At 63.0% G+C, this 55,349-nt stretch carries 55 protein-coding genes and 2 pseudogenes (1 of these 57 running past the window's edge); 25 read left to right on the top strand and 32 right to left on the bottom strand.

What is annotated here, in order from left to right; translation table 11 throughout:
* The 4 genes from CRO48_RS24875 to CRO48_RS24860 all read left to right on the top strand — a co-directional run.
* On the top strand, positions 1-482 hold the 3' portion of the coding sequence (locus tag CRO48_RS24875) for a sugar ABC transporter ATP-binding protein (RefSeq protein WP_097142461.1). 1,111 nt of this gene lie to the left of the window's left edge; 482 of the gene's 1,593 nt are visible here — the last part of the coding sequence; its start codon lies off the left edge, out of view; it ends in the stop codon at positions 480-482.
* Positions 448-1,443 carry an ABC transporter permease gene (locus CRO48_RS24870; protein ID WP_097142460.1) on the top strand — a complete coding sequence of 332 codons (996 nt, stop codon included), beginning with the start codon at positions 448-450 and terminating at the stop codon, positions 1,441-1,443. The genes CRO48_RS24875 and CRO48_RS24870 overlap by 35 nt, the downstream gene beginning before the upstream one ends.
* A 29-nt stretch (positions 1,444-1,472) precedes the next feature.
* Positions 1,473-2,438 carry a substrate-binding domain-containing protein gene (locus CRO48_RS24865; protein ID WP_097142459.1) on the top strand — a complete coding sequence of 322 codons (966 nt, stop codon included), beginning with the start codon at positions 1,473-1,475 and terminating at the stop codon, positions 2,436-2,438.
* 64 nt (positions 2,439-2,502) lie between these two features.
* Complete coding sequence (locus CRO48_RS24860; protein WP_097142458.1) at positions 2,503-3,090, top strand: DJ-1/PfpI family protein; 588 nt, start codon at positions 2,503-2,505, stop codon at positions 3,088-3,090.
* A gap of 144 nt (positions 3,091-3,234) precedes the next feature.
* Here CRO48_RS24860 and CRO48_RS24855 read toward each other — a convergent pair whose 3' ends face one another.
* The 3 genes from CRO48_RS24855 to CRO48_RS24845 are packed head-to-tail and all read right to left on the bottom strand — an operon-like array spanning position 3,235 to position 4,914.
* Positions 3,235-3,648, bottom strand: a complete 414-nt coding sequence (locus tag CRO48_RS24855; RefSeq protein WP_097142457.1) for a DUF2177 family protein — start codon at positions 3,646-3,648, stop codon at positions 3,235-3,237.
* A gap of 25 nt (positions 3,649-3,673) precedes the next feature.
* Positions 3,674-4,348 (bottom strand): ChrR family anti-sigma-E factor, encoded by a 675-nt coding sequence (locus tag CRO48_RS24850; protein WP_097142456.1) that lies wholly within the window; start codon positions 4,346-4,348, stop codon positions 3,674-3,676.
* The gene (locus CRO48_RS24845; protein WP_097142506.1) at positions 4,345-4,914 is read right to left on the bottom strand and encodes a sigma-70 family RNA polymerase sigma factor; all 570 of its coding nucleotides are present in this window, start codon (positions 4,912-4,914) and stop codon (positions 4,345-4,347) included. The genes CRO48_RS24850 and CRO48_RS24845 overlap by 4 nt, the downstream gene beginning before the upstream one ends.
* A gap of 233 nt (positions 4,915-5,147) precedes the next feature.
* Here CRO48_RS24845 and CRO48_RS24840 point away from each other — a divergent pair, with 233 nt between their 5' ends.
* The 3 genes from CRO48_RS24840 to CRO48_RS24830 are packed head-to-tail and all read left to right on the top strand — an operon-like array spanning position 5,148 to position 8,516.
* Positions 5,148-6,506, top strand: a complete 1,359-nt coding sequence (locus CRO48_RS24840; RefSeq protein ID WP_097142455.1) for an NAD(P)/FAD-dependent oxidoreductase — start codon at positions 5,148-5,150, stop codon at positions 6,504-6,506.
* A complete protein-coding gene (locus CRO48_RS24835) occupies positions 6,503-7,312 on the top strand; it encodes a DUF1365 domain-containing protein (RefSeq protein ID WP_097142454.1) in 810 nt (269 codons plus the stop codon). The genes CRO48_RS24840 and CRO48_RS24835 overlap by 4 nt, the downstream gene beginning before the upstream one ends.
* Entirely contained in the window at positions 7,299-8,516 is a 1,218-nt protein-coding gene (locus CRO48_RS24830; RefSeq protein WP_097142453.1) for an SAM-dependent methyltransferase, read from the top strand. Before CRO48_RS24835 ends, CRO48_RS24830 begins: the two co-directional genes overlap by 14 nt.
* A gap of 2 nt (positions 8,517-8,518) precedes the next feature.
* Here CRO48_RS24830 and CRO48_RS24825 read toward each other — a convergent pair whose 3' ends face one another.
* From CRO48_RS24825 to CRO48_RS24810, 4 genes are all read right to left on the bottom strand, one after another.
* Positions 8,519-9,325 (bottom strand): SDR family NAD(P)-dependent oxidoreductase, encoded by an 807-nt coding sequence (locus CRO48_RS24825; protein ID WP_097142452.1) that lies wholly within the window; start codon positions 9,323-9,325, stop codon positions 8,519-8,521.
* Between the two features lie 61 nt (positions 9,326-9,386).
* Positions 9,387-10,748: an MFS transporter gene (locus tag CRO48_RS24820; protein ID WP_097142451.1), complete on the bottom strand. Its 1,362-nt coding sequence runs from the start codon at positions 10,746-10,748 to the stop codon at positions 9,387-9,389.
* Positions 10,749-10,751: 3 nt separating this feature from the next.
* Entirely contained in the window at positions 10,752-11,258 is a 507-nt protein-coding gene (locus tag CRO48_RS24815) for a DUF3833 family protein (RefSeq protein ID WP_097142450.1), read from the bottom strand.
* Positions 11,259-11,352: 94 nt separating this feature from the next.
* Positions 11,353-11,742: a hypothetical protein gene (locus CRO48_RS24810; RefSeq protein ID WP_097142449.1), complete on the bottom strand. Its 390-nt coding sequence runs from the start codon at positions 11,740-11,742 to the stop codon at positions 11,353-11,355.
* 214 nt (positions 11,743-11,956) lie between these two features.
* Here CRO48_RS24810 and CRO48_RS32395 point away from each other — a divergent pair.
* Positions 11,957-12,061 (top strand): annotated as a pseudogene (locus tag CRO48_RS32395) (transposase); the annotation flags it as partial.
* Between the two features lie 84 nt (positions 12,062-12,145).
* Here CRO48_RS32395 and CRO48_RS24805 read toward each other — a convergent pair.
* Positions 12,146-13,303, bottom strand: a complete 1,158-nt coding sequence (locus CRO48_RS24805) for an iron-containing alcohol dehydrogenase (protein ID WP_097142448.1) — start codon at positions 13,301-13,303, stop codon at positions 12,146-12,148.
* Between the two features lie 96 nt (positions 13,304-13,399).
* Positions 13,400-15,001: an AMP-binding protein gene (locus tag CRO48_RS24800; protein ID WP_097142447.1), complete on the bottom strand. Its 1,602-nt coding sequence runs from the start codon at positions 14,999-15,001 to the stop codon at positions 13,400-13,402.
* Positions 15,002-15,121: 120 nt separating this feature from the next.
* Here CRO48_RS24800 and CRO48_RS24795 point away from each other — a divergent pair, with 120 nt between their 5' ends.
* Genes CRO48_RS24795 through CRO48_RS24765 form a run of 7 tightly spaced genes read left to right on the top strand, consistent with a single transcriptional unit; the run spans position 15,122 to position 20,943 of the window.
* Positions 15,122-15,853: an enoyl-CoA hydratase/isomerase family protein gene (locus tag CRO48_RS24795; RefSeq protein ID WP_097142446.1), complete on the top strand. Its 732-nt coding sequence runs from the start codon at positions 15,122-15,124 to the stop codon at positions 15,851-15,853.
* Between the two features lie 39 nt (positions 15,854-15,892).
* Positions 15,893-17,095, top strand: coding sequence for an ABC transporter substrate-binding protein (locus CRO48_RS24790; RefSeq protein WP_097142445.1), 1,203 nt, complete (start codon positions 15,893-15,895; stop codon positions 17,093-17,095).
* Positions 17,092-17,886: an ABC transporter ATP-binding protein gene (locus tag CRO48_RS24785; protein ID WP_097142444.1), complete on the top strand. Its 795-nt coding sequence runs from the start codon at positions 17,092-17,094 to the stop codon at positions 17,884-17,886. The genes CRO48_RS24790 and CRO48_RS24785 overlap by 4 nt, the downstream gene beginning before the upstream one ends.
* Positions 17,879-18,589 carry an ABC transporter ATP-binding protein gene (locus CRO48_RS24780; protein ID WP_097142443.1) on the top strand — a complete coding sequence of 237 codons (711 nt, stop codon included), beginning with the start codon at positions 17,879-17,881 and terminating at the stop codon, positions 18,587-18,589. Before CRO48_RS24785 ends, CRO48_RS24780 begins: the two co-directional genes overlap by 8 nt.
* A gap of 2 nt (positions 18,590-18,591) precedes the next feature.
* On the top strand, positions 18,592-19,479 hold the full coding sequence (locus tag CRO48_RS24775) for a branched-chain amino acid ABC transporter permease (protein ID WP_097142442.1): 888 nt from the start codon (positions 18,592-18,594) through the stop codon (positions 19,477-19,479).
* Position 19,480: 1 nt separating this feature from the next.
* Entirely contained in the window at positions 19,481-20,458 is a 978-nt protein-coding gene (locus CRO48_RS24770) for a branched-chain amino acid ABC transporter permease (RefSeq protein WP_097142441.1), read from the top strand.
* On the top strand, positions 20,455-20,943 hold the full coding sequence (locus CRO48_RS24765) for a thioesterase family protein (RefSeq protein ID WP_176526884.1): 489 nt from the start codon (positions 20,455-20,457) through the stop codon (positions 20,941-20,943). Before CRO48_RS24770 ends, CRO48_RS24765 begins: the two co-directional genes overlap by 4 nt.
* 90 nt (positions 20,944-21,033) lie before the next feature.
* Here the strand turns inward: CRO48_RS24765 and CRO48_RS24760 are convergent, their stop codons facing one another.
* From CRO48_RS24760 to CRO48_RS24745, 4 genes are read right to left on the bottom strand one after another with little or no spacing between them, the layout of a single operon-like run.
* Positions 21,034-22,236, bottom strand: coding sequence for an acetyl-CoA C-acyltransferase (locus CRO48_RS24760; RefSeq protein ID WP_097142439.1), 1,203 nt, complete (start codon positions 22,234-22,236; stop codon positions 21,034-21,036).
* 15 nt (positions 22,237-22,251) lie between these two features.
* Positions 22,252-22,707, bottom strand: a complete 456-nt coding sequence (locus CRO48_RS24755; protein WP_141402119.1) for an acyl-CoA thioesterase — start codon at positions 22,705-22,707, stop codon at positions 22,252-22,254.
* Positions 22,704-23,633, bottom strand: a complete 930-nt coding sequence (locus CRO48_RS24750) for an SDR family NAD(P)-dependent oxidoreductase (protein ID WP_097142438.1) — start codon at positions 23,631-23,633, stop codon at positions 22,704-22,706. The genes CRO48_RS24755 and CRO48_RS24750 overlap by 4 nt, the downstream gene beginning before the upstream one ends.
* 11 nt (positions 23,634-23,644) lie before the next feature.
* Positions 23,645-24,034: a MaoC family dehydratase gene (locus CRO48_RS24745; protein ID WP_245423658.1), complete on the bottom strand. Its 390-nt coding sequence runs from the start codon at positions 24,032-24,034 to the stop codon at positions 23,645-23,647.
* A 253-nt stretch (positions 24,035-24,287) separates the two neighbouring features.
* On the opposite strand from CRO48_RS24745, the gene CRO48_RS24740 reads away from it, so the two are divergent.
* The gene (locus tag CRO48_RS24740) at positions 24,288-24,917 is read left to right on the top strand and encodes a TetR/AcrR family transcriptional regulator (protein WP_097142436.1); all 630 of its coding nucleotides are present in this window, start codon (positions 24,288-24,290) and stop codon (positions 24,915-24,917) included.
* 136 nt (positions 24,918-25,053) lie between these two features.
* Here the strand turns inward: CRO48_RS24740 and CRO48_RS24735 are convergent, their stop codons facing one another.
* The 8 genes from CRO48_RS24735 to CRO48_RS24705 all read right to left on the bottom strand — a co-directional run bounded on the left by CRO48_RS24735 (position 25,054) and on the right by CRO48_RS24705 (position 35,928).
* Positions 25,054-28,197 carry an efflux RND transporter permease subunit gene (locus tag CRO48_RS24735; protein WP_097142435.1) on the bottom strand — a complete coding sequence of 1,048 codons (3,144 nt, stop codon included), beginning with the start codon at positions 28,195-28,197 and terminating at the stop codon, positions 25,054-25,056.
* Between the two features lie 6 nt (positions 28,198-28,203).
* Positions 28,204-29,466 (bottom strand): efflux RND transporter periplasmic adaptor subunit, encoded by a 1,263-nt coding sequence (locus CRO48_RS24730; protein WP_176526883.1) that lies wholly within the window; start codon positions 29,464-29,466, stop codon positions 28,204-28,206.
* Positions 29,463-30,269 carry a CYTH domain-containing protein gene (locus CRO48_RS32390; protein WP_176526882.1) on the bottom strand — a complete coding sequence of 269 codons (807 nt, stop codon included), beginning with the start codon at positions 30,267-30,269 and terminating at the stop codon, positions 29,463-29,465. The genes CRO48_RS24730 and CRO48_RS32390 overlap by 4 nt, the downstream gene beginning before the upstream one ends.
* 37 nt (positions 30,270-30,306) lie before the next feature.
* Positions 30,307-31,800, bottom strand: a complete 1,494-nt coding sequence (locus CRO48_RS24725; RefSeq protein ID WP_097142433.1) for a Ppx/GppA phosphatase family protein — start codon at positions 31,798-31,800, stop codon at positions 30,307-30,309.
* A gap of 83 nt (positions 31,801-31,883) precedes the next feature.
* Entirely contained in the window at positions 31,884-33,617 is a 1,734-nt protein-coding gene (locus tag CRO48_RS24720; protein WP_280952696.1) for a SulP family inorganic anion transporter, read from the bottom strand.
* A gap of 141 nt (positions 33,618-33,758) precedes the next feature.
* Entirely contained in the window at positions 33,759-34,460 is a 702-nt protein-coding gene (locus CRO48_RS24715; RefSeq protein ID WP_245423655.1) for a VIT1/CCC1 transporter family protein, read from the bottom strand.
* A 2-nt stretch (positions 34,461-34,462) separates the two neighbouring features.
* Entirely contained in the window at positions 34,463-35,548 is a 1,086-nt protein-coding gene (cax, locus tag CRO48_RS24710) for a calcium/proton exchanger (RefSeq protein WP_097142432.1), read from the bottom strand.
* A gap of 227 nt (positions 35,549-35,775) precedes the next feature.
* The gene (locus CRO48_RS24705) at positions 35,776-35,928 is read right to left on the bottom strand and encodes an ion channel (RefSeq protein WP_176526881.1); all 153 of its coding nucleotides are present in this window, start codon (positions 35,926-35,928) and stop codon (positions 35,776-35,778) included.
* 2 nt (positions 35,929-35,930) lie between these two features.
* On the opposite strand from CRO48_RS24705, the gene CRO48_RS24700 reads away from it, so the two are divergent.
* Complete coding sequence (locus CRO48_RS24700) at positions 35,931-36,923, top strand: alpha/beta hydrolase (RefSeq protein ID WP_245423654.1); 993 nt, start codon at positions 35,931-35,933, stop codon at positions 36,921-36,923.
* A 242-nt stretch (positions 36,924-37,165) separates the two neighbouring features.
* Here the strand turns inward: CRO48_RS24700 and CRO48_RS24695 are convergent, their stop codons facing one another.
* On the bottom strand, positions 37,166-38,143 hold the full coding sequence (locus CRO48_RS24695; RefSeq protein ID WP_097142502.1) for an SMP-30/gluconolactonase/LRE family protein: 978 nt from the start codon (positions 38,141-38,143) through the stop codon (positions 37,166-37,168).
* A gap of 435 nt (positions 38,144-38,578) precedes the next feature.
* On the opposite strand from CRO48_RS24695, the gene CRO48_RS24690 reads away from it, so the two are divergent.
* Together CRO48_RS24690 and CRO48_RS24685 are read left to right on the top strand one after the other, a co-directional pair.
* Positions 38,579-39,379, top strand: coding sequence for a DUF2092 domain-containing protein (locus CRO48_RS24690; protein WP_097142430.1), 801 nt, complete (start codon positions 38,579-38,581; stop codon positions 39,377-39,379).
* The gene (locus tag CRO48_RS24685; RefSeq protein ID WP_097142429.1) at positions 39,376-39,588 is read left to right on the top strand and encodes a hypothetical protein; all 213 of its coding nucleotides are present in this window, start codon (positions 39,376-39,378) and stop codon (positions 39,586-39,588) included. Before CRO48_RS24690 ends, CRO48_RS24685 begins: the two co-directional genes overlap by 4 nt.
* Before the next feature lie 223 nt (positions 39,589-39,811).
* Here CRO48_RS24685 and CRO48_RS32385 read toward each other — a convergent pair whose 3' ends face one another.
* The gene (locus CRO48_RS32385) at positions 39,812-39,949 is read right to left on the bottom strand and encodes a hypothetical protein (protein WP_176526880.1); all 138 of its coding nucleotides are present in this window, start codon (positions 39,947-39,949) and stop codon (positions 39,812-39,814) included.
* Between the two features lie 175 nt (positions 39,950-40,124).
* Here CRO48_RS32385 and CRO48_RS24675 point away from each other — a divergent pair, with 175 nt between their 5' ends.
* The 4 genes from CRO48_RS24675 to CRO48_RS24660 all read left to right on the top strand — a co-directional run bounded on the left by CRO48_RS24675 (position 40,125) and on the right by CRO48_RS24660 (position 45,308).
* Positions 40,125-40,739, top strand: a complete 615-nt coding sequence (locus CRO48_RS24675) for a glutathione S-transferase family protein (RefSeq protein ID WP_097142428.1) — start codon at positions 40,125-40,127, stop codon at positions 40,737-40,739.
* A 59-nt stretch (positions 40,740-40,798) separates the two neighbouring features.
* The gene (locus CRO48_RS24670) at positions 40,799-42,868 is read left to right on the top strand and encodes an FAD-binding oxidoreductase (RefSeq protein ID WP_097142427.1); all 2,070 of its coding nucleotides are present in this window, start codon (positions 40,799-40,801) and stop codon (positions 42,866-42,868) included.
* A 145-nt stretch (positions 42,869-43,013) separates the two neighbouring features.
* Entirely contained in the window at positions 43,014-43,904 is an 891-nt protein-coding gene (locus CRO48_RS24665) for a LysR family transcriptional regulator (protein WP_097142426.1), read from the top strand.
* A 507-nt stretch (positions 43,905-44,411) separates the two neighbouring features.
* Positions 44,412-45,308: a LysR substrate-binding domain-containing protein gene (locus CRO48_RS24660; RefSeq protein WP_097142425.1), complete on the top strand. Its 897-nt coding sequence runs from the start codon at positions 44,412-44,414 to the stop codon at positions 45,306-45,308.
* Here CRO48_RS24660 and CRO48_RS24655 read toward each other — a convergent pair.
* The 7 genes from CRO48_RS24655 to CRO48_RS24625 are packed head-to-tail and all read right to left on the bottom strand — an operon-like array spanning position 45,294 to position 51,330.
* Positions 45,294-45,800, bottom strand: a complete 507-nt coding sequence (locus CRO48_RS24655; protein WP_176526879.1) for a gluconokinase — start codon at positions 45,798-45,800, stop codon at positions 45,294-45,296. The genes CRO48_RS24660 and CRO48_RS24655 overlap by 15 nt on opposite strands.
* Before the next feature lie 19 nt (positions 45,801-45,819).
* Positions 45,820-47,100 carry a TRAP transporter large permease gene (locus CRO48_RS24650; RefSeq protein WP_097142423.1) on the bottom strand — a complete coding sequence of 427 codons (1,281 nt, stop codon included), beginning with the start codon at positions 47,098-47,100 and terminating at the stop codon, positions 45,820-45,822.
* The gene (locus CRO48_RS24645; RefSeq protein ID WP_407071954.1) at positions 47,097-47,657 is read right to left on the bottom strand and encodes a TRAP transporter small permease; all 561 of its coding nucleotides are present in this window, start codon (positions 47,655-47,657) and stop codon (positions 47,097-47,099) included. Before CRO48_RS24645 ends, CRO48_RS24650 begins: the two co-directional genes overlap by 4 nt.
* A gap of 50 nt (positions 47,658-47,707) precedes the next feature.
* Entirely contained in the window at positions 47,708-48,703 is a 996-nt protein-coding gene (locus CRO48_RS24640) for a DctP family TRAP transporter solute-binding subunit (protein ID WP_097142422.1), read from the bottom strand.
* Positions 48,704-48,736: 33 nt separating this feature from the next.
* The gene (locus CRO48_RS24635; RefSeq protein ID WP_097142421.1) at positions 48,737-49,636 is read right to left on the bottom strand and encodes an NAD(P)-dependent oxidoreductase; all 900 of its coding nucleotides are present in this window, start codon (positions 49,634-49,636) and stop codon (positions 48,737-48,739) included.
* A 16-nt stretch (positions 49,637-49,652) separates the two neighbouring features.
* A complete protein-coding gene (locus tag CRO48_RS24630; protein ID WP_097142420.1) occupies positions 49,653-49,958 on the bottom strand; it encodes a putative quinol monooxygenase in 306 nt (101 codons plus the stop codon).
* 13 nt (positions 49,959-49,971) lie between these two features.
* Positions 49,972-51,330, bottom strand: a complete 1,359-nt coding sequence (locus CRO48_RS24625; protein WP_097142419.1) for an NAD(P)H-dependent oxidoreductase — start codon at positions 51,328-51,330, stop codon at positions 49,972-49,974.
* Positions 51,331-52,013: 683 nt separating this feature from the next.
* Here CRO48_RS24625 and CRO48_RS24620 point away from each other — a divergent pair.
* Positions 52,014-53,540: an amidase gene (locus tag CRO48_RS24620; RefSeq protein WP_176526878.1), complete on the top strand. Its 1,527-nt coding sequence runs from the start codon at positions 52,014-52,016 to the stop codon at positions 53,538-53,540.
* Here the strand turns inward: CRO48_RS24620 and CRO48_RS24615 are convergent.
* Together CRO48_RS24615 and CRO48_RS31885 are read right to left on the bottom strand one after the other, a co-directional pair.
* Positions 53,530-54,453, bottom strand: coding sequence for a LysR family transcriptional regulator (locus CRO48_RS24615; protein ID WP_097142417.1), 924 nt, complete (start codon positions 54,451-54,453; stop codon positions 53,530-53,532). The two genes, CRO48_RS24620 and CRO48_RS24615, sit on opposite strands and share 11 nt — an antisense overlap.
* 113 nt (positions 54,454-54,566) lie before the next feature.
* The gene (locus CRO48_RS31885) at positions 54,567-54,713 is read right to left on the bottom strand and encodes a helix-turn-helix domain-containing protein (protein WP_141402118.1); all 147 of its coding nucleotides are present in this window, start codon (positions 54,711-54,713) and stop codon (positions 54,567-54,569) included.
* A 371-nt stretch (positions 54,714-55,084) separates the two neighbouring features.
* Here CRO48_RS31885 and CRO48_RS33540 point away from each other — a divergent pair.
* Positions 55,085-55,265 (top strand): annotated as a pseudogene (locus CRO48_RS33540) (IS6 family transposase); the annotation flags it as partial.
* Positions 55,266-55,349: the final 84 nt, after the last annotated feature.

The raw sequence follows: 55,349 nt of genomic DNA, 5'->3' as shown, positions 1-55,349 counted from the left end.
AGGCGCTCGACACGGTCAATCCCGGTGCCGTTCTCGACAGGGGGAAAGAGAATTCCCGCCTCGAGAGGGTCGTGGCGGACTACGATATACGCGTGCGTTCTCTGCGGCTGGAGGCGGGGAAGCTCTCGGGTGGCAACCAGCAGAAGCTGCTGCTCGCCAAGGTGATGCTGGCCGACCCGGCGGTCGTCATCATCGATGAGCCGACGCGCGGCATCGACATCGGCAACAAGAGCCAGATCTACGACTTCATCGACGCGATGGTGCGGGAGGGCAAGGCTTGCATCGTCATCTCGTCGGAAATGTCGGAGCTCGTAGGCCTTGCGGATCGCGTCCTCGTGATGCGGGCCGGCAAGATCGTAGCCGAGCTTCGGGGCAATGAAATCAACGAGGAGAATGTCGTCTTCGCTGCCACGACCGGTGGGCGCGAAGGCGTCGGGGAGGATGGATATGACGACAGCGGCAGTAACAATCTCACCGGCTGATGATGGATTTCACATCCGTTGGGCCGATCTGGCGCCTTTCATAGCGCTTGCAGTGATCGTGCTGTTTGGCGCGTTGGTGAATGCCAATTTCTTGTCGTCGGCGAACCTGATCAACGTGATCACGCGCAGCGCCTTTGTGGCGATCATCGCGGTCGGGGCGACGTTCGTGATCTCGTCCGGCGGGCTGGACCTGTCGGTGGGCTCGATGATGGCCTTCGTTACCGGCATCATGATCATGGTGATGAACCACCTCGCTCCCTCCTACGGAGCATGGGCCATTCCCATGGGAGCAGGCGTTGCCCTGGTCGTCGGCTCGCTTTGCGGCCTCTTCAACGGACTGATCGTGACCGTCGGACGAATAGAGCCGTTCATCGTCACCCTCGGCACGATGGGCATTTTCCGCGCCTTCATCACCTTCATGACGGATGGCGGCTCGCTGCCGATCGACCGCAGCCTGCGCGAAGCCTACCGGCCTGTCTACTTCGGCAGCTTTTTCGGTATTCCCTATCCGGTTCTCATCACGTTTGTCGTCGTCCTGCTCGGCGCGTTCCTGCTCTACAAGACCAAATACGGGCGCCGCCTGACGTCTGCCGGATCAAATGTGGAGGTGGCTCGCTTTTCCGGCGTCAATGTCGCTGCCGTGCGCACCATTGCCTACGTGATCCAGGGCTTCTGCGTCGCGGTCGCTGCGATCTGCTACGTACCCCGTCTCGGCGCTGCGACGCCGACGACCGGGCAGCTCTGGGAGTTGCAGGTCATCACAGCCGTCGTGATCGGCGGCACACTTCTTCGCGGCGGACGAGGGCGGATCGGCGGCACCGTGGCCGGCGCCCTCATCCTCGAGGTGATCGCCAACGTCATGGTTCTTTCGGACATGGTCTCGGAATACCTCGTCGCCGCCGTTCAGGGCGCGATCATTATCATCGCCATGCTGGCACACCGCTTTACTGCAAACCGCTGAAAACAGCACTGACTTCAAAGGAGGAGAAAATGAAGTCTATTATCCGGAAAGCTGGATTTTTGTTATCGACTGCGGCATTGGCTCTTTCGCTGCCGCTCGGCAGTGCCCAGGCCGAGGACAAGGTGACGATTGCCGTCTCGATCCCGGCAGCGACGCATGGATGGACGGGAGGGGTCGTCTATCACGCCGAGCAGGCCGAAAAGGAGATCGAGGCCGCGTTTCCGAACATCGATGTGGTGCTTTCGACGGCATCCTCTGCGACTGCGCAGGTTTCCGCACTGGAAGACCTTTCGGCGAGCCGCAAGCTCGACGCACTTGTCATCCTGCCCTTCACCTCGGAAGAACTCACCGGGCCGGTCGAACAGATCAAGCAGAACGGCACCTTCATTTCCGTGGTCGATCGCGGCCTTACCGATCCCAGTGTCCAGGATCTCTACGTCGCCGGCGACAACATCGCGGTGGGTGCCAACACGGCGCACTGGCTTGCGGACAAGCTTGGCGGCGAAGGCCAGATCGTCGTGCTGCGCGGAATTCCCACGGTCATCGACGATGAGCGCATCAAGGGATTCTCCGACGTCATCAACAAGACCAACATCAAGATTCTCGATATCCAGTATGCCAACTGGAATCAGGACGAAGCCTTCAAGCTTATGCAGGACTATCTTGCAAAGTACCCGAAGATCGACGCCGTCTGGGCCAACGACGACGACATGTTGCTCGGCGTGCTCGAGGCGGTCGACAATGCAGGGCGCAAGGACATCAAATACGCGCTCGGTGGCAACGGCATGAAGCAGGTCATCGAGATGGTGAAGGAGAAGAACGAGCGCACGCCGATCTCGACGCCCTATCCGCCCTCGATGATCAAGTCGGCGATTTACATGACTGCGGCGCAGTTCAGCGGTCAGGCCCCGGTGCGCGGCTCCTTCCTGCTTGGCGCGCCCCTGATCACGCCTGACAACGCCGACCAGTTCTACTTCCCCGACTCCCCATTCTGATCAGACGGCAGTGTCCGGCCAAATGCCGGGCACTGCAAAAATTTCACGACACAGGAGACATGATATGAGCGGTAAGAAAATCCTCATGCTGACCGGCGAGTTCACCGAGGAATATGAGATCTACGTGTTCCAGCAGGGGATGGAGGCTGTCGGCCACACGGTCCACGTCGTATGCCCGGACAAGTCGGCCGGCGATCGTATCAAGACCTCGCTTCACGACTTCGAGGGCGATCAGACCTACACCGAAAAGCTGGGCCACTATGCCGATATCAACAAGACATTCTCCGAAGTACGCGTAGAGGAATACGACGCCGTCTATGCAGCGGGTGGCCGTGGCCCGGAATACATCCGCACCGACAAGCGCGTCCAGGACATGGTCCGCCATTTCCACGAAACCGGAAAACCGATCTTCACGATCTGCCATGGCGTGCAGATCCTGATGGCGGTACCGGGCGTGCTGAAGGGACGAAAGGTCGCCGGACTGGGCGCATGCGAACCGGAGGTGACCGCTGTCGGCGGAACGTACATCGACGTCAAGCCGACCGAAGCCTATGTTGACGGCAACATGGTCTCGGCCAAAGGCTGGACGGGCCTCGCAGCCTTCATGCGGGAGTGCCTGAATGTGCTCGGTACGAAAATCACCCACGCCTGAGAGCGGTGTGCCCTAACACCGCCTGCCCCCGCATCTGTGCGGGGGCATTCGCAGCGATAGCAACGATCGCGGACCGCACACTGGCCTCGGCTGGCAAACATCGGCCGCGGTTGCTCGCAGGTCGCTACCCCGGTGGAACCGGCCTCACGACTTTGTGGGTAGGAACCAATGCATGGTCACCAGGTAGCTGGCGGTAGCGGAAGTGGCCGTGATCACCATCCCCCACAGCATGTCGACGAGGCTGACCTGCAGCGACCACCCCTTGAGCGTCGCTAGATTCGTCATGTCGTAGGTGCCGAAGGCGACGAGGCCGAGGATGGCGCCGGACAGGAGTGCGGTGGTCCAGCTCCCGGCGTTCATCGCCGGAACGACGGCGAAATAGACGATGCCCGCGACGTACAGCAGGTAGAAGGCCGCGGCGGCGGCGAAATTCGGCTGTGCCAGCAGAAGCTCGCCGATGCGGCTGCGATAGAACGCGGGCGAGATGCGCGTCAACCAGATGAAGTCGAGGCCGAGAAAGACAAGCGCTGTTGCCAGATACGAAATCAGGTAGGTCATACCGGTACACGCTCCCGAACGTCGATCATATGCCGAGCACCGGCTGGACCAGACGCACCAGCCAGCTTCTGAACTTCAGAGGCGCGTCGGTAACGGCGAGGCAGATGCAGTCCTCACCGGGCGTTGCGACCGGCTGGTGCTGGACGCTGGCGTCGGCCTCCTCCAGATCGCCACGCGCGAAGAGCGTCTCACCGTCATGAAAGCTTCCGCTGAGGACGAGCGTGAGTTCGCGGCCGCCGTGGCCGTGTTCGGGCACCGGTTTGCCTGCCGGTATCCGCAGGAGCCGCACCATCGTCGTTCCGTCGTCGGTCCTGATCGGAATGTGGTAGGCGCCGCGCCCGAGCGACTTCCACTTCAGCGTTTCGACATCACCCCCGACATAGGAGCGAAGCGGCTCCGGCAGGACCGGCGCCGCGGCGCGAGCCGGCGCGGCCGGGCGTGCGGCTGCAGACGCAGGACGGACCGGCGCGCTTTTTTCCAGGACGCGCTGTCGCAAACGTTCAAACGACGTTGCCATCGCCGGTTCGGGCACAATCTCCTCGAGCAACTGGCCCCCTGCGTCCTCCATCAGCGAAAGCCGCTTGCGGCAATCGGGGCAGAGCGCCAGATGCGTTGCGACGGCAAGCCGCCAGCCCTCCTCGAGCGTGCCGGCAGCGTAGGCAAGCAGCAGTTCGTCGCTGACATGGTGACGGATCGTCATTGTCCGTCCTCCAGCGCGGTGCGCAGCTTGGCGAAGGCGAGCCGGATGCGGGACTTCACCGTGCCGAGCGGCAGGTTGAGCCGCTCGGCGATCGAGCTGTGCGAACAATCGTTGAAAAAGGAGAGGCGAAGCAGCTCCAGTTGCTCCTCGGGCAGCACCGCCATGGCGTTGCGCAGCCGTTCGGCCTCCTGCCGTTCCTCGACGGCGGCGTCCGCCGGCGGGCTGTCGTCCGGGACGAAAGCGGGGTCGTTCGGATCGAAATCCGGCCGGCGGGTCTTACGGTAGGCATCGATCCGAAGGTTGCGGGCGATGGTGAAGATCCAGGTCGAGACGTTCCCGCGGCCCGGCTCGAACTGGGCGGCCTTGTTCCAGACCGCAATCATGGTTTCCTGCATCAGTTCCTCGGCAACGCTGCCGTCGCGGGCCAGACGGGCCATATAGGCCTTGATACGTGGTCCGTAGTGGCGAAAGAGCGCCTCGAAGGCCGCCATGTCCCGATCGCGGCCGACCGCTTCGAGCAGCGCGCGGGCTTCGTCTTTTGTCAGTTCCCTGGCAGTCTCGCTCATCCGTGCACGCTTAATCTTGACCTGAAGCCCTGCCGCGCAATCGCGCCGGGGCTTCGGGATCGGGATGTCGGGGCACGCGGGCGCCAAGATGGGGACTGCGATTGTCATGCAGGCCGATACGGAGGCGACTGCGTGCCGGATCACCATTGTTCAAAAATCTGCGCAGGTATCAATCCGGTTATGCGTTTCCTTCGTATCTACACCCAAAGCTATTGCTGATGGAAAGGGTTATCATGCGCGTCGACCGCGATCTTGCCGACGTTCCGCGCCGCCGGCGGGTGGCCGTGATCGGCGCGGGCATATCCGGAATGTCCGCTGCCTGGCTCATCGGCCGCAGCATGGACGTCGTTCTCTACGAGGCGGCCGACAGGCCGGGCGGCCATGCCAACACGGTATCGGCGCCCTCACGTTCCGGCCCGATCCCGGTCGACACCGGGTTCATCGTCTACAACGACCGCAACTACCCGAACCTCGTCGCCCTGTTCGAGCATCTGCGGGTGCCCACCCAGGCCTCGGACATGTCGTTTGCGGCATCGCTCGATGGCGGCGCGTTCGAATATTCCGGCTCCGGCATCGGCGGCTTGCTTGGCCAGCCAGGGAACGTATTGCGACCGCGCTTCTGGCGCATGCTGTCCGATACGCTGCGATTCTACAAAGAGGCGCCAACTGCGCTTGCTCGCGAGGAGCTGGCGTCGATGACGCTCGGCCAGTACCTTGCCGAAAACCACTACAGTCACGCCTTCGTCACCGATCACCTCCTGCCGATGGGAGCGGCGATCTGGTCGACGACGGCGAGGCGGATGCGCGACTATCCTCTCCATGCGTTCATCCGCTTCTTCGAGAGCCACGGTCTGCTTGCCCTTTCCGACCGGCCGCGCTGGCGCACGGTGACCGGCGGCAGCCGCGAGTACGTCAATCGGCTGATTGCGGACTTTTCCGGGGAAATCCGCCTGCGCAGCGCCGTCCGGGAGGTCCGCCGCGAGATGGGCTCTGTGTCGGTGATCGACTGGCGCGGCAACCGCGATGTTTTCACCGACGTCGTGATCGCGACCCATGCCGATCGCGCGCTTGCCATGCTCGCCGATCCCCTCGGGCAGGAGCGGGAGCTGTTAGGGGCGATCGGCTACACGGCCAATACCGCCGTGCTGCACACCGACGAGCGGCTGATGCCGAGACGCAAAAAGGTCTGGTCGAGCTGGAACTACATCGGCGAGCCGGAACGGGACGGCGAACGGCCGCTCTGCGTCACCTACTGGATGAACCGGCTTCAGGGCATCGATCCGGCCACGCCGCTATTCGTTACGCTCAATCCTCACCGCGATATCCCCGATGAACGGATCATCGCCGAGGTCGGCTACGACCATCCCCTGTTCGACACGGCAGCGCTTGCGGCGCGGAAGGAACTCTGGCGCCTGCAGGGCCGCGGCGGCCTCTGGTTCTGCGGGGCCCATTTCGGCAGCGGCTTCCATGAGGACGGCCTGCAATCAGGGCTTTCGGTCGCCGAGGCGATCTGCGGCCAGCGCCGACCCTGGTCTGTCGAAAATGAGTCTGGCCGCATCCCTTCCACCGCTAGTCTTGCGATGGCGCAATGACAGGCGCCTCGACCCTCTATGTCGGTGCCGTGATGCACGCGCGGAATCGGCCGCGCCGGCATCGACTGCGCTATCGCGTGTTCTCCGTGCTGCTGGATCTCGACGAGCTGCCGGCGCTGGACCGCAGGCTGCGGCTGTTCGGTCACAATCGCCGGGCGCTGTATTCCTTCCAGGATACCGACCACGGCGACGGGATGCTCGGCGGGCTGCGTGCCTGGGTCGAGCGCCAGCTCATCGCCGCCGGGGTCGATGTCGACGGTATCCGCATCCGTCTGCTCTGCTATCCGCGCATCTTCGGCTTCGTGTTCAATCCGCTGACGGTCTACTTCTGCAGCGGCCCGGACGGGGCTATGCGGGCCGTCCTCTACGAGGTCTGCAACACGTTCCGCGAGCGGCATACTTATGTGATCCCTGTCCCGGACGCGGGAGATGGCACCATCCGGCAGTCCTGCGCCAAGGAGCTCTATGTCTCGCCCTTCGTGCCGATGGATTGCCGCTACGATTTTTGCATAGAGCCGCCAGGCGAGCGCGTGATGATCGCGATCAATGAACGTGACGGTCAGGGGCCGCTGCTGGTCGCCACCTTCTCCGGTAAGCGGGTCGAGATATCCGATCGCCGGCTGCTTTCCATGCTCTTCAAATATCCGCTGATGACGTTGAAGGTCATGGGCGGCATCCACTGGGAGGCTCTGCGGCTCTGGATGAAGGGCGTTCCTGTCCATCGCCATCGACCCGCCGACATCCTGGTCGCCACCACCATCGTTTCCCGCAATCCATCGGAAGAACCACAGCATGAGCCAGGCTGAACAACAGGTCCCGACTTTCCTTGCGCCGCGCCGGTCGTTCTGGCAGCAGCTTGTTTGCCGCTGGGCCGACCGCATCGATCGCGGGCGTATCCGGATTCAGTTTCCCTGCGGCGGGGAGCACGCGGCAGTCGGCGAGGAAGCCGGCCCGTCCGCCGCCATCCGGTTCAACAATGCGCGACCTTTCTGGCGTCTTCTGACAGGCGGCAGCCTTGGCTTTTCGCGCGCCTATCTCGACGGCGACTGGGATTCGCCGGATCTGGGGGCGGTCATGGAGCTGGCGATCGCCAACGAGCCGGCGTTGCGTCCGGTGCTAGCGTCGTCGCCGCTGATCGGCAAGCTTGCCTATCTGCGGCATCGGCTGCGGCGCAACTCGCGTGCAGGCAGCCGTCGCAACATCGCCTTCCACTACGATCTCGGCAACGCCTTCTACGGCGCCTGGCTCGACGAGACGATGACCTATTCCGCCGCCGTCTTCGAGCATGAGGCGCAGCCGCTGCCCGAGGCCCAGCAGGCGAAGTACGACCGGATCGTGGAGGCGCTTCGGATCGGTCCGGAGGACCACGTGCTCGAGATCGGCTGCGGCTGGGGCGGGTTCATGGAACACGCAGTATCGCGCACCGGTTGCCGGGTCACGGGACTGACGCTGTCAACAGAGCAGGCGCAGTATGCACGGGCGCGACTGGCGGCCGCGGGTCTGTCCGACCGGGCGGAGGTTCGACTCCAGGACTATCGCGACTGCGAGGGATGCTTCACCAAGGTCGTCTCGATCGAGATGTTCGAGGCGGTCGGCGAGGAGAACTGGCGGCTCTACTTCGATCGCCTGCGGCAATTGCTGGCGCCGGGCGGTCAGGCGATGATCCAGGTCATCACCATCGACGAGACGCGCTTCGAGCACTACCGGCGCAATGCCGACTTCATCCAGACCTACATCTTCCCGGGCGGCATGCTCCCGTCGCCGACGATCTTCAGCGAAAGGGCGGTTGCGTCCGGCCTGGCCGTTAGCGATTCCTTCTCCTTCGGTCGCGACTACGAGAAGACGCTCGTGCACTGGGAACGCGCGTTCGTCGAGAATTGGGCGGCGATACGGCCGCTCGGCTTCGACGAACGCTTCTTTCGGATGTGGCGGTACTACCTGCACTACTGCGCCGCAGGGTTTCGTACCGGCAGGATCGGCGTGTACCAGTTCCGCCTGGAAAGGCCGTGACGTCACGCGTCGTTGCGAAGCATTCGCCGGGTGAGCGCGAAGCGCAGGCGCGGAGGCAGCGCCTGCAAGAGCTTCATGACCATCTTCATCTTCCACGGAAAGGCGATTTCGAAGCTTCCACTGTCGAGACCCCTCAGGATGTGGCCCGCCGCTTCCTCCGACGAGATCAGGAAGGGCATGGGAAAGTCGTTCCTTTGCGTCAGCGGCGTGTCGACGAAGCCGGGGTTGATGACGGTCATCCGAACGCCGTGACGCTCGAGTTCGGGATAGAGGGCTTCGCACATGTTGATCAGCGCCGCCTTCGTCGCGCCGTAGCCGGCAGCACCGGGCAGGCCGGTATAGCCTGCGACCGACGCCATCACGGCGATCTGGCCGGACCGACGCGCAACCATCGGCGGCATTGCCGCCTCCAGGCAGTTGACGGTACCCATGATGTTGAGTGCAACCATTTCGCCGATCGCTCCCGCGTCGAAGCTTGCGAGCGTCTCGCGCCGGTAAGTTCCCGCACCGAAGACGGCAAGGGAGACGGGTGCCAGATTTGCCTCGATCGCGGCGAGAGCCTCCGCCGTCGCCTTGCGGTCGGTGACGTCGAGCGGATAGGGGTGGATGATCCCGGGCAGCACCGCGGCGAGCTTTTCGAGTGCGGCCGCGTTGCGTGCGCTGGCAGCGACCGTCCACCCGCTCTGCGCCAGCCTTATGGCAAGTGAGCGGCCGATGCCCGAGCTTGCTCCGGTAATCCAGGCCACCTTGCCCGTGATGTCCTTGCGGTTCGGTTGGTTGTTGCTGACCAATTTGAGCCTCACGTTCATGTCGATCCTCCTCGACTACGGGGCGGGAGTGCTTTCGGATCAGCCGGGATCGGCTTCGTGTTCATCCGTCCTTCCCGATCCGGCTCAACAGTTCCGCTTGCGCCACCTTGTCGAGCGGAAAGCGCCACATCAGCCAGATTGCGCCGAGCTTCGGGACGATCGGCAGCCATGCATAGAGCGCCGCAACCGCGTCCGACGAACTCCGTGAGCCGCCGCCTGCCTGCGGGTCGAAGCCGGACAGAGCGAGCAGGGGAAAGACCAGTCCGACCGCGGCTGCGAGCGACAGCTTCGTTGCAAGGCTCCATGCCGCAAAATAGAGGCCGGAGCGCTGCGCGCCGGAGCGAGCGGTGTCGTGATCGATCACGTCGGCCTGGATGGATGGCGGTAGGGCAAGGTCGAAGCCGAGGAAAAGTCCTGTTAGCACGCAGATGACGGCGAACGCGATCACGTCGCCGGGGCCGAGGAACCCCGAGAGGGCGAAGATCGGGCAGGTCGCCAGCATCGCGCCGCACCATGCGCGGTGCTTGCCGAAGCGGTTCGCGGCCCGCACCGCCAGCGGGACGCCGAGCACGGCACAGGCGAAATAGACAAGAAGCAGCGGTCCGCGCCAGTCCGGCGCACCCAGCCGGTCGGAGACGAAATAGAGGAAAAGGGTGGCCGGGATGGCATTGGCAAACCCGTTGAGCAGGAAGGCGGCGATCAGCCGGAGGAACGGCCGGTTTGCGGCCATGAAGGCCGCTCCCTCGAGGAGGCCGAGCTCTCTCGACGAACGGTTCTTTGGTTCCGGTACAAGCAGTACGGCCGCGAGACCCGAAATCGGCAGCAGGATCGCAACAAGGATCGCCATGACCTGAAGCCCGTGCGTCCCTCCTGCTCCTGTCAGGCCGATCGAGAAGGGCAGGCTCGTGGCAAGCAGAATCCCGATCAGCGTGGCACCCTCGCGGAAGGCGGAGATGCGCGTGCGTTCCGAGTAGTCGCCGGACAATTCGGCGCCCCAGGCGGTGTAGGGTAGGGAGGTCCACGTGAAGCCGATCGAGACAAGCGCGGCCCAAAAGGCGAGATAGGCAAGGCCCGCCTCTCCGGGTGGCCAGAAGAGCATGAAGGCGGAACCTGCGGTAAGGGGCAGCGAGGCGAGGAAGAAGCCGCGGCGACGGCCACCAGGCCCGCGCCACCGGTCGGCAAGCCAGCCGAACACGGGATCGGTGGCCGCGTCGAGAAGACGGATCGCAAGGAGAACCGTTCCGACGGCCGCGACCGGCAGGCCGATCGCTTCCGAATAGAACGTCGGCACGATAACGTAGAGTGGCAGGGCCAGTGCGGCCAGTGGCAGGGCGGGAAGGGCATAGGCTATATGGACGAGGGCGGTCCGTGCACTAGGCGCCGTTCTGTGCCTGTCATCACTGATCCCCCGCGCTCCCCACATCGCTCAGCGCCTCCTGAATTCCACGCGCGTCCATGCGACCGGCAACCCGAATTTCGTGACGTATGCGGAATTGAGCACCGTTCCGTCGTTTCTCAGCGTCATCGTGTCGTGGAAGCGGACCTTGTTCGTCCGGTTGGCCGCATCGAGATAGACGAGGTAGGTGAATCGCGCCACGTTGCCGTCGATCTTGACCAGCGTCTCGCCGACCACGTCCTCGCGCGTGCCGCGGTAACTGTCGGGTCCGGTCTTCACGAAGCGCCAGGTCTTGCGGTCCCGGGTGCCGTCGTCGAAGGCGAAGTCTTCCCTGAGCGTCAGCGTGCGCCCGTCCCATTTGCCGTAGAGGGCGACGGTGAACGTCCGTCGCAGGCCGGTGATGGCGCGAAAGCTGCCATTGGCTTCGGTCCTGCCGGCAAAGAAATCCTCAAGCGAGAAGCCGCGGGCCTGTGCCGGTGCGATCGCAAAGGTCAGGGTCATGGCAGCGGCAACGAAGAATGCTGCGAACAGGCGCATTTTTCAATCTCCTGGCGATATGGTTGTCCCGCTGTGCGACGGGCCGCCCCTCGGGTCCGTTCCGCGGCCACAGTCATTCCCGATCCGGAAGCGCTCACAGCTGCGGCCCGATGCGTGCCGTGCCGGACTTGCCATCGTTTCGGATCCATTTCAGCCGCTTGTCATCGATGCGGTAGAGATCGAAACACATGGGCCTGCCGTCATACCAGCTGCGAAATTTCTGGCAGAGGCGGTCGGCTTCGATCCACCACTTGCCCGTGTCATTCGGCTTGGCAAAGCGGCCAAGGCCCAGCGCCTCGCCGTTGCCGTCGACGCTGCCGCCCTGCCTGTAATTCAGCGGAAACTCACCGCCAAAGGGCACGGCAAGAAAGATCCTGCGGCCGACGATGCCGTCCCGTATGTCCTGGGCTGAATAGCGCTCGGCCATGGCCTGCGACGACGAAGCCGCGAGCACAGCAGCGATCATGGTGATCTTCATACGCATCTGATGTCCTGCTCCAGTTGAAACAGTTTTCTGCGTACTTTGTACGGTCGGCGGTTTCCTTTGGATCAGCCGAATGGTCTTTTCCGGTTCGGCGCGATGCTCATAGAGTGGGCCGTTGATTGCCAGGGAGAGTGGAGGGAGCGCAGCGCGACAATTTCACCGTGCCGTATGGCCGAACAAGGAAAGCACCGAGGACAGAGCGCTCTCCGATTGGCGCACCGAGGTCGTTAAGATCTTTCCCGACTACGAAGCCATCAGCCGTCTCGTCGGCGCATTGCTGCGAAAGCAAAACCATGAGTGGGCGGTGCGGCGTGCAAGAGGCATGGCATGGGCGATTTGCCCGGGCTGTGGCGCAGACCTCGCCGCCGCAAAGTTGAGCAGGCGGCGTCGCAGCCCATCCTGTTCAGAACGCCGCCTCATAGATCGCCAAAGCATCCTCCTCGGCCAGCGGACGGGGGTTGTTGACGAGAAGACGGGTCTGTTTCATCGCGTCGCGTGCCATCATCGGCAGTGCGTCACGGGGGATGCCAACCTCTCGCAGAGACTGAGGAATTCTCAGATCGCGTCCAAGATTCGCCAGTGCCTCGATGAAGGCCTGGGCCCGCTCGGCCGCAGCGACATCGGCAAGCTCGGGAAAAGCATCCGCCGCGATCTCGGCATAGACGTCCCGGGTGGCCGGCAGGTTGAAACGCAGCACATGCGCCAAGACCAGCGCATTCGAAAGTCCATGCGGCACATGGAAATGCCCGCCGATCGGATAGGCAAGCGCATGCACGGCGGCGACCGGAGAGTTCGCAAAAGCCTGACCCGCCAGCAGCGATCCGAGTAGCATGGCGGAACGCGCAGCGCGATCGCGGCCATTGAAAACGGCCTCGCGGATATTGGCGCCGAGCAGTTGCAGTGCCTGACGGGCGAGGCCACGGGAGATCGGATTGTTGTTGGCCGATATCGAGGCGTAGGATTCGATAGCATGGACCATCGCATCGATGCCGGTTGCCGCAGTGACAGCGGGTGGCAGACCAAGGGTCAGATCGGCGTCGAGGATTGCCATGTCCGGCAGCAGCAGCGGCGAGACGACACCCTTCTTTTCTGCGTCGCCCGTCGTGATGATTGCAATCGGCGTGACTTCGGAGCCTGTCCCGGCCGTCGTCGGCACAAGCACCAGCGGCAGGCGCGGCCCACGTGCGACGTTGACGCCATAGACGTCGGCGAGCCTTTCGCCGCCGCCCACCAGAAGAGCCGCCACCTTTGCAACGTCCATCGGGGAACCGCCGCCGATCGCCAGAATTCCGGTTGTCTGATGCGCCCTGACGGCCTCGACCAGCGCGTGAATGTTGCTTTCCGGAGGGTCGGCGGCAACGTCGTCGAAGATGGCGACGGCGATACCGGCCGCTTCGAGCGAGGCTATGGCAGCGTCGGCGAGGCCAAGGGCGCGCACGCCCTTGTCGGTGACAACAACGACGCGATCGCCGAGCAAGCCGCCGGCGATGTCTGCCATTCGCACACTGGCACCCGCTTCCGCGACGACCGATTTCGTTGTGTTGAAGATAAAGTTGCTCATGGCATCAGTTCCGTTCCGGCAGCGCTCTGCGTACGCCTTTTCCGTGTTTGAGGCTCCCGGCACGGGGCCGGGAGAAGAAGATTTGATGCTGCCGCCTCAGGCGCGGCGAAGTTTTAGCCCCTCTGCTTCGCGGTCATAGGCGTCGGCGGTAACGCCCTCCGTCCGCAGCAGGTGCTTCTGGATCTTGCCGCTTGCGGTCTTTGGAAGCGCATCGACGATCCGCAGGTAGCGCGGCACCATGTAGCGGGGAAGCCGATCGGCGAGGAACATCATGAGTGCGACCGGATCGATGTTGTGGCCCTCGACCGGCGTCACCGCAATCAGCACCTCGTCTTCGGAATGCTCGCTTGGGACGGCAACGGCCGCGCATTCCTTGACGTCGTCATGGGTGGTGACTTCGCTTTCCAGCGCGAAAGAGGAGATGTTTTCGCCGCGTCGGCGGATGACGTCCTTCAGCCGGTCGACAAAGAAGTAGCGGCCCTCGGCATCGCGACGGAAGCCATCGCCGGTATGGAACCAGCCGTTTCGCATGGCTTCCACGGTCGCTGTGGGGTTGTTGTAATATCCCTTCATCAGAGCCCAGGGACGATGCGAGCGGATGACCAATTCGCCGGTTGCGCCGTCTGGCACCTCCATGTCGTTTTCATCGACGATGCGCAGTTCGCACCAGGGACGTGGCTTTCCGGTGATGCCCTTTTCGGTGAGGCCCGGGCCGGCATGCAGCGGGCTTGCGATCTCGGTCATGTTGTAGATCGTCCAGGCATCCACGCCGAAACGCTCGGCAAAGAGCGGTCCATCCTCGCCGAAGGGCGTGATGAAGACCCGACGCAGCGGGTGGTTCCGGTCATCCGCCGATGGCGGCTGCTTGAGGAGGAAGCTCGCCATGACCCCAAGCAGAAGCGCGAAGGTCGAGCCCGTATCGCGCACCGCCGGCCAGAAATCCTGCGTCTTGAATTCGCGCATCATGCCGATCGAACCGCCGCGGGCGAGCATGGCATAGACATAAAGGGTCGATCCGCAATGGAAGATCGGCCCGCAGATCATGCAGCGGTCGTCAGGCTCGACGCAGTCGAAGGCATCGGGTCCCATCGTGTAGAGCTGGACGTAGGAGGTGACGACCCCCTTGGCATTTCCGGTCGTGCCGGAGGTGTACATGATCGCCAGCGTGTCCCATGGCTCGATCGGGCGGTCGAGTGTCAAGGCCGTGTCATCGATCTCGGAGACGTCTGCAAGCGGGACGATCTCCACACCTTGCCGCACCGTGGCAGTGCCTGCACCAGCCACAGTCAGCACCTTTTTCAATTTGCCCGGGGAAATACCGTCCAGCCTGTCGAGCAGGGCTTCTTCAGCGACCATCAGCGGCGCATCCGCGTCCGAGAAGATGTGTTCGAGCGGTCGGCCTCGTGCGCCGGTGTTGATCGGCACATAGACCGCACCGAGGTAATTGATTGCAAACCAGGTGGCGAGCAGATCCGGCCCATTTCCCATGAAGCAGAGGACGTGATCGCCCCGGCGGACGCCATGGGCGTGAAGCGTTGCCGCGCGACGGCGGACCTGTTCGCGCGCGGTGCGATAATCCCATTTCACCGTGGGCCAGAAATGCACGAACGGCGCGTCCGGCGTTTCCTGTGCATAGCGATCCAGCAGATAGCGCAGCACCGATCGGTCGCGGTTCAGCGCGCTTTCCAAGTCCGTCATTCTCAGAATCCTCCTCCAGGGCATCCTCGACAAAGCACGAAAAGAGCCCGTTGCAAAGTCGGAATGAATATGCAACATACTCGGTAGTATGTCAAAGAAGTTTTGCCGGGGGAGGGGTTCTTGACCGTCGTCAGCATTGAACGCGAAGGTCCGTTGGCGCTGGTGCGCTACGACCGTGGAAGCAAGGCAAACGCCCTGAATATGGAGGCGATAGAGGCCCTGACGGCAGCCGCGGATGAACTTGCCGCCGATACAGGCGTGCAGATCGTGGTCCTGACCGGAACGGAGGCGCGGTTCTCGGCCGGCGTCGATCTCGATGACGACCGGCTGTGGCGGAAGGATGCCGATCCGGTGGTGCGTAGCCGCGCCATGTCGGCCGGCGGGCGCATGTGCGAGCGCTGGCTGCGTCTGCCCCAGGTCACCATCGCCGCCCTTGAAGGCGCGGTCATTGGCGGTGGTGCAATCCTGGCGCTGACTGCGGATTTTCGTATCGCTGGCGAAGGTGCCTATTTCCGTTTTCCCGAGGTGAAGCTCGGCATGACGCTCGGCTGGGGCGGCCTGCCGCTGCTTTCCAATTTGATCGGTGCGACCCGGGCCAAGAGGGCTTTGTTTACCGATCAGCGTATCGAGGCTGAAGAGGCTCTTTCCATCGGCCTTTGCGACGAGTTTGCGGTGAAGGGCGGGGCGGTCGATGCGGCTCGCGCGCTGGGCGATACAATCGCCCTTTGCCCGCCCGCAGCCCTGCGCATGACCAAGCGCTCGATCGACGCCAACCTCAGGGCAAACTGGGCGGCCGGTTTCGAGCAGGACCAGTTTTTTCTGTCACGCACCTTGACGGAGCAAGGTGGCTGACGGCGCTGCAATACAGATCAATTCAGGAGGAGGAACCGCATGCCATTCAAATCTACGATCCTTGCCGCAGCGACGTCAGCCCTGCTGGCGGCGACACCGGCGCTCGCCGAACCCTATCGGCTCGGCGTCCTGACAGACATGTCGGGCATGAACTTCGATCTGGCCGGCCAGGGTTCGGTCGTGGCCGCACAGATGGCTGTCGAGGATTTCGGCGGCAAGCTTCTGGGCGAACCTGTCGAGGTCATCGTCGGCGACCATCAGAACAAGCCTGATGTCGGCTCGACGCTCGCTCGGCGCTGGATCGACGAACAGAACGTCAAGGCCATTGTCGACGTGCCGACGTCGTCTGTCGCCATGGCCGTCCAGGAAATCACCCGTAACGCGGATGTCGCCTTCCTGGTGTCGACTGCCGGCTCCTCTGACCTGACGGGCAAGGCCTGCTCGCCGACGACCGCCCAGTGGACCTGGGACACCTACGCACTGGCGAATGGTACGGGCCGCGCGATCACCGAGGAGGGCGGCAAGAAGTGGTATTTCGTCACCGTCGACTACACCTTCGGCCACGCGCTTGAGCGCGACACGTCGGAAGCCGTGCTTGCGGCCGGTGGCGAAGTGGTCGGCACGGTGCGCCATCCGCGCGAAACGACGGACTTCTCCTCTTATCTGTTGCAGGCCCAGTCTTCGGGCGCTGACGTCGTTGCCCTGGCGAACTCGTCCGGCGACACCATGACGGCCCTCAAGCAGGCCGCCGAATATGGCATCACTGCCTCTGGCCAGCGTATCGCCGGCATGCTGCTGTTCCTTTCGGACGTCCATGCAGTCGGGCTTGAAACCGCGCAGGGCCTGACCCTGACGACGGGCTTCTACTGGGACCTCGACGACGAGACCCGCGCCTGGTCAAAGCGCTTCGGCGAACGCATGAACGGCAAGATGCCGACCATGGTTCATGCCGGCGTGTACTCCTCGGTCATGAACTACCTGAAGGCTGCGGAAGCGGCTGGCAGCGTCAGCGGCAAGGCTGCCATCGACAAGATGCGCACCATGGACATCAACGACTTCTTTGCCCGCAATGCCCGTCTGCGCGAAGACGGCCGCATGGTTCACGACATGTACCTGGTACAGGTCAAGAAGCCTGAGGAGTCAAAGGGGCCGTGGGATTACTACAAGGTCATTCGCACCATCCCCGGCGACCAGGCCTTCCGCCCGCTCGACAAGAGCGAATGCCCGCTGGTCAAGAAATGACGGTTGCGGTGCTCCCCTTCGGAGACGCCCATGTCGAAAAGCCTCGTGCCGTTCTGTCGGCACGGGGCCTGTCCAAGACATTCGGCGGTTTCCATGCGGTCAGGAATGTCGATCTCGACGTCCATCACGCCCGCGTTCACGCCTTGATCGGACCGAATGGTGCCGGGAAGACCACTGTCTTCAATCTGCTGACAAAGTTCCTTCCGTCGACGGCAGGCACGATCCGACTGGAGGGAACCGACATCACCCGGTCCGCGCCGGCAAAAGTCGCGCGCATGGGTCTGGTGCGTTCCTTCCAGATTTCGGCGACCTTTCCGCAGATGACGCTGCTTGAGAATGTCCGGGTGGCCCTGCAGCGCCCGAACGGTCAGGCCGTCCAGTTCTGGCGGTCGCTCGGGTCGCTTCGCAACCTCGACCGGCAGGCGCTCGAGCTTCTGGAGCGCGTCGGCTTGCAGGACATGCGCCACCGCCTCGCCTCGGACCTTTCCTATGGGCGGAAGCGAGCACTGGAGATCGCAACGACGCTGGCGCTTGACCCCAGAGTGCTTCTGCTTGACGAGCCGCTGGCCGGCATGGGTCAGGAAGACGTTTCCGTGATGGCCGGCCTGATCAGCGAAGTCGCGAAGGATCGCGCCGTGCTGATGGTCGAGCACAATCTGAAGGTCGTCTCCGAGATCTGTCACGACGTGACCGTGCTCCAGCGCGGCGAGATCCTGACGACCGGCGACTATGAGACCGTCAGCAACGATCCGCGTGTTCGCGCCGCCTATATGGGAAATGAAGATGCATAGTTCGCAACCGCTTCTTTCCGTGCGGGGGCTCAATGCCTGGTACGGCGAAAGCCACGCGCTGCATGGCGTCGATCTGGATATCTGGCCGGGTGAAACCGTGACCCTTCTCGGCCGCAACGGCGTGGGAAAGACCACGACTTTGCGGGCCATTATGGGCATCCTGCGCAAGCGCACCGGTTCGGTGACTTTCGATGGGCAGGATGTGCTCAAGCTGCCGCTGCACCGCACTGCCCATGCCGGCATCGGCTTCGTGCCGGAAGAGCGCGGTATCTTCGCGACACTGACGGTCGAGGAGAACCTACTGCTGCCGCCGGTCGTCGACAGAGGTGGAATGTCGGTCGAGGAAATCTACACGCTGTTCCCCAACCTGCTGGAGCGGCGCTCGAGTCCGGGAACGAAGCTGTCCGGCGGCGAACAGCAGATGCTGGCGATCGCCCGCATCCTGCGCACCGGCGTCAAGCTGATCCTCCTCGACGAGCCGACCGAAGGGCTTGCGCCTGTCATCGTCCAGCGCATCGGCGAAATGCTGCTTGCCCTCAAGCAGCGGGGGCTGACCGTGCTTCTGGTCGAGCAGAACTTCCGCTTCGCGTCCAAGATCGCCGACCGCTTCTATGTGATGGATCACGGCCAGGTCACCGATAGCTTCACTACCGCGCAGCTGCCGGATCGTATCCAGTCACTCAACCGGGCGCTCGGAGTCTGAGCATGACGATGATTTTCGGAATTCCCCTCCAGGCGCTCCTGGGCCAGCTTCTGGTAGGCTTGATCAACGGCTCGTTCTATGCCGTGCTCAGCCTTGGCCTCGCCGTCATCTTCGGACTGCTGCGCATCATCAATTTCGCCCATGGGGCGCTCTACATGCTGGGCGCCTTCGTCGGCTACCTTTTGCTCGCCTTCGCGGGCATCGGCTACTGGCCGGCGCTGATCTTGGCGCCGCTGGTCGTTGGCCTCCTCGGCGCGGTTCTCGAGCGAACCATGCTGTCGCGCCTCTACAAGCTCGATCATCTCTACAGCCTGCTCTTCACCTTCGGGCTGGCGCTCTTCATCGAAGGCACGTTCCGCTATTTCTACGGCTCCTCCGGCCAACCCTACGCGGTACCGCCCAGCCTTGCCGGCGGCACCAATCTCGGCTTCATGTTCCTGCCCAACTACCGCGCCTGGGTCGTCGTCGCGTCCTTTGCGGTCTGCATCGGCACCTGGTTCCTGATCGAGCGGACGAAGCTCGGCTCCTACCTGCGGGCGGCGACGGAAAACCCGACGCTCGTGCAGGCGTTCGGCGTCAACGTACCGCTCCTGCTGACGTTCACCTATGCCTTCGGCTGCGCACTGGCGGGCTTCACCGGCATTCTCGCCGCGCCGATCTACCAGGTGAGCCCGGTCATGGGCTCCAACATCATCATCATCGTCTTTGCCGTGGTCGTCGTCGGCGGCATGGGGTCGATCTTCGGCGCGATCGCAACCGGTTATCTGCTCGGTCTCGCCGAGGGACTGACGAAGGTCATCTATCCCGAAGCGTCCAACATCGTCGTCTTCGTCATCATGGCTGTGGTGCTGCTGCTTCGCCCGGCCGGACTTTTCGGAAAGGAAGCGTGACATGACCGAGACGTCCCTGTCCCACCCCATCGTCGAGCCGGCCACTGGCCGCGCCCCCCTGCAGCTCCTCGCCGTCTGCATCGGCATTGCCGCGCTCGTCGCCGCGCCGATGTTCTTCTACCCGATCTTCGTCATGAAGATCCTCTGCTTTGCACTGTTTGCCTCGGCCTTCAACCTGCTGCTCGGCTATACGGGGCTTCTGTCCTTCGGCCATGCGGCCTTTTTCGGAGGTGCGGCCTATGTGACGGCCCATGCGGCGAAAGTCTGGGGTTTTCCACCTGAACTTGCCGTCGTTGCCGGGGTATCAAGCGCCATCGTGATCGGAGCGGTCATCGGTTTCCTTGCCATCAGGCGCCAGGGCATCTATTTCGCGATGATCACGCTTGCGTTGTCGCAGATGTTCTACTTCTTCTGCCTGCAAGCGCCGTTTACCGGCGGGGAAGACGGCATTCAGGGCGTGCCGCGCGGCAAGCTCTTCGGTCTGATCGACCTCGGCCAGACGATGAACATGTATTATTTCGTCCTCGGCGTGTTCCTGCTCGGCATCTTCGCCATCTGGCGGATCGTCAATTCGCCCTTCGGCGCGATCCTGAAATCAATACGCGAAAACGAGACCCGGGCCATTTCGCTTGGCCTGTCCGTCAATGCCTACAAGCTCTCGGCTTTCGTCATGTCGGCCGCCATTGCCGGGCTTGCGGGATCAACCAAGGCGTTGATCTTCCAGTTCGCGACACTGACCGACGTGACGTGGCAGATGTCGGGCGAGGTAATCCTGATGACGCTGATGGGCGGCATCGGCACGTTGCTTGGGCCGGTGGTCGGGGCAGGTCTCGTGGTGACCTTGCAAAACGTGCTCGCCACCTCCGAATTCCCGGTCACCGTGATCACCGGTGCCACCTTCATGCTCTGCGTCCTTGCCTTCCGCCGCGGCATCGTCGGCGAGTTCGAAGCAGCAATCGACAGATGGAAACGCCGATGAGCGAGTACAGAAGCCTGCTACGCATTCTCTCCGCCACGGTCTGCGACACCTGGGTCGACTACAACGGCCATATGGGCGACTACGCCTATGGCATCGTGTTTTCCGATGCCGCGACTGCCTACATGGACAGGATCGGCATCGACGAGGCCTACCGGGCTGAAACCGCAGCCACGCTGTACACGCTCGACAGCCGCATCGGCTTCCTCAAGGAGTGTCACGTCGGTGAAGTCCTACATGTCGACACACTCGTGCTTGCGGCAGACGCAAAACGCCTGCACCTGTTCATGCGCCTGATCAATGCGGCGGGTGACGAACTGGCCCTATGCGAACAGGTGCTGATGCACGTTTCCCGAGCGGATGGAAAGCCGCGCTCGGCGTCGCTGCCCGGTCCGTCACTGGAGCGGCTGATGGCCGACCTCAAAGCCCATAGTACGATGGAACGCCCCGCCTGGCTCAGCCAGCGGATCGGACTGTCCCGCGGCTGATATCTCTTTCGGGACAAACAGACAATGCCCCGGACACATCCAGGTGTCCGGGGCATTGTCGTTCGTGGTGGACCGAGTTGGCCCCTGTTGTCAGGCGATCTCGAAAAGACCAGCCGCGCCCATGCCTCCGCCGATGCACATCGTAACAACGACATAGCGAAGGCCGAGACGGCGGCCTTCGATCAGCGCGTGGCCGACCATGCGTGCGCCGGACATGCCGTAGGGGTGGCCGATGGAGATTGCACCGCCGTTGATGTTGAGCTTTTCATTGTCGATGCCGAGGCGATCGCGGCAATAGACGACTTGCGAGGCAAAGGCCTCATTCAGTTCCCACAAACCGATGTCGTCGATCTTCAAGCCATGCTGCGCGAGAAGCTTCGGAACGGCAAAGACCGGCCCGATGCCCATCTCCTCCGGCGCGCAGCCGGCGACAGCGATGCCGCGATAGATGCCGAGCGGCGACATGCCGCGCCGTTCCGCCTCTCGGGCTTCCATCAGCACGGATGCCGAGGCGCCATCGGAGAGTTGCGAGGCGTTGCCCGCGGTGACAAAACGGCCTTCTGCCACAATCTCGCCGCCGGCAAACACCGGCTTCAGCGAAGACAGTCCCTCAAGGGTCGTCTCCGGGCGATTGCCTTCGTCCCGGGCGAGCGTCACCGCCCTCGAGGAGGTTTCGTTGGACGCCCTGTCGGTGACCAGCATTGTCGTTTCGAAGGGGACGATCTCCGCATCAAGGCGACCGTTTGCCTGCGCTTGCGCCGTGCGCTTTTGCGATTGAAGCGCGTAGGCATCCTGTGCTTCGCGGGAAATGCCGTAGCGGGCGGCAACGACCTCCGCCGTTTCGATCATGCTGACGTAGGTGGAGGGCAGGTTCTCCACAAGCCACGGGTCGCGCCAACGATCCGTGTTCATGCGCTCGTTCTGCACCAGCGATATCTGCTCGACGCCGCCACCGACGGTGACGGTCATGCCGTCTGCGATGATCTGCTTGGCCGCGATCGCGATACCCATCAGCCCGGAGGCGCATTGACGGTCAACGCTCTGGCCGGCAACGGTGACGGGCAGGCCCGCCCTGAGAGCCGCCGTCCGGCCAATGTTCATGTGGGTCGTGCCCTGCTGGAGGGCCGCACCCAGGACGACATCATCGACCTCGCCGGGATCAACCCCGGCGCGCGATACCGCATGGGCAATGGCGTGCCCTGCAAGCGTGGGGGCGGTCGTGTCGTTGAAGGCGCCGCGATAGGCCTTGCCGATCGGCGTGCGGGCAGTGGATACGATGACGGCTTCTCTCATGGTGATTTCTCCTTCTCAATCCTCGGAAACCAGCAGTCGCTCCGCCAAGGCGCGATGCTCCGGACCAAGAGCAACCGGCCGGCGTGTCGCCCGATCGACATAGACGTGCACGTAGCCGCCCTGTGCGGCCGCATGGTCCTGATCCTCGCGGAAGAGCGCGAAGCCCCACGACAGGCTGGTGTTGCCGATCCGGTCGATCCGCACCCCGACCGTCACGCGGTCAGGGTAGGAGACCTCGGAGAAGTAGTTGGTATGGCTGTGGGCCACCACGCCGATCGGGCTTCCGCCATGAAGCGCGAGCGCGCCTGCTTCGATCAGCACCCGGTTGAGCGCGGAATCGAAATACTCCAGGTAGACGACATTGTTCATGTGGCCATAGAGGTCCATGTCGTTCCAGCGGGTCTCCATGTCGAAGAAGCGGCGATACTTCTGTCTGTGATGGGCCGTCGCCCGCACTGGTGCTGCCGTCATGCCCTGATCTCGGCGGCGAGGGCCTCGGCAGTTCGGGCATTGGCTATGATGCGGTCGACATGCGCAAGCCCGGCCTCGGTCTCGATCGAACCGTCGAGGCTGGATATCGTCCCGAAGGCTTCGGCAACGGCTTCCGGCGTGCGCTTGCCTGCCGGCAAGTAGACGCCTTCGCTTTCCACAATTGCCATGCGCGCCACTGTGCCGGCTCCGGCCAGAAGCGCAACCCGGCTCGGAGCGTCCTCACCGACGAGGAAGAGTGCGGCCGGAACGACGTTTTCCGGCGCGAGATGACGCAGCATCTCCTCGTCCATCATGTCGCCGGTCATCCGGGTCGCGGCCGTCGGCAGCACGGCGTTCACCTTGATGCCGTAGCGGGCGCCTTCGAAATGCAGCACATTCATGAGGCCGATGAGCCCGGCCTTGGCGGCGCCGTAGTTCGACTGGCCGAAATTGCCGTAGACACCGGAGGTCGAGGAGGTCATCAGAATGCGGCCATAGCCCTGCGCCCGCATGGCTTCCCACACAGCCTTGGTCGCATTGGCCGATCCGATGAGATGTACATCGACAACGGCACGGAAATCTTCCGTCGACATCTTGGCGAAGGTCTTGTCGCGCAGGATGCCGGCATTGTTGATCAAGACGTCGATGCGGCCGAACTCGGCAAGCGTGCGGGCGACCAGCGCCTGCATATCATCGAAGCTTGTCACGTTGCCGCCGTCCGCAATCGCCTGACCGCCCTTCGCGCGGATTTCCGTCACGACCTTTTCAGCCGCCTCGCTGGATCCGCCGCTTCCATCGCGCGAGCCGCCGAAGTCGTTGATGACGACCTTGGCGCCGCGAGCGGCGAGTTCGAGCGCATAGGCGCGGCCCAGGCCGCCACCGGCACCCGTCACGATGGAAACGCGGTTTTCGAAGGAAATGCTCATAGTTCTGGTCCTCAGTTCGTTGTCAGTACCAGCCAGTCGGCGGCGAGCGCCGGCTTCGGCTGACCTTCGATCTCCATGGTGGCGGCGTAGGTGGCGAGGGTGCCGCCACCTTTTTTCTGGCTGGCGACGAGATTGAAGCAGGCGCGAATGCGGGCACCTGATCGAACCGGCGCGAGGAAGCGAACCTTGTCGAAGCCGTAGTTGATCTCGGCCGCTCCAGCCGCGGGTTCGACAAAGACCTGCCGGCTCAGCTTCGTTAGCAGCGAAAGCACGAGAAAACCGTGGGCGATGGTACCGCCGAAGGCGCTTTCCCGGGCGGCGCGTACGGGATCGACATGAATGAACTGATGGTCGTCGACGACATCAGCAAAACGATCGATCAGGTCCTGATCGATCCGCATCCAGTCGGTGACGAGGGGAATGGCGGCATCGGTGGTCGCGCCGTTTTCCGCCGCGGGAAGAGTGTCCAATATCCTGTTCCTCCTGAAAGGCATGTGGAGTGCGAGGCGGCGCGAAACATCGCGTCCGTCAACAACATACTCAGTAGTATGCACTTGCAACCGGTGTTGTCCAGTGGCATTTTCGGCCGGCAAACGCAGGCAGTTGCTTTCCGGGGCGGGCCATAACTATAGTCAAATCAAAGGAGAGCTGCCCATGATCGAGAATCGCCGCCAGGTCAGGACGGACGGGACGGGCAATGCGGATATTCTGGAGACAGCGGCCCAATGCTTCATGGAACAGGGCTTCTCGGCGACGAGCATCGATGACGTCGCGCGCCGTCTCGGCGCCACCAAGGGCCGCATCTATCACTATTACTCTTCCAAGACCGATCTGTTCTTCGACGTGCATCGCGAGGGCCTGGAGCGCCTGTTCCAGGCGGTTGAGCCGGTCATGGGAATTGAAGGCTCAGGCGTCGTTCGCCTGAGGGCCATGCTGACCGCGCATGCCATGGCGATGATGACCAACGCCGCCTTTGAAGCCGTCGTCGTCCAGGGCGTACATATGCACCGCATGGCCGCCACGACCCCGGACCAGCGGCGCACGCTGGACGATCTCATCGCCATCCGCCGGCGCTTCGAAGGTCTGTTCAAGCAGGTGCTGCAGGAGGGCGTCGACGACGGCTCGATCCGCAACATCGATATTTCCATCAGCGCGAAGGCAATGCTCGGGGCGATCAACTGGCTCTCCGTCTGGTATCGCCCGGCATCGGACGAGACAGAAATGGATCGTCAGATGCTGGCAGAACGGATCGTCACGACCCAGATCGACGGCGTCCGCAGCTAAGGCTTGTCGGGCGGCGGGTTGCAGATTTTTTGAGCGGGCGAGCTCAACCGCGGTGGCTTGAAATCGTCGGTGGAACTGGCCTTGCCCATGAAGGCCTCCTTGCCTCAGATTCCGCCTGAGCCGGCCGACTTTAGCGCTAGCTCTCCTTCGTCACCCGAGGTTTCGGCATTCGTTTGATGCCCTTCAGCTTTTCACGGAGCCACTGGAAGATCACATAGAGCACCGGGATCAGGAAGATGCCGAGCACCGCCGCCGCCAGCATGCCGCCGAACACTGCCGTGCCGACGCCGCGGCGGCTGAGCATGCCGGCACCTTCGGCCGTGACCAGCGGAAGGAGGCCGGCAATGAAAGCAAAGCTAGTCATCATCACGGCGCGGAACCGTTCCTTCGCCCCCTCGACCGCCGCTTCCGCGATCTCCAATCCGTGCCTGCGGCGCTCCATGGCGAACTCGACGATGAGAATGCCGTTCTTCGCGGCAAGGGCGATCAGCACCACAAGGCCGATCTGGGCGTAGAGGTTGTTGTCGAGACCGGCGATCTTGAGAGCCAGCATCGACCCGGCGATGCCGGCGGTCACCGAAAGCAGAACGGCGACCGGGATGGTCCAGCTCTCGTAGAGCCCGACGAGGAACAGATAGGCGAAGAGCACGGCGAGCCCCAGTATCATTGCCGTCTTGCCGCTGGCCTCGATCTCCTGCAGCGCCGTTCCGGTCCACTCATAGCTGTAGCCCGGCGGCAGCGTTTTTGCGGAAACCTCTTCCATTGCGGCGATGGCCTCGCCCGAACTGCGGCCCGGCGCGGGCTCGCCGTTGATCGTGGCGCTGACATAGTTGTTGTAGCGCACGATGAACTGGGGCCCGAGAATGAGGCGCGCCTCGGCAAATGCCCTGACCGGCACCATCTGTCCCTTGTTGTTGCGGACGTTGATCCGGTAGATGTCATCGACCTTCGCCCGCTCGGAAGCTTCGCCCTGGACCGTCACCTGCCAGGTTCGGCCGAACAGGTTGAAGTCGTTGGCGTAGGCACTGCCGAGGACCGACTGAAGCACATTGAAGACATCCGAAACCTCGATGCCGAGCGTCTGCACTTTCTCACGGTCGATATCGAGATAAAGCTGGGGCGTGGCGGCGGCATAGGTCGTGAAGACCCGGTTCAGCGCCGGATCCTGATTTGCCGCGAACACAAGGCCACGGGAAGCCTGGGCAATTTCGGTGGCCCCGGCGCCGCCGAGGCTCAAGAGCTGGTATTCGAAGCCGCTGCCCGTCCCAAGTCCGATGATCGGCGGCAGGTTGTAGACGATGACATTGGCTTCACGGATCGCGCCGAGTTCTTCGCTCAATTTGGCGATCAGGCCGTTGACGGACAGGGCGGGCTCGGTGCGGTCTGCAAAGGGCTTCAGGGTCATTACGAGCAGGGCGGCGTTCGATTTCACCTGTCCGTCAAGCAGGCTGTAGCCCACGACCGACATGACGCCCTGAACGCCATCCGTGCCGCGCATCAACTCTTCGACGCTCTTGGCCACGGCATCCGTCCGGTTGACCGAGGCGCCATCCGGCAACACGATTTCGCCGAAGATGGCACCCTGGTCCTCGGAGGGAAGGAAGCCTGTCGGTGTCGTCTTGAACAACCACGCCGTGCCCACGAAGAGAGCCGCCAGGACCACCAGGCCAAGCACGGCGACGCGAACGAGCCGGCGCACGATGGCAGCATAACCATCGCGGGCGAGGTCGATGCCCCTCAGCACATAGCGGATGGGACCGCGTTTCGGTCCATGATGCGCCTTGAGCAGGATGCCGCAGAGCGCCGGCGACAGCGTCAGCGCGTTGATGGCGGAAATCACCATGGACACAGAGACCGCAACGGCGAACTGCCGGAAGAGCTCGCCGGAAATGCCTGGGATGAAGGCCACCGGGACGAATACCGACAGCAGGACCAGCGTGATCGCGATGATAGGCGCGGTGATCTCGGCCATCGCCCGGCGCGCAGCCTCTGCCGGCGTCGCGCTCGGATCTTTCTCCAGATGCGCCTCCACCGCTTCGACCACCACGATAGCGTCGTCGACCACGATGCCGATCGCCAGGACCAGGGCGAGAAGCGAGACCGTATTGGCCGAAAATCCCAGCGCCAGCATCACCGCGAAGGTGCCGATAAGCGATACGGGCACAGCGATCAGCGGAATGAGCGTTGCGCGGACACTTCCAAGAAACAGGTAAACGACGATGATGACGAGGACGAAGGCTTCCAACAAGGTCTTGACGACCTCGTGGATGCTCTCCTCGACGAACGTCGTCGTGTCGTATGTGATCTGGTACTCGACGTCTTCCGGAAACGAGGGTTTGAGTTGCTCCAGGAGCTGATCGATGGCTTCCGCCGTTGCGATCGCATTGCCGCCTGGAGCTTGATAGATCCCGAGGACGGCAGCGGCTTTACCGTCCTGCCTTCCGATTTGCTCGGACGATTTCGAGGCGAGTTCCACGCGCGCGACGTCACGGATCCTGACGAACGAGCCATCGGGATTGGCCCTCAGCACGACGCTTTCGAATTCCTCGACGGTGACGAGGCGGCCCTTGGTCTGGATGGTGAGCTGGAACTGCTGGTCGGGCAGGGCGGGCTGGGCGCCGATGCGGCCGATCGCTGCCTGAACGTTCTGGCGTTTCAGCGCATCGACGATATCGTTCGGGGTGAGGTTGTAGTTCGTCAGACGCTGGGGCGTGACCCAGATGCGCATGCTGTAGTCGGACGGGGTCAGGAGCGAGACGTCGCCGACGCCGCGTATCCGCTTCAGGCCGTCAATGATGTTGATTGTCGCGTAGTTCGACAGGAAAAGCTGGTCATGGTTGCCATCGGGCGATGTCAGTGCGATCAACTGCATCAGCGCCGAAGACTTCTTTTTGACACTGATGCCCTGAGCGCGCGCCTCTTGCGGAAGCTGCGCTTCGGCAAGGTTGACGCGATTCTGCACGTTGACCGCATTGATATCGGGATCGGTGCCGACCGAGAAACTGACGGTCAGCGTGTAGCTGCCGTCATTGCCGCTGGTCGACTTCATGTAGATCATGTTGTCGACGCCGACGACGCGCGATTCGATCGGCTGGGCAATGGATTGCTGAACGATCTCCGCGCTCGCCCCGGGATAGCTCACGGTTACCGACACCTGCGGTGGCACGATGTCCGGGAACTGTGCGATGGGAATGACGGCGAGCGCGACCAGACCCGCGATGGTGATGACCAGAGAAATGACGATTGCAAGCCGTGGCCGATCGATGAAGGTCGCGGACAGCCTGGCTCAGGAGCCCGTCTTTGCTTCGACCGGTTCCACCACCTGGCCGGGACGAACCTTTTGCACCCCTTCGGTAACCACCATGTCGCCCGCCGCGAGCCCCTTGGTTACCGCCAGATCCGCACCTTGAACTTGCCCAGGCTCTATCCGACGGACCTCGATCTTGTTCTCCTTGTTGACGACAAGCGCGTAGGGACCCGCCTGATCGATCTGGATCGCCGCCTGCGGCACGAGCAGCGCGGCCTCCGCAGTTCCGCCCTCAACGATGACGTCGACGAGTTGGCCATCGATCAGCACGCGGTCGGGATTGGGAAAGGCCGCTCGCACGGGCACGGTGTCGGTGCCCTGATCGACGGTCACGTCGACGAAATTGACCTTTCCGGGCTCTGGATACCTTTTGCCGTTGGCAAGCAGCAAAAAGACATTCGCCGCGCTCAGATGCCCGCCCAGCTTTCCGGTGCTGCCCAGTTTTTCGCGAACCGCCAGAATTTCCCGCTGCGACACCGAGAAGGTCGCGTAGATCGGATCCTGACTGACGATTGTCGCAAGCACATCGCTCGACGGGCCGACAAAATTTCCCACAGAGTATTGCGAGCGGCCGATGCGTCCCGCGATCGGCGCCCGGATATCGGTGTAGCCCAGGTCCAGCCTGGCCCTGTCGAGGGCGGCCCGGAGCTGGGTCAGGCTTCCCGTGGCCTCTTGCTGCTTGGCTGTCGCCAGGTCCAGTTGCTGCTTGGCCGCAGCGCCCTTCCCGACAAGGGTGCCCTGGCGCTCGACCTCGATGTTGGCAAGTGTCAGCCCCGCCTTCGCCGACTCGATCGCCCCCTCGGCCTGGACCACGGCGGCCTCATACTGGCCCTTCTCCATCACAAAGAGAAGGTCGCCGTCGTTCACGTCCTGTCCCTCGGTGAAGAGCCTCTGCTCCAGAAAGCCGTCAACGCGAGCGCGCAAATCTACCTTGTCGATGGCTTCGACGCGCCCGGAGAAGGTAATTGAGGGCCGAATGTCTTTGGAGACCACCCGCATCACCGTCACAGACGGCGATGCGGCGGCCGTATTGCCGTTTTCCTGGCCTGCGGCTTCAGAGATCGTGGCAGCAATGACGACGGCCATCGTCGCGAAGGCGAGAAATCGGCGCTTCCTCGCATGCACTGTCAAAGGCGTCTGGGACGATGCCGGCCCAGGAATCGTCGCCTCGACGGTGACGGCCGATTGCTTCGAATTTCGCACATACCTTCGAGCTGTGTGGTCTGCCGCCGCGTGGGTCATCCGGGTTGTCCTGTTGCGAGCTCTTTGCTGAAGAAGGCAAGCGCGCTGTTCGTTTTCGCTTCCTGGCTCACCTCCACGGGGATTCCGCACTTGGCCATCAGCGCTCTGAACTCGACGCCCACCTGGAAGGCTTCCCTGGTGTCGCATTTCGTCGAGACTTCGAAGACACGAGACCCGTCGGGGTAGAGCCAGAACTCGATGGTGAGACGACGATCGAAGCCCTTCGGCTGGTGCTTGAGGCGCAGAAGGAACGTCGGGCCAAGCGGCACCAGCGCCTCCATCGGGATGTCAGCCGGGGCATGTGCCGTGCAAAAGTCCCGCTGTTCCTTGGAGAAGAGGGACACGAGCGGCGCCTTGCCTTCCACCACGTCGAGCACCTCCTGGCCCGTGCAGGCGCCCTTGTAGGAGGCGGAGCAGACATACCCTCCCGGCATCGCGTCGAGCTCGATCTTGAAGCCCGCCGCCTTGCGCAGCTCGGGGTCGAGCGCCGACGGATCGACCGGGCGAAGCTTCACGACGGTATCCCCGCCTCCGCCCTGGATCCTGCGGGCGCGCAGCACCACGCCAGCCTTGTTCAAGGCAAGATCGGGTGTATCGAAGAAATAGACTTGGCGCGGTTCCGCCTCGACGGGGTCGAAGGCGAGCCCCTTCACCGCCGCACGGCGGCTGGAGTCGGGCACCATCAGCTTCAGTTCGACGCTGGTTGCGCCCTGCAACAGTTCGAACACCCTCAGCATGTCCTCGCCGGACAAGGCTGTTCCGTCGGCGCCGGGGCGCGGTTTGGTCGGCTTCTGAACGTTCATCGTTTCCTCCTCCATGGGCCGACGGCGCGTCGCCGGCTCATCCGCCAAACTTCTCTACAAGCACGCCGTGGCGCAGACCGCGGTCGCTCACCGTCAGGCTGGCCATGCCGAGCTTCTCCATCACCGTCCGCACGATGCAGGCCCCCGCGAGGATCACCTCCGCGCGGTTCGGCTGAAGGCCGACGATGGATCGGCGCGCATCGCAGCCTTGCGAGCGGTAGAGCGCGATCTGACGATCCACCTCGGTGCGAACCAGGACCGACCCCTGAACGATGCGCGGATCGTATGTGGCAAGACCGTGCATGACCGCAGTGAGGTTGGTGACCGCGCCGCCCATGCCCACCAGCACGTCGGGAGCCGGGCGCCCGTCAAGGCGCGCGAGATCCATGGAAATCGCCGCCATCGCTTCGCCGAGCTTTGATTGCGGCACGGCACCGTCGAGGCCGAACCGCTCGGTGTAGCGGGCCGCGCCGACGTCAACGCTGAAGCGCTCGTCGATCTTGGTGCCATGCCCGAAGGTGAACTGCGAGCTGCCGCCGCCGGTGTCGAACACCACCAGCGACCCGGCCGTCGACCCCAGTGCGGCGACCGTCGCCCGGTATGCCAGCCGTGCCTCGTCCTCGCCCGATATGACCTCGATCTGCAGCCCTGTACGTGCGCGGATGGCCGAGACCACCTCGGCGCCGTTCGTGGCAATCCTCAACCCGGCTGTGCCGACCGCGGCGATCGCCCGAACGCCGTTTCGGCGCGCCTCGCCAACCATTCCGGAGATCGCCGCGACCGTTCGCTCGATCGGCGTGTCGCCGATCACGCCCGTCGCCGACAGCCCCTCGCCCAGGCGGGTGACCTCGGCACGGTCGGCGACGGTCCGCCACGCGCCCTGGCTGTCCCGGGCACTGATGTTGAACTTGACCGAATTCGTGCCGACGTCGATGACGGCGTAGCGTTCCGGCTCGTCGTCCAGCAGGGCCGGCAGGCCGCGGGGATAGCTGACATTGAGGTAGTCGCCGAGCCCCAGTCCCGCGACGGCGCGGACGACCGCGCCCGCGTCTTCGGATTCGACGGCGATCGTGCGGGTCGATCGTCCCTCCACTAGGATGTCTGAAAGCTCGGCCATGCATCCGTCAATCGTGTAGCGCACACGTCGCTTGTGAACCCGGGCGATCCGGATGGCGCTGTCGCGGCCCGCGAACGCTGCAAGGAACGCGTCGAGCGTGTAGCTGTCACGCAGGGACCCTGGCACCGGCAAGTGCAAGGCGCCGAGCACCCCTGCCGTGTCGGCCGCAGATAACGGAAAGGCCGCCTTCATGACGGGTGTCCACTGTTCCGGGCCATCAACGCTGGTCTCGCGCAGGACCTTCACGTCCATCAGCTCGCCGCGGACCTTCACATTTTCGCCACTGCCGGAAAGAAGGTAGATCTCGTCGGTTTCCTGGACGCCGCTGGGCGTCAGACGGGAGAGGGAACTCTCTGCCGCCGGGAAACTGCGCCCAAAGGAGCGCCACTCCCACCGTGGAACGATCTTTTGCATGATCCACCCCTAATTGGTGGAATGCTAATGTAAGCGCGAGAAGCGTTCTTTGATCCTCGTCAAAGTGCCAGGGCGAACCTCGGTCACTCTGGTGTCGCTTCACCTTTCGCATCCGAGCGGCCGAAACTCTCTTTCGCGTCCGCATCGCTCCCGCCGCCGGGCGGGGCTTCGAGGTATCTGCGGAGACCCGCGCGGGCGTTGGCGAACATGCGGTCGTTTCCGAGATGCTCGGCGAGCCCGGACGAGCGGATGTAGCGCAGGACGTCCGGGTTCAGTCCGGCGAGCCAGACCGTCACGCCCGCTTCGGCAAAGCGGCGTTCGCCCTCCGTCATCACCAGCAGCGCGGAGTATCCGATGTCGAAGACCCGGCTGAGGTCGAGCATCAGAACGCGGGGCTTATGCTGGGCCACGAGTTCCCGGATCCGGTCGCTGACCTGCTGCGCGTTGGCGAAGAAGAGCCGGCCCTCGGGCCGCAGGATCAGCAGGCCTTCGAAGGTCTCGTCGTCGGGATGTTCCGGCGATAGCGGGCGCAGAACGTCGTCGCTACGCTTTCGGCCGATGACGTGGACCCGCGGGTTTGCCGCCTGGCCGGCCAGTCCCAGCAGCGACAGGATGATGGCGACGAGGATGCCCTGCAACGTGCCGAACACGAGTACGCCGGCGAAGGCCGCCAGCGCCCAGCCGAATTCCATGGTGCGGACCTTGCGGATCGCCGCAAACTCAAGTGGCTGGATCAGTCCGATCGAGTAGACGATCACAATGGCGGCAAGCACCGCCTGCGGCAGGAGGCCAAGCGCGGGCGCCAGAACCAGCATGGTCGCGGCCGAAGCGGCCGCGGTGACGAGCGACGCCTTCTGCGTGCGACCGCCGACCGCGCGGACGACAGCCGTCTGAGACGTTCCGCCGCCGGCCGGCATCGCCCCGAAGAGGGCTCCGGCCAGGTTGGCGGCGCCGGTCGCCAGAAGCTCGCGGTCGGCCCGGATCGGCGGCTCCGGCGGCAGGGCGAAGGCGCGGCCGGCGGCGATCGTCTCGGTGAAGCTCATCAGTGCGATGCCGATCGCGCCGGGCAGCAATTGCATGACGAGGCCGAGGTCCGGCAGGGTCATCGACGGCAGTGCCTGCGGGATGTGGCCGACCGTCGCGACGCCTCCGGCGGAGAGCCCGGCAAGCCAGGACACCGCGATGCCGCCGGCGACCACCGCAAGCGGGGCCGGAGAATGGGGCCAGAGCCGCTCCATTGCCAGCAGCAGCAACAGGGTCACTCCCCCGATCGCCAGAGTGAGCATCGAGGATTCCGGAAGTTGCTGCACGAGGCTCAGCACATCGCGAAAGAAACCCTCCTTGGTGATGTGGATTCCGAACAGCTTCGGAACCTGGTCGAGCACGATCACCAGCCCGATCCCGGCCTTGAAACCGGTCAGGACGGGCGCCGAGACGAAGTTCGCGACGAAGCCGAGGCGCAGGACGGAGGCCGCGACCAGCAGGAGCCCCGTCAGCGCGGTGAGCGTCGCAGTCGTGACGACGAGCGCGGCGGGATTTCCGTCCGGAACGACCAGCGCCAGTTGCGCCGCGACGAGAATCGCAAGCGTCGTCGTCGAGCTGACGCTGAGCACCCGCGATGTGCCAAGAAGGGCATAGACGATCATCGGGACGAAGGCCGTGTAGAGACCCACGCTCACCGAGAGGCCCGCCACCGTGGCATAAGCCATGGCCTTGGGCAGGACGACGGCGGCCGCTGTCAGGCCGGCGATGACATCCGGACGCAATCCCGTCCCGGAGGGAAGGGTCGCGCGCTGGGCGTGTGCTGGCTGTGTCACTTCGCTCCCCTTCCTTGTTCCCCGCCCGGGCATGGCGGCCTGCGGCGTGATACCGGTCGGCGCCGAGAGAGCGGGCAAGCACCCGCACGCTGCCGTAAGACGGCGTGCTCCCGACTGCAGCCGGTGGAGGCCGGGAGCGGCTTATCCGCCCAGGGCCAGCGCAACGGCGACGAGCGCCACCCCGATCGCCACCATCAGGAAACCGCCGCGCCAGGGCCGCCCAACCTGCCGGCCAAAGGTGAAGCCGGTCAGGAACAGCATGGCGACGGCGACGATGTTCGAGAGCCTGAGGGCGAGCGTCAGGTCGGCAAAGAGGAGGAAGGGTGCGGCGACCGGAAAGAGACACAGGAAGACAAGCAGGAAGACGCCAAGGGCAGCCAGATAGTCCTCCCGGTTGAACCGGGTTTCGAGGGTTTCGGGCGGAAGACGGGAGAGATGCAGCCGGATGCGATCCAGGTCGGATGTCGTCAGCGCCGGCAGGACTGCGGGCGGGATGTTCTCCGCGACGATCGCGCGCCCGACCTCGGGGCTTTCGGCGCCGCGGATCGCCTGGATGGTGGAAATCGCCAGCCGGCGTTCCCCGCGCACGCCCATCAGGTACATGGCGGCATCGATGATGGCCCAGGCGAGGTTGCAGCCGAGTGCCCCGAGCAGCACGGCCGGCACGTCCGCCCGGCCGGCCCCGGCTGCGGCGAGGGACAACGTAAAGGTCAGGACCATGATCAGGCCGAACAGAACCTCGCTCGCACGCGCCACCGGGTCGAGCACGCGGCGGGATGTGGCGGCGCGCACCGTTGCGGCTTCGCCCCTTGTCACAGCCGCCGGAGGTGGATCGTGTTTCATGGTCATGACGCCGGCGGAAGCAGGAAGAGGGTCAGCGCAAAAATCGCATAGACCATCAGGATCATCACGCCGAGGAACCAGGCGGAGCGGCCGCCGTTCGTCATCAGCGCAGCCGCCATGGTCGCAATCAGCATCATCGCGATGGCGCCCGGCCAGAACTGCAGGCTCATCGGCTGCGGCCCGATGACATAGCTCAGGAGCACAAGCAGCGGCGCCACGAAGAGCGCGATCTGGGCGGCGCTGCCGAGTGCGATGCCGACGCTGAGGTCGAGGCGGTCCTTGGCGGCGGCCGAGAAGGCCGTCGTCATCTCGGCGGCGGCGCCGACGATCGCGACGACGACGAAGCCGACGAAGGCGGACGACATTCCCAGCGTCTCGGCCGCGATCTGTACCGAGGACACGAAGACCTCGCTGACGAGGGCGACCAGCACCGTCACCAGCGCCAGGGTGACCAGGGCGAAGCTGATCGGCCAGGGCTCCTCATCCGCCTCGCCATGGCCGGCGCTCGCGAAGGCCTCCTTGTGGGTCTTCAGGGCGAACAGCAACGAGAGGCCGTAACCGAGGATCAGCAGGACCGAGAGCCCGAGGCTGAGGGGCTGGGTGACGGCTTCGCGTCCGTCCACCTGGGCGACGAACGAGGGCACGAGCAGAGCCACGGTCGCGAGGAAGAGCAGGCCGGACTGGACGCGCGCGGTTATGCGGTTGAACTCCTGCTCGTGGTACTTCAGCCCACCGATCAGGAAGGCCCCGCCGAGCATGAAGAGGGTGTTGGTGACGACGGCGCCGGCAATCGAGGCCTTCACCAGCAGGTATTGGCCGGCCTGAAGGGCCGTCAGCGCGATGACGAGTTCCGTGAGGTTGCCGAGCGTGGCGTTCAGAAGGCCGCCGATCGCATCGCCGGTCCGCGCCGCCACCGACTCGGTCGCCCGGCTCAGCAGCGCCGCCAGTGGGACGATGGCCAGTACCGAAAGCAGGAACAGCAGCGTATGGCGATCGGGCCAGAGGCGTTCGCCCGCAAGGACTACGGGGACGAACACCAGCAGCCAGAGCAACGGTGACGTTCGCATCTCGTTCAGGGCACGATCCATTTGCACGCCACCCCGTTTCCCAGCTCATCCCGGGAAGCAAAAGGACCCGAAACGGACGACTGGACGTCTATTCTGAAATGCTCGAGGTCTTGAAACTCCAAGAGACGGTCTCCGCCGACGGGAGTCTCGCGCGACGTCCGGAAGTCCCGCACTTGCAGAGTTGAGCACCCTATCACACAACCGCGGTTCCGCCTTGATATGGCTCAAGATCACCGCCGGCCAGTGTGTCAGTCCTCATGCGGCGGCTTGGCTCGCATCGTCGCCTGGGCGAGGGCTGTCACCGCCGCCACGAAAATGCCGATCCCCGAAAAGATGTAGCCAATCGTGAAGATCTTGCCGATCGCGGACTGGCATAGCCAACCCGGCGGTCCCGGCCGCATCGGTGCGCGACCTCAGCCGCCAGCGCATCTTCATCATCACCACGCGCGAGGCCTCTGAGGTCGTGGGAGCCTTCTACTCAGCAAGCCGTGCGCCGGAGCTTGGTCTTGCCTCGGTGGAAGTCACTATTCCGCCGAACCACACCCTGGGGAAGCTCGAACGCGCGAAGCGTCTGCCGCCCAATCCGCGCACCGAGTTCACCATCGTCGATCCGGTGACATACAGCAACGAAGCCTCCTTTATCGCCGAGATCGACCGTCAACTGGCCAAGAGGCCGGCGGGCCAGCGCAAGCTGCTGCTCTTTATCCACGGCTACAACAACACGACGAGCGATGCGCTCCTTCGGCTGGCACAGTTCGTCGAGGATACGGGGTTCCAGGGCGTGCCCGTCCTCTTCACCTGGGCCTCCGCGGCCAGGGCGCCCCGTTATGTCTACGACCTCAACAGCGCGCTTGTGGCGCGCGTCAAGATCAAGGAGATGGCCGACATCCTGGTGCGAACCCGCGCCGAGAGTGCCGATCTCTTCGCTCATTCCATGGGCGCCTTTCTGATGATGGAGGGCCTCGTCGACGCTGAGCAGGCCGGCTACCTCGGTCGCCGCAAGACCATCAACCACTTCATCCTGGCCTCTCCCGACATCGACATCGACCTGTTCCGCACCCAGATCGGGCTGCTGCCGCAGCCCGTGCGCGAGAAGATGTATATCCTCGTCTCCAAGGACGACAGCGCTCTTCGTCTCTCGCGTCGGATTGCGGGGGGCGTCCCGCGCGTCGGCGCGGCGGATGCGCAGGAACTGGAGCGACTAGGGCCCACCGTCATCGACCTCTCCGAAATCGACAACTCGAGTTCGGGCAGCCATTCAAAGTTCGCCGGCTCTCCCGAAGTCGTCCAACTCATCGGGTCCGGGTTGAACACCGCCGGCCGCTTCGGTGAAAGCGCCACCCCCGGCCTCGACAGGATCCTGGAAAGCGTGCCGATCCGCATCGTGGGGAACTAGGCCGTGAACCCATAAATCTGCCGGGCGGACGGCTTGCCAGAGTCCGCTATACACCGATAGCGACCAAATTCTGCATCGCAGCGAAACGACGTGAAGGGCCATAAGCAGAAGTCGAACTTTGAACATCGCTTACTGATGGCCATCGGTACAGTCGGAGGTGCATTAGAAAAACCACGTTGCGCCGCGTAATCGAGCCTGCAGCTTTGATACGTGTCCCCGCAAGGGATGTTCTGGCTCCTTGTCTAGCGCGCGCCCTTCACTCTCATCTTGAGGCCGTAAACATTCCTGCCCGCGGTGATGAAGAGCAGGTCGTGGTTTTTGCCGCCAAAGTCCACGTTTGTAATCCAACTCTCGGGGACGACGATGTGTTCTATCTGCTTGCCCGTCTTGTCGAATACGGTCACGCCTTTCCCGGTGAGATAAACGTTGCCATCAGAGTCGATGGTCATGCCGTCAGAACCGAGTTGGCAGAAGATACGTTTGTTCGTGAGCTGGCCATCAGGCCGGATGTCGTAGGCCCAGGTCATTTGCTGGCTAGGGTCCGCAACGTAAAGCACCTTGCCGTCCGGCGTACCTATGATGCCGTTGGGTTCATTAATGTCGTTCGTGACAGGTGTGATAGTCCTGCGGTCGGGCGCCATGAAGTACACGTTTCTGCCGCGAATCCGCGTCTCGGGGTCGCGAAACCAGTAAGACTCATAGTAAAATGGGTCGGTGAAATAGAGGCCCCCATCTGGACGAATCCACAAGTCATTTGGGCCGTTGAATAGCTTGCCACCGAAGTTCGTCGCGAGCACCGTCACTTTCTTGTCGGGCGCGATGGACCATAGTTCACCTTTTTCGGCGGCGGCGGCCAGGAGGTTGCCGGCCTTGTCGAAGTAAGTTCCGTTCGAGCGTCCCGCCGGCTTGAGCCAGTCGGAGAATTTCCCGTCTGCTGCATTCCACTTGACGATCCGGTCATTCGGGTGATCCGTGAAGAACACGTTGCCGTCACGATCCGCCGCTGGGCCTTCAGTTGCTGAATAGCCTTCGCCCAACTTCTCAAGCTGCGCGCCTGGCGCGATGATGGAGGAATTCGCTGCGCCGCATCGGACAAGTTCGCTGGACAGTGTCCCGCCTTTACACGGGCGAGTGCTTTCTTGAATCGTTTCTGAATAAGCCGGTTGTGGTGCGAGCAGCACGAAGAACAACAACGCAATGCAGCGTGCGGGATAATACATCATCCGCCTCCCAACTATCATAGCGAGAGTGCATCGTACCTTTTTCCCAATAGGCTGAACAGATTGTGCATTGGTTCGGGCTTCATGGCTAAGTAAGACGATGCCGCCCAGTTCGACGCTTCGTGCCAGCCGTCGATCTTCGGCGTCTCGCTCAGACTGCCTGGCATTCGTCAAACTCGCATCAATCCGAATTTGGCTACGTGCTAATGAGTCCGCGCCCTAGTACCGGACGATGCCGAGATCGCTGCTGGCCATGATGGGCTCGCAAGGCGATGGCATCCGGGCACGTTGACCCGTCTCTTCCCGACCAAGCCCTGCGCTGTGCCTTGCCCATGATCCACGTCAATGCAGTCCACTGTTTTCGGTGCGATTGGTGTAAGGTGAATGTTTGTCCTGTCACGGCGCGTCCGGGCCAGGTCGATGGAGGGCGACGCTATGCAACATTCTCCTGATCTTCCAAATCTTCGCAGGGCAGTCTCGATCGCGGCAATCACGGCGGCCATGATCGTGGGAACTTGGGCGCCCGCGGCCCAGGCAGACGAGGCGCAGGCGCGCGAGATCCTGAAGGCGATGACCCAGTACCTCGGGGCGCAACAGAACCTGTCCTTCGATGTGGACTCGAGCCTCGAGATCGTGACGACGGACGGCCAGAAACTGGCCATAGCAAGCTCGGGCAGCGTCCATATGCAGCGGCCCGACAAGATGCATGTCATGCGGCAGGGTGGCTTCGCAGATGTAGAGATGATTTTCGATGGCAAGACGCTGTCCGTGCTGAACCGCGGCGAGAAAATTTTCGCCCAGACCGAACTGCCGGGCACGATCGACCAGTTGGTCGACAAGCTCCGCGATGAGTACCATCGCCCGCTGCCCGCCGCCGACCTGCTGGGTGCAGACGCCGAGGCCGTGCTTCTGGCCGAGGTGACCGAAGTGAAGGATCTCGGCAGCGGCGTGATCCGGGGCAAGGAATGCGACCACGTCGCTTTCCGCACCCCCGAGGTGGACTGGCAGATGTGGATCGCCCAGGGCGAGACGCCGCATCCCTGCCGGTTCGTGATCACCAGCAAGACGGTCGAGGGCTTGCCCCAATACACGCTTGACTTCAGCGCGTGGGGCGCGGGCGCTGCCGATGCCACGTTCACGTTTGCGGCCCCGGAAGGGGCGAAGAAGGTGGAGATCAAGGATATCCCGGATCTCGATGAGATCGCCGGGATCTACAAGGGAAAGGTCGTGAAATGAAAACGACGAAACGGATCAGATGGATGCTCGTCATGCTCGCAATCGGCATGGGAGCAATGGAAACAGGCTCGAGCCTGATCGTAACCGGAACGTTCGACCCCGGCCTTCCCGCCGAAGCCCGCGTCGGCCGGCCGCTCACCCCGGTCAGCGCGGCCGGCGTGGCAAGACGAACAGTCAGGCGATGCGCGGCCGGCGTCTACTACTGCTGATGCCGTTTCGGGCCTAGACCGGACGTGCATGGTGACTGGGAGCTCTCGGACACCGATCTCTGAGCCGTCCGCCCGACCGGACGGCTCGCAAGAGCCAAGGCGCGGGCGTTCGTGGATTTCGTTCAATCGAGAATACCCCTTGCCGCATGATCCTACGCACGGGTGGCCGATAGCGATAGAAACACTGCGGCTCTTGTGCCGTGCCGCTGGCGCCACTCGTCGATCAGTCACTGCCGAACAGGCCCTCCGGCGGATGGAAGCCTGGCCGTGCCTCACCGGCAAGCACACACCGGGCTGCTTCCGCGGCAGCCATCGGCTCGAACGTGTAACCGTTCACGGTATCGAGGACCGAGCGTGCCACGGTTCCGTCCGCCTCGGTGACTTCGGCCGCCCGCGAGATGTTCGCGTATCGGGATTGTTGCGTCAGCTGTAATTATGAACTGTGGAGGTCGACCGTTCTCACGGACGGCTGATCGGTGCACCGTCGGAATGCGGATCGGGAATGGACCCATCCAACACTTTCGCGGGAGCACACAATGAAACTTTATCATCACCCTTTGTCGGGCCACTCGCACCGGGCTTGCCTCTTCTTGTCGTTGCTTGGCTTGCCGCACGAACTGGTCGAGGTCGATCTGAAAGCCGGCGCGCACAAGAGGCCGGAATTCCTCAAACTCAACCCGTTCGGCCAGGTGCCGGTGCTGGAAGACGATGGCGTGGTGGTCTCCGACAGCAACGCCATTCTGGTCTACCTCGCCAAAAAGGCTTCCCGTACCGATTGGCTACCCGAAGACGCGCAAGGCTCTGCCGCCATCCAGCGCTGGCTGTCGGTTGCCGCCGGCGAAGTGGCTTTTGGCCCGGCAGCGGCACGCCTGATCACGGTTTTCGGCGCCAAGTTCAATCCTGAAGAGGTGATCGGCCGCGCCCACACGCTGCTCGGCAGGCTCGAAAGCCATTTGGCGGATCGTCAATGGTTGGTTGGTGCCGGTCCGACGATCGCCGACGTGGCGATCTACAGCTATGTGGCCAGGGCGCCTGAGGGAAATGTCGATCTTTCCACCTACCCGGCGGTCGACGCATTTCTCCGCCGCGTTGAATCCCTGCCAGGCTTCGTCCCCTTCGTTCAAACGCCGGCGGGTCTCGCGGCTGCTTGATGGCGAGATCCGGGCGTGTAAATGCGCACGCCCGGTCCTTCTTTTTCAGGAGACGGAACATGGGCGATACATTGAAGGCACTACCGGTCTGGCACGAAGGCGAAACCTTCATTCAGGAGAAGCTTGGCGTGGCCGAGCGCATGGCCGCCGTCGGTCAGCGCGTTATCCGTGACTTCATGCCCGATCAGCACCGCGATTTCTATGCGCAGCTCCCCTATATTGTGCTGGGCAGCGTTGATGGAAGCGGTGATGCGTGGGCAACCTTCCTTGAAGGCCGCTCCGGCTTCATGTCTTCTCCTTCACCAAAGATCCTGGATATCGCCGCCCGAGGCGATGCCAGCGACCCCGCAAGCGAGGGTCTGGGCGAGAACCAGCCGATCGGCCTGCTCGGCATGGAAATGCACACAAGGCGCCGCAACCGCATGAACGGGATCGTCTCCAGTTCACCGGAAGGCGTCCGTGTCGATGTCGACCAGAGTTTCGGAAACTGCCCGCGCTATATCCAGTTGCGTGACTTTGAATTCGTGCGTGAGCCCGGCGAGCCATATGCGGGCTCGGTCGAGTACCTGCCAACTCTGGATGGTGCAGCACGTTCGATGATCGGGGCGGCGGATGCCTTTTTCGTTGCGTCCTATGTCGACCGCGAAGACCGGCGCCAGGTTGATGTGTCCCATCGGGGCGGCAAGGCTGGCTTCGTTCGCGTTGCAGAGGGCGGGACGCTGACCATTCCGGATTTCGATGGCAATCTGTTCTTCTCCACGCTCGGCAACATCCTGTTGAATGGCAAGGCCGGGCTGCTCTTCGTCGATTATGCAAGTGGCGACATGCTGCAGATGTCCGGCAATGCCGAGGTCATCCTGGCCTCCCCGGAGATCGCCGCCTTCCAGGGCGCGGAGCGGCTGTGGACCTTCAAGGCGCGCCGGATCGTTCGCCGCCGCAACGCATTGGCCCTGCGCTGGACCTTCCGGGAAAATGGATGGTCGGCCAATTCGCTGATGACCGGCGACTGGGCGCAGGCCGCCGACCGGCTGCGTGCCACGGAGCTTGCCACACAGTGGCGTACCCTGACGGTCACAAAGGTCGTGGACGAAAGTGCATCGATCCGTTCGTTTCATCTGCAGCCCGGCGATGGCGCAGGTTTGCTGCCGTATGCGGCCGGCCAGCATCTGCCGATCCGCCTCAGAATTCCCGGCGCCGACAAGCCGGCCATCCGGACCTACACCCTGTCGGCGGCTCCATCGGACGGCGTCTACCGCATCAGCGTCAAGCGGGACGGGCTCGTGTCCCAGCACCTGCACGACACCATCCGCGTCGGCGATACGATCGAGGCGCGGGCGCCGGCCGGCGACTTTACCATCGACGCCCGCGCGACCCGCCCGGCGGTGCTTTTGGCTGGCGGTGTCGGGATCACGCCCATGCTCGCCATGCTGCGCCACGTCGTTTACGAGGGGCTTCGCAAGCAGCGCATCCGACCTGTCATTCTGTTTCATGCGGCGCGCTCCAGGCAGGAACGGCCATTTGACCGGGAAATCGCCGAGTTGACCAGGGCAGGGCAGGGCGCTGTCCGGCTGATCCGGGTTCTGAGCGACGCAAGCGGTGCTGAAGAGGGCGTTGACTACGACGTGATCGGGCGCATCGACATGTCGCTGCTGTCCCGGTACCTGCCGTTCAACGACTATGATTTCTATGTCTGCGGGCCGCCGCAGTTCACGCAGGCGCTCTATGACGGGCTGCGAGGCTACAACATTGCCGATAGCCGGATTCACGCAGAAGCGTTTGGCCCTTCATCGTTGAATCGAACGCTCGACGCTGGCGTCGTTGCATCCCCGGTCCGCAGGCCACCATCCACCAGGCCCGTGCCCGTCGCCTTCATGGGGTCCATGAAGGAGGCGCGCTGGACGCCGGAAGCCGGCACGCTTCTGGAGCTGGCCGAAGCCCGCGGCCTGAACCCGGATTTCAGCTGTCGGACAGGCAGCTGCGGAACATGCCGCACCACACTCACCAAGGGCGCGGTGACCTATGTCAGGGAACCAGCGGCAGCGATTGGCGAAGGCGAAGTGCTGCTGTGCTGCGCCGTTCCGGCCGAGCAGGAGGGTGATGGGGAAAATCACATTCAACTCGAACTCTGACACGGCCGCCGCCGACGCTTCTTTCATGGCAACTCCAGTTATGTCATTGGTATCGATCTCGAAACGGCCTTGCTCGGCCTGTTTCGGGGGTTAGGCCATTGAGCAGTGGTCATGTTGAAGCAGCAGGAGCAATCCTGGGGGGCGCATGGATCGATGGCAGGCAATGCGAATTTTTGCCAAGGTCGCGGAGACGGGAAGTTTTGCCGACACCGCCCGCCAACTGCATATGAGCGCGCCTGCGGTGACCCGAGCCGTCGCAGCACTTGAAGATCTCATTGGTGCCCGCCTGTTCGTTCGCACGACGCGCTCTGTCAAAATGACCGAGGCAGGAACCCGGTATTTCGAGGATTGCCGGCGCATCTTGGCCGATATCGCGGAAGCGGAAGCTGCTGCCGGTGGCTCCTATGCGACCCCGACCGGTACTCTGGCGATCACAGCCTCGGCCTTGTTCGGACAAATGTACGTCCTGCCGATTGTCACTGATTTCCTCAACACCTTCCCGACCATGCATGCAAGGACGCTGTTTATCGATAGACCGGTCAACATCGTTGAAGAAGGAGTGGACGTTGCTGTTCGCATCGGCCATCTGCGGGATTCGGGCTTTTCCGCCGTCAAAGTCGGTGCCGTCCGACACGTGATCTGCGGCTCTCCGGGCTATTTCAAAAGCCATGGCGTCCCAACCACGCCTGCTGACCTCAAGAACCATCGCATCGCCGCGTCAACGAGCGCCTGGGCGTCGCCGGAATGGCGTTTTGCCAATGACCATCGGGTAACGATCGATCCCGTTCTCCAGTGCAACACGAATGAGGCCGTCATCACGGCGGCCCGGGAAGGGTGGGGGTTGACCAGGGTTCTGCACTACCAGATTGGCCCGGCCTTGCTTGCGGGAGAGTTGCAGATCGTTCTCGGCGACTATGAAGAACCACCCATGCCGATCCATATTCTCCACCCGGAAGGACGACACGCGCCCGCCAAGGTTCGCGCCTTCGTGGATATGGCAGCCGCCCGCCTGAGGGAAAACCGGTTACTGAACTGAGCTGGACACAACTCGATCAGGGATCTGCCAACGGCTTTGCCGTTTTCCTGGACGTCATGCACATCAGGGCAGGGATAAACAGGATCGGGAGCCTCGTCCCTGCATTTCCAGTCGCATAGGGCACCGCAATGCCGTCTCGAGCGCTCGAAGCCTTGACTGTTGGTTTTGCGGCTTGGATTTTTACGGCCACCGCCGCATCACTTCCGCCACCGCAAAAATACCTGTTTCAGAGATGCCGCTTGGACAAGGCCCGACGGGCCTCGCGGGTCCGCTCGCCTATTACGGCTTGCCACACTTTACGCCATGCCGCTTCACGCTTCGGCTGCTTTTCTTGCGAGATCATCTTCCGTCACCTCTTTGAACTCGTCGCATTATAGTCAGTCGCGGTGGCGTTGTGCTGTACGGATTTTGCATGGCTGCCCCCCGCAACCTGGCGCTCGGACGCGGCTCTATTCTCATTCGGGCTTGCGTGCTCTAACATCCGCCAGATCGAGATCGTGAGACAGAATGCAGCTTCCCATCAAGGCAATCCTCGTATTCCACGCCACGGCGCGGGCCGGCAGCATTTCCCGCGCCGCCGAGGAACTCAGTGTAACTCCTTCGGCTGTCAGTCAGCAGATTCAGCTGCTCGAGGTCCAGCTCGGCGTTTCGTTGCTTGCCAAGGCCGGCAGGGGCGTCGCGCTGACGGAGGCTGGCGAGCGCTACTTCTCCATGATTTCCGAGCAGATCGAGCGGATCGAGGAGGCTACCGGTACCATCCGTGGTTTCCGATCGGTGACAACGCTCACGATCCGCGCAACGCCTACCTTGTCCAACAAATGGCTGCTGCCCCGGCTGGGTGCGCTGCTGGACCGGCACCCCGATCTCGAGGTCCGTCTGGACGGCACCAACGAACCGACCGACTTCAACCAGGAACTGGTCGATGTGGAGCTGCGCCACGGCAACGGCCGATGGCCGGGCCTGTTCGTGGAGGGCCTCGCCGAGGAGCGCTTCCTGCCGGTCTGTGCGCCAGAGTACGCCGCGGCGGGCACACTCCTGCCCGCCGATCTCCTGGCCCATCGCTTGATCCATTCCGTAAAGTCGCAGGCGCAGTGGACGGGCTGGCTCCAGCTTGCGGAGGTCACCCCCGGTGAACGCTGGCGCCGTGTGCTGTTCGACCGCAGCCACATGGCCATCGACGCCGCCGTGCGGGGCATGGGCATCGCTTTGGAGAGCACGCTGATGATGCAGGACGAACTGAAGAGCGGCCGCCTTGTCTGCCCGATCGCGGCGCCGCCGGACCTGCGCATCGTCACCCAATGGATTGTCTGCCCGCGCGATCACCTGCGCCAGAAAAAGGTGCGTCAGTTCCTGGACTGGCTGCGGGAAGAGCGCGATGCCTGGCAGGCCTCACAGACCGGGTGAAACGGCCTGGATCGCCTTCGTGACCACAACGTCCGCCGGCTGGGCAATGTCGAGAACGACCGCCTGTTCCGAGGCATCCGGCCGCTCGAGCGTGCGCAGCTGGCTTTCCAGCAGCGAGATGGAGGCGAAATGGCCTTGTCGCGCCGTGAGACGGGCTGCAATCAGTTCGGGTGACCCGTCAAGAAAGAGGAACCGGACGGGACCAAGCCGGGTGCGCATCAAGTCGCGATAGCTCCGTTTCAGGGCGGAGCAGGCGATGACAACCGGCCGAGTTGGAACCGAAATCGCTCGCTCGCAAACTGCCTGCAACCACGGTTCGCGCTGGGCATCGCTGAGCGGAATACCCTGGCGCATCTGCGCGACGCTGTCTGGGGCATGAAGGTCGTCGGCTTCGACGAAGGCGCAATGCAGGCGTTCGGAAAGCCGCCGGCCGATCTCCGATTTACCGGTTCCAGCCGTTCCCATGACGACCAGGAAGCCGTCATGTGACATTTCGTGATCCCTCGTCATCTCAGTAAAGCCCCAGCAGGCGGATGGGCATCAATGTCAGGCTCGGGAAGAGCACGAGGGCGATAATGGCCGCGACGAGGATGGACATCGGCGCGAGCGAGCCTTTCACCACGTCCTCAATCGACATCTTCGCCACCTGCGCCACCGCGAATAGGCACACTCCGACGGGGGGCGTAACGAGGCCGAGCGTCAGCGTGATCACCATGATGACGAGGAAGTGGATCGGATCCACACCGAGCGAGACCGCCGGCGGCAGCAGCACGGGAATAAGGATGAACATGGCAGCGATCGCATCCATGAACATGCCGACGACGATGAGGAACAGGAAGATCAGGATGAGCGCCATGGTGGGGCCGGTGCTAATCGTCCCAAGGAAGGTCGCCACCTGCGCAGGCAGCCCGTCGAAGGTGAAGACCCAGGCGGCGAGCTTGGCCGTCGCGGCGATGAACAGGATTGTGCCGGACGTGCGCGCCGTCTCCACGAAGATGCCCGGAAGCTCGCCAGGAGCGATGGTGCGATAAAGCACCACGGACAGGAAAAGCGTGTAGAGAACCGCAATACCGGCCGCCTCGGTCGGTGTGAAATAGCCGTCGACGATGCCGACCAACAGGATCACCGGCGTCAGCATCGGAAGGATCGCGGCGATACCCGTGGTGACGACAAGCCGCAGATTGAACGGCTTGGGCGGATTGTAGCCGTACCGGACGGCGTAGCAGTGATTGAAGACCATGAAGGTCAGCGCGATGAAGAGGCCCGGAATGAGACCGGCTACCAGGAGGGTGCCGATCGAGGCATTGGCAATCGAACCGGCAATCACGATGAGGATCGAGGGCGGGATGATCGACGAGAGCGTGGAGGTGCTCAACGTCAAGCCGACGGCGTACCCCTTGGGAAAGCCGTGGCGCTCCATCGCCTTGATTTCGATCGCTCCGATGGAGGCGATGTCGGCGACGGACGATCCGGAAACGCCGCCAAAGATCACCGAGGAGGCCACGTTTACATGGCCGAGGCCGCCCGGCAGCCAGCCGACCATGGCCTCCGCGAAATCGAAGAGCTTTTCGGCGACCCGGCCACGCTCCATGAGCACGCCAACGAGGATGAAGAGCGGCACGGCCACGAGCAGGAACGAATTCATCGCGGAGAACATGCTCTGGGCCAGGAGATCGACCGGCGTGGAGGTGAACAGCAGGATGGCGGCGACGCTGGCAAGACCGAGCGCGACGGCCAGCGGCACGCCGAGTGCACTCATGACCAGAAAGAGGGCGAGAAGGAAAAGGCTCATGGTTCTTTCTCCGCAGCCGGCTTTGCTTCCTCGGCGAGGATGAGTTCGGGCATGCCCTGCGCCGGATCGGCAAGCGCGATCAGGTCGCGGCGGTAGCGCAGCGATTCAAGGATGGCGAGCACAGCAAGCAGCGCGCTGGCCGGCATCACCGTGCCGATGACCCACATGGGCACGCCGAGCGTCGCGGCCGTCTCGTTCATGACGAGCTGCTGACGAACGAGATTGTAACCGGTCCAGCCCATCAGGGCGAAGAACAGGAGGCAGCTGACGACATAGATCGGGACCGAAAGACGCCGGATAATGCCCGGCATCACGGCGAGGAGGACAGTGACGCGGGCGGTTTCGACCGTCCGGAAGCCGGCGGCGAGGCCGAGGAAGATCATCCAGACGAAGAGATAGCGGGTCGCCTCCTCCGTCCATGAAACCGGCATGCCGAGAACGCGGCTCGAAACCTGGATCAGCACGACGATCAACACGCCCGTCACGGCAACGCCGGCCATCGCATCGGTCGCCAGTTTGAGAATCCATCCAAAGAATGAAGTGCTCTTGTGCATCATGTATCCTCCTGTCCGGATCGGCCATAGGCCGATCCGGCTCGGCATGCCACTCAGTTCTTGCCAACGGACGCGATCGTCTTGTCGAAGAACGCCTGGTCTTTCACGAGGCCCGCGAAGACCGGATAGAGTTCTTTCGAGATCGCGACGAAAGCCTTCTGCTGTTCAGGCGTCAGACGGTTGACCGCCATTCCTTGCTTTTCCAGCTCTGCAATGGTCGTTTCGGCGGTCGCGGCGTCGTTCTCGACCTTCCAGGCCTCAGCCTCCTCCGCCGCTTCTTCGAGCGCCTTCTTGTGCGCGTCGCTCAGGCCGTCAAACTTTGCCGGGTTGATGCCGAGAACCCAGCCGTCGCCCATGTGGTTGGTGATCGATGCGTATTTCTGCACTTCGTAGAATTTCGCGCTGAGGGGCACGTTGATCGGATTTTCCTGCCCATCGACGACTTTCAACTGAAGCGCGTTATAGACCTCCGCAAAAGCCATCGGCGTCGGCGCAGCGCCCATCTTCTTGAAGAACTCCACCCAGAGCGGGTTGTTCGGCACGCGGAACTTGAGGCCGGACAGATCCTCCGGCTTTTCGATAGGGTGTTTGGAGTTGGTCATTTGGCGGAAAGGACGCGGCCAGAGGTTGATGCCCTTGATGCCGATCGTTGCAAGGTCGGCGATCAGTTCCTGGCCGGGCTCGCCCGCGAGATAGTCGCGGAGCTGGGATTCGTCATCGAAGAGATAGGGAATGGAGATCGCGGAAAACTTCGGATTGAAGTTGGCATAAAGCGAGGTCGCCAGCAGCAGCATGTCGAGCGAACCGCCGGCAAGCTGCTTGACCGCGCCCGACGGATCGCCGCCGTAGAGCGTGCCGTTCGGGAAGACCTTGATGGTCACTTCGCCATTGGTCTTGGCGGAAACGAGTTCCGCGAACTTGTTGGCTGCGACGGTGATTTCGGAATTGTCCGGATCGGGCGTCGAAAGCGTCAGGGTCTCGGCTCTCGCCATCGAGGCCGTCAGCATGGTTGCGGCAGCGAGCAGCGCGCGAATGGAAAAGTGCTTCATTTCAGTCCTCCCAGTTGAAAGTCTCAGGTCGATTTAAGCGGAATCGCCTCCGCTCTGGTTCATGCGTCGCAGTTCAAGAATGACGCCGCTGTGGTCGAGGTCTCCATCACCGTGATCCACCATGGCGCGGAACAGCCGGTCAACCTCCTCGCCGACCGGAAGCGTCAAGCCTCGGGCGCGGGCAAAGGCCAGCGCCGTCGAGGTGTCCTTCACCTGATATTTCGCCGGTCCGCCCGGCTGGAAATCGCCTTCCACCATGCGCAGCCCGTGCTGGCGGAAGACGGTGGAGTCAGCAAAGCCGCCGAGCAGCGCCTGCCGCACCTTGGCGGGGTTCGCTCCGCCACGTTCGGCCAGCGTCAACGCCTCGGCCACCGCGCAGATCGTGGATGCGACGATGAGCTGGTTGGCGAGCTTGGTCAGCGCCCCGCTGCCCGCCGGCCCGACATGCGTTACCCGTCCGAGCGGCGCAAACACTTTGGCGAGCGCGTCGACAACGCGAGCCTCGCCGCCCGCCATGATGGCCAGTGCCCCCTCCCGCGCCCCTTTCTCGCCGCCGGAGACCGGAGCGTCGAGACAGGCGATGCCCCGCGCGGCGGCGGCCTCGGCGATCGAAATCGCCGTTTCCACGGGAATGGAACTCATCACGACCAGGATCGCCTCCGGCCGCATATGGTCGATGACACCGCCCGGCTCGGCCAGAACCGATTGGCAGACCGGGCCGGAGCTGAGCATGACGATGACGACATCGGCCTGCGCCACGGCTTCGATCGCGCTTTCGGCGATGGCGACACCCTTCTCCCGAAGGGCCGTCGCCTTTTCCGTCGTTCGGTTCCACGCCGTCACCGGGAAGCCGGCGCCCGCAAGGCGAGCGGCCATCGGCGCGCCCATGATGCCCGTGCCGATCACGGCGATGTGTGGTTGTGCGTCAGGCATGGTTCTCTCCCTCGCTTCAGGGATATTGCCGTCCGGCGAAGCGAACGGGCCGTTCCTCGATGATCAGCGGCGGGAACGCCTCGCGGAAACGCGCCAGATGCGGTGTCTCCAGATGGGCGTCGAATGCTGCCCGGTCATCATAGACCTCGTAGAAGACGACCGTGTCTTCTTCCCCTTCCGGGCTGATGACGTCGAACTGCCGGCATCCCGGCTCGTCGGCAACGGAGTGGCGCGCATCCTCCCGCGCCGCCGCTAGGAAGGCGGCCATCATGCCCGGCTTCACCTGAAATTCCGCGATCACGACAAAGGCAGAGTTGCTCATCACACCCTCCCTATCACACAGCATCGGTCCGGGCGGGGCGGAAGCGCTCTTCCATCTCATGGCGCAGCCCCACGACATCGAGATCGTTGGTGATCTCCACGTCATCGAAGGAGACGATCTGATCCTTCTTCACCGGCCGCTTGAGTTTCACATTGTGGGCGAGGCCGATGGGCAGTGCCTTCAGGTCGAGGCTGCGGGTGGCCGGGATGGCATTCGCCCAGACGGCGTAACCGCCTTCGCCGTCGAGCATCTCGCCCGGCTGCATATCCTTCTTCGCCGTCGCCACCGCATCGCCGCGGAACTCCTTGGACGAGCCGGTGGGCTCGTTGCGCAGCACGGCCGATAGCACACTGACCGACGTTTCGAGGCCGATGATGTGGAACGGGCGCCACATCGAAGCATACCAGCCGGACGGATCGGTGAGCAGGCCGTACTGCTTGAAGCAGGCGCGGGCATACTCGTTGTGTGCCTTGAACGTGACGAAGACGCCGTAGCGGATGTTGTTGAAGACTTCGCGCCCGTCCGGTTCCTGGCTGGCGGCGATGTCGACAAGGCCGGAGCGGGCCATGCGCCCGCCATCTGCGGCCGGGCGGAAGACGCGAGCGAGATCGTGCAGTCCGGCCGGGGGAAAGGCGAGGCCGTCATCCGGGCAATCGAGGCCCGTGCCGTTTGCGACCGCCGCCATCTCGATGGCCGCCTTGGTGCCGTCGGTGAAGGAATTGTACATCTTCGGATTGAAGTCGCCCTTGGCGACCTCTTCCTCTGTCCAGCCGAAGAAGCCCCAGACGGTGTCCGGCGTTGAATAGCGGTAGCGTGGCTCGAAGTTCATGCCTTTGCCGGCGGCTGTCACCTCGAAGCCAGTGGCACGCGCCCAGTCGACCAATTCGCAGATCAAGGCCGGCTGATCGCCATAGGCCATCGAATAGATGACGCCGTTGGCGCGCGCCTTCTCAGCAAGGATCGGCCCGACCATGACATCGGCCTCGACATTGACCATGACCACGTGCTTGCGGCTTTCGATGGCGCCGAGCGCATGGCGCGTTCCGGCGATGGGATGGCCGGTCGCTTCGATGATACACTCGATCTCGCCGCATTCGAAGAGAGCCTTGGCATCTTCCGTCACGAAGGTCGTGCCGTTCTTGACGGCATCGCCAATGCTCATTGCTGAATAGCGTTCCGTCGGCCAGCCGACGCGCTCGAGCGCTTCCTTGGCCTTGCCTACATTGAGATCGGCGACTGCCACCATGTGCAGGCCGGCGATGCGTTGCGCCTGGGCCAGCACCATCGAGCCGAATTTTCCGGCGCCAATCAGGCCGACCCGGACTGGCCGCCCGTTGGCGGCGCGCAGCGAAAGCAGGGAATAAAGGTTCATTTCAACATCCTCGGCAGGGGAAAACTCTCGAGAGCATCCGGCCGGATCATCGACGTGCAGGGTCCTCCGGATATCGGGCGAACACCCTCCGGAACACGGAACGCACGGATCGACAGGTCTCCTCCGGAAACGCGGCCTTCACCGCGCCTCTCCCAGCCGCCTCCCACAACGGCTTATGGAGAAACTGTAGGACTGAAGAGGGATTAGCTCAATTTAGAATAATGAGGAAAATCGTTAGAAAAACTACAAGATCGTTGTCGATGCGGCGAGCGCGTGATCCCACATAAATCGGCTGCAGATTGAGGCCGTGGCGATGGTCGTATCGAGCATTCCGGCGCCGGTGCGGTTACATTGATTTTCTTCAACGTCCTAACGCCATGAGGTGGGGCGTGAGCATCTCGGCGCCGACTGATCTGAACCATTCTTGCCACGCCGCAATTGGTTCTGGGCGCCGACAATCTGCTGGCGGAACGAATTGCATCATGCTGCGGGGCAGGGGGGCTGCGCCGAGCGTCATCGGATCGCATTGGCTGCACCAACTGCGATCGCGCAGCCTCTTGATTGTGCAGCGATTGCATTTTCGGTGTGCAAGACTTTCTCGATATCAGATCGTCAAAAGAGAGTATTGGACAGGATCATCCCGCCCCGAAAAATAACGAGTCTCTTCCTGAATGGAGTATCTTATGGAAAGACGTCGATTTATTGCGGGTGTGTTAGCTTTGACCGGTGCGTCTGCTTTCAATGTTCCGCTTTTGCGTGCGAGCACCAGCCTGCGGGGACAAAGCCTTCCTGCCGATCCCTGGAAATGGAGTGCCACTCAGACGCGAAGTGCGATCGTCGCGCGGCAGATCTCGTGCAGGGAGGTCGTTGACGCCCACCTGGCGCGCTATGCGGTGGTGAACCCCGTGGTCAACGCAATCGTGGATTTCGCACCCGAGGAAGCCATTGCGAGCGCAACCCTGGCAGACCAGATGCTCGCCCAGGGCTTCGAGCCGGGGCGACTTTTCGGCGTCCCGATGACCGTGAAGGACAACACGGATCTGAAAGGACACCGGACCGTCAACGGTCTCGCTTCGGCGAGCGCCGAAGCTGCCACCGACGACAGCCCGGTTGTTCGAAGTCTTCGCTCGGCGGGCGCCATCATCATCGGCAAGACGAACACGCCCTGCCTTTCCTCCAGGTGGGAAACAGACAATTCGGTCTACGGACGGACCGTGAACCCGTGGTCGCGGGAACGCACGCCCGGCGGGTCATCCGGAGGCGCTGCGGCTGCGTTGGCCAGCGGCATGGGTGCGCTGGCTCATGGAAACGACATCGGGGGCTCGATCCGATACCCTGCCTATTGCTGCGGTGTGACCGGCCTCCGCCCTTCCATGGGACGAACCCCCATGTTCAACGGTTCCTATCGAAACGATCGTTCCTTCTGCAACCAGATGTTCAACGTGGAAGGCATGCTTGCCCGAAACGTGGAGGACCTTCTGCTCAGCCTGCCCGCCATCAGCGAGGGAGATGCCAGAGACCCCGCATGGAACGGCGTCCCGTCGCAAACCGGACTTCCGGGACCGCAACGGGTGGGCATCATCATGGAGTCCCCGGGCCTCTACGTTTCGCAGCCTGTAAAAGACGCCCTGACGGAGACCGCGCGACGGCTCGCCGATCGAGGTTTCCAGGTGGAGGAGGTCACGCCTCCCGTGATCGAGGAGGCCGTGGAACTCTGGGCAAGAATGGTATTCAGCGAGTTGCGCGCCGCATGGCCTGGATTCAGCCAGATCGCGGACGAAGGGGCCCGCAAGGCGAACCAGTTCTTCCTCGACCTTGCTCCGACCCTTTCCATCGATGACTACGTCGCCGGGACGGCCGCGGTCATGGCGATGCGCCGTCGCTGGTCCGAGTTCATGGAGAGATGGCCCATCCTCATCGGCCCCAACTCGGGCGACCTGCCTTTCATGAGCGGCTTTGACATTGTCTCGGCGGATGACACGCGTCACCAGATCGCGTCTCAAGCCCTCATGGTGACGGTGAACCTTCTCGGACTTCCTTCCGTCGCGGTTCCCACCGCCTTCGTCAATGCGGCCGACGCGCCAAACGGTCTGCCGACCGGCGTGCAGGTCATTGCCCGCCGATTTGCCGACGAGGACGCCTTGATGGTAGCCGAAGTCATTCAGACGGCGTTTCCGCAATCGACAATCACCGATCCGGTCAAGGGTTAGTCAGCTCCTGGCTCGGGGGCGGCATCGACCCCACCAGATCGAGGAACCGGTCCAGAACGGCTCCACGCTCTTCCGCCCTCCAGCAGACAACGAGATCGATATGCAATTCGTGTTCCGGCGCGTCGACTTCGATACGCCGGAACACGACGTCATCGCGCCGGACGGCGGCCAGAGATCCAGGAACAAGGGCTGCTCCGATGCCAGCGGCGACGAGACTTGCGATGGTCTGCATCTGGTTGGCGAATTGCACGATCCGGGGGGAGTACCCGGCCTTTCGGCAGAGCCCCACCATCTGGTCGTGAAATCCGAGCCCCTCCGATCGGGGCGAGGCTATGAAGTTCTCGTCTGCAAGTGCCGCCAGGGGAACCCGGGATGCTACAGCAAGCCTATGTCCTGCCGGAAGCGCCACCAGAACAGCCTCGCTCCGCACCCGCTTGAACACCAATCCGGTCACGGGCGTGCCAGGCCAGCGCATGAAGCCCGCATCCATCGTTGCGGATTGCAGAAGCTTGATCTGATGGGCAGTCGTGCCTTCGTGCAAATCCAGTTGCACGTCGGGATAGGCCTGCCGGAACGAACGGAGGATCTGCGGCAGGAAGTCCAGATGCGCGGTGTCGATGAAGGAAACGGACAGGCGGCCAGCAACCCCGCTTGCGATCCTGCGCGCGTTTTCGACGCCTTCTTCCAATTCACCCAGAAGCTTGCGCGCCGTTCGAAGGAAGTCCTGGCCGGCGCCCGTCAAGGTCACATTCCGGTTGTCGCGCTCGAGGAGACGGGCGCCGATTTCCTCTTCCAGCCGCTTGATCGCCTGACTGAGCGGAGGCTGAGCCATGTTCAAACGGTTCGCGGCACGGTTGAAATGCAGCTCCTCGGCAACGACGATGAACTGCCGGAGCAGGCGGGTTTCGATCATGGTGACACCTTGAAGGTATCAATCGTTTATAAAGTCATAATTAAAATATCGACGTCGAAAGTCGTGTGAAGGGACTTCCAGATTACGGACCAGTCGCCATGCATCCGCTACGGTCAAGGACGCGGAGCCGCAGAGATCACGCTGCTCCATTCAGGAGCAGCGATGGCGCCGGCATGTTCAATCTCGCGGCGGCGTGCGGCCTCTGCAATCGAGCCGGTGTCGACAATTGTCACGAAGGTTTCGAGAATGACCGTGTCCATGGAAACCTAAGGCGTGCTGGATCGATGGTTCATTGTGCCGGGCTGTCGTGGCGCGCCATGCTCCAGAACGATCCGGGCGTTCTCTAGGACGAGTTCGCGGCTTGTGGCGGGTTTTGAAGAAGAAAGCATGGTTTCGAGTGACTTGGCAGTGAAAGAAACGCCCGCAACTAGTGGCGGGACATGACACTTTTCCGACGGAGCGGCGGGACAAAACTAATACGACGTCGCAGGTGGCTCTCAATGCTCAGCATTTGCTGGCGAAACGGTCGAGGAGTGGAGCCCGGGATCATCGTCTCGTATGAAACGATCCGCCGATGGAGGCGGAAGTTTAGAGCGGCCTATGAAAAATGACTGCGCCGCAAGCGGCATTCGGCCTGCCGCCGAGGCGCACCGTCGTCGACAAGGTGCGCCCATACGGCGCGGCAAGAGGGCCATGATGCCCGCTGTCGAGCTTCGAGCGCACAAGGGCCTGAACAATCTTGCGGAGAATCTCTCGTGACACTTGGAAAACGAGAACGAATGATGCTGGGATTTCGATCTGTGTCCGACATCAGCGCCCATGAGACAGAATTGGTTTAATTGAGAAGAGAGGATTTTCGGCTCATCGTAGCTCATTCAAAGGAAGCGAAGATGAGA

Origin of the sequence: Rhizobium subbaraonis (assembly GCF_900220975.1) — a bacterium.
GTDB lineage: Bacteria > Pseudomonadota > Alphaproteobacteria > Rhizobiales > Rhizobiaceae > Mycoplana > Mycoplana subbaraonis.
The sequence above is the reverse complement of the archived record's forward strand: the minus strand, read 5'-3'. Positions and strand labels throughout refer to the sequence as shown.

What these genes read in the sequence shown, in the direction of transcription:
- CRO48_RS24870 (WP_097142460.1), top strand. Translation starts at nt 448, where the DNA reads ATGACGACAGCGGCAGTAACAATCTCACCGGCTGATGATGGATTTCAC.
- CRO48_RS24865 (WP_097142459.1), top strand. Translation starts at nt 1,473, where the DNA reads ATGAAGTCTATTATCCGGAAAGCTGGATTTTTGTTATCGACTGCGGCA.
- CRO48_RS24860 (WP_097142458.1), top strand. Translation starts at nt 2,503, where the DNA reads ATGAGCGGTAAGAAAATCCTCATGCTGACCGGCGAGTTCACCGAGGAA.
- CRO48_RS24855 (WP_097142457.1), bottom strand. Translation starts at nt 3,648, where the DNA reads ATGACCTACCTGATTTCGTATCTGGCAACAGCGCTTGTCTTTCTCGGC.
- CRO48_RS24850 (WP_097142456.1), bottom strand. Translation starts at nt 4,348, where the DNA reads ATGACGATCCGTCACCATGTCAGCGACGAACTGCTGCTTGCCTACGCT.
- CRO48_RS24845 (WP_097142506.1), bottom strand. Translation starts at nt 4,914, where the DNA reads ATGAGCGAGACTGCCAGGGAACTGACAAAAGACGAAGCCCGCGCGCTG.
- CRO48_RS24840 (WP_097142455.1), top strand. Translation starts at nt 5,148, where the DNA reads ATGCGCGTCGACCGCGATCTTGCCGACGTTCCGCGCCGCCGGCGGGTG.
- CRO48_RS24835 (WP_097142454.1), top strand. Translation starts at nt 6,503, where the DNA reads ATGACAGGCGCCTCGACCCTCTATGTCGGTGCCGTGATGCACGCGCGG.
- CRO48_RS24830 (WP_097142453.1), top strand. Translation starts at nt 7,299, where the DNA reads ATGAGCCAGGCTGAACAACAGGTCCCGACTTTCCTTGCGCCGCGCCGG.
- CRO48_RS24825 (WP_097142452.1), bottom strand. Translation starts at nt 9,325, where the DNA reads ATGAACGTGAGGCTCAAATTGGTCAGCAACAACCAACCGAACCGCAAG.
- CRO48_RS24820 (WP_097142451.1), bottom strand. Translation starts at nt 10,748, where the DNA reads ATGTGGGGAGCGCGGGGGATCAGTGATGACAGGCACAGAACGGCGCCT.
- CRO48_RS24815 (WP_097142450.1), bottom strand. Translation starts at nt 11,258, where the DNA reads ATGCGCCTGTTCGCAGCATTCTTCGTTGCCGCTGCCATGACCCTGACC.
- CRO48_RS24810 (WP_097142449.1), bottom strand. Translation starts at nt 11,742, where the DNA reads ATGCGTATGAAGATCACCATGATCGCTGCTGTGCTCGCGGCTTCGTCG.
- CRO48_RS24805 (WP_097142448.1), bottom strand. Translation starts at nt 13,303, where the DNA reads ATGAGCAACTTTATCTTCAACACAACGAAATCGGTCGTCGCGGAAGCG.
- CRO48_RS24800 (WP_097142447.1), bottom strand. Translation starts at nt 15,001, where the DNA reads ATGACGGACTTGGAAAGCGCGCTGAACCGCGACCGATCGGTGCTGCGC.
- CRO48_RS24790 (WP_097142445.1), top strand. Translation starts at nt 15,893, where the DNA reads ATGCCATTCAAATCTACGATCCTTGCCGCAGCGACGTCAGCCCTGCTG.
- CRO48_RS24785 (WP_097142444.1), top strand. Translation starts at nt 17,092, where the DNA reads ATGACGGTTGCGGTGCTCCCCTTCGGAGACGCCCATGTCGAAAAGCCT.
- CRO48_RS24780 (WP_097142443.1), top strand. Translation starts at nt 17,879, where the DNA reads ATGCATAGTTCGCAACCGCTTCTTTCCGTGCGGGGGCTCAATGCCTGG.
- CRO48_RS24775 (WP_097142442.1), top strand. Translation starts at nt 18,592, where the DNA reads ATGACGATGATTTTCGGAATTCCCCTCCAGGCGCTCCTGGGCCAGCTT.
- CRO48_RS24770 (WP_097142441.1), top strand. Translation starts at nt 19,481, where the DNA reads ATGACCGAGACGTCCCTGTCCCACCCCATCGTCGAGCCGGCCACTGGC.
- CRO48_RS24765 (WP_176526884.1), top strand. Translation starts at nt 20,455, where the DNA reads ATGAGCGAGTACAGAAGCCTGCTACGCATTCTCTCCGCCACGGTCTGC.
- CRO48_RS24760 (WP_097142439.1), bottom strand. Translation starts at nt 22,236, where the DNA reads ATGAGAGAAGCCGTCATCGTATCCACTGCCCGCACGCCGATCGGCAAG.
- CRO48_RS24755 (WP_141402119.1), bottom strand. Translation starts at nt 22,707, where the DNA reads ATGACGGCAGCACCAGTGCGGGCGACGGCCCATCACAGACAGAAGTAT.
- CRO48_RS24750 (WP_097142438.1), bottom strand. Translation starts at nt 23,633, where the DNA reads ATGAGCATTTCCTTCGAAAACCGCGTTTCCATCGTGACGGGTGCCGGT.
- CRO48_RS24745 (WP_245423658.1), bottom strand. Translation starts at nt 24,034, where the DNA reads ATGCGGATCGATCAGGACCTGATCGATCGTTTTGCTGATGTCGTCGAC.
- CRO48_RS24740 (WP_097142436.1), top strand. Translation starts at nt 24,288, where the DNA reads ATGATCGAGAATCGCCGCCAGGTCAGGACGGACGGGACGGGCAATGCG.
- CRO48_RS24730 (WP_176526883.1), bottom strand. Translation starts at nt 29,466, where the DNA reads ATGACCCACGCGGCGGCAGACCACACAGCTCGAAGGTATGTGCGAAAT.
- CRO48_RS32390 (WP_176526882.1), bottom strand. Translation starts at nt 30,269, where the DNA reads ATGAACGTTCAGAAGCCGACCAAACCGCGCCCCGGCGCCGACGGAACA.
- CRO48_RS24725 (WP_097142433.1), bottom strand. Translation starts at nt 31,800, where the DNA reads ATGCAAAAGATCGTTCCACGGTGGGAGTGGCGCTCCTTTGGGCGCAGT.
- CRO48_RS24715 (WP_245423655.1), bottom strand. Translation starts at nt 34,460, where the DNA reads ATGAAACACGATCCACCTCCGGCGGCTGTGACAAGGGGCGAAGCCGCA.
- cax (WP_097142432.1), bottom strand. Translation starts at nt 35,548, where the DNA reads ATGGATCGTGCCCTGAACGAGATGCGAACGTCACCGTTGCTCTGGCTG.
- CRO48_RS24705 (WP_176526881.1), bottom strand. Translation starts at nt 35,928, where the DNA reads ATGCGGCCGGGACCGCCGGGTTGGCTATGCCAGTCCGCGATCGGCAAG.
- CRO48_RS24695 (WP_097142502.1), bottom strand. Translation starts at nt 38,143, where the DNA reads ATGTATTATCCCGCACGCTGCATTGCGTTGTTGTTCTTCGTGCTGCTC.
- CRO48_RS24690 (WP_097142430.1), top strand. Translation starts at nt 38,579, where the DNA reads ATGCAACATTCTCCTGATCTTCCAAATCTTCGCAGGGCAGTCTCGATC.
- CRO48_RS24685 (WP_097142429.1), top strand. Translation starts at nt 39,376, where the DNA reads ATGAAAACGACGAAACGGATCAGATGGATGCTCGTCATGCTCGCAATC.
- CRO48_RS24675 (WP_097142428.1), top strand. Translation starts at nt 40,125, where the DNA reads ATGAAACTTTATCATCACCCTTTGTCGGGCCACTCGCACCGGGCTTGC.
- CRO48_RS24670 (WP_097142427.1), top strand. Translation starts at nt 40,799, where the DNA reads ATGGGCGATACATTGAAGGCACTACCGGTCTGGCACGAAGGCGAAACC.
- CRO48_RS24665 (WP_097142426.1), top strand. Translation starts at nt 43,014, where the DNA reads ATGGATCGATGGCAGGCAATGCGAATTTTTGCCAAGGTCGCGGAGACG.
- CRO48_RS24660 (WP_097142425.1), top strand. Translation starts at nt 44,412, where the DNA reads ATGCAGCTTCCCATCAAGGCAATCCTCGTATTCCACGCCACGGCGCGG.
- CRO48_RS24655 (WP_176526879.1), bottom strand. Translation starts at nt 45,800, where the DNA reads ATGTCACATGACGGCTTCCTGGTCGTCATGGGAACGGCTGGAACCGGT.
- CRO48_RS24650 (WP_097142423.1), bottom strand. Translation starts at nt 47,100, where the DNA reads ATGAGCCTTTTCCTTCTCGCCCTCTTTCTGGTCATGAGTGCACTCGGC.
- CRO48_RS24645 (WP_407071954.1), bottom strand. Translation starts at nt 47,657, where the DNA reads ATGATGCACAAGAGCACTTCATTCTTTGGATGGATTCTCAAACTGGCG.
- CRO48_RS24640 (WP_097142422.1), bottom strand. Translation starts at nt 48,703, where the DNA reads ATGAAGCACTTTTCCATTCGCGCGCTGCTCGCTGCCGCAACCATGCTG.
- CRO48_RS24635 (WP_097142421.1), bottom strand. Translation starts at nt 49,636, where the DNA reads ATGCCTGACGCACAACCACACATCGCCGTGATCGGCACGGGCATCATG.
- CRO48_RS24630 (WP_097142420.1), bottom strand. Translation starts at nt 49,958, where the DNA reads ATGAGCAACTCTGCCTTTGTCGTGATCGCGGAATTTCAGGTGAAGCCG.
- CRO48_RS24625 (WP_097142419.1), bottom strand. Translation starts at nt 51,330, where the DNA reads ATGAACCTTTATTCCCTGCTTTCGCTGCGCGCCGCCAACGGGCGGCCA.
- CRO48_RS24620 (WP_176526878.1), top strand. Translation starts at nt 52,014, where the DNA reads ATGGAAAGACGTCGATTTATTGCGGGTGTGTTAGCTTTGACCGGTGCG.
- CRO48_RS24615 (WP_097142417.1), bottom strand. Translation starts at nt 54,453, where the DNA reads ATGATCGAAACCCGCCTGCTCCGGCAGTTCATCGTCGTTGCCGAGGAG.
- CRO48_RS31885 (WP_141402118.1), bottom strand. Translation starts at nt 54,713, where the DNA reads ATGGACACGGTCATTCTCGAAACCTTCGTGACAATTGTCGACACCGGC.